General features: G+C 50.8%; 59 protein-coding genes (2 of these 59 running past the window's edge). 48 read left to right on the forward strand and 11 right to left on the reverse strand.

Going from position 1 to position 57,480, the window contains the following annotated elements; all coding sequences use genetic code 11:
- From thrS to D3P07_RS10265, 9 genes are all read left to right on the forward strand, one after another.
- Positions 1–1,235: the 3' portion of a threonine--tRNA ligase gene (gene thrS / locus D3P07_RS10225; RefSeq protein WP_119800130.1), read on the forward strand. 679 nt of this gene lie to the left of the window's left edge; only the last 1,235 of its 1,914 coding nucleotides appear in the window; its start codon lies off the left edge, out of view; the stop codon is at positions 1,233–1,235.
- A gap of 159 nt (positions 1,236–1,394) precedes the next feature.
- Positions 1,395–1,820 (forward strand): 3-hydroxyacyl-ACP dehydratase FabZ, encoded by a 426-nt coding sequence (gene fabZ / locus D3P07_RS10230; RefSeq protein ID WP_119800131.1) that lies wholly within the window; start codon positions 1,395–1,397, stop codon positions 1,818–1,820.
- A gap of 42 nt (positions 1,821–1,862) precedes the next feature.
- On the forward strand, positions 1,863–2,150 hold the full coding sequence (locus tag D3P07_RS10235; protein WP_119800132.1) for a hypothetical protein: 288 nt from the start codon (positions 1,863–1,865) through the stop codon (positions 2,148–2,150).
- A 25-nt stretch (positions 2,151–2,175) separates the two neighbouring features.
- Positions 2,176–2,664, forward strand: coding sequence for a hypothetical protein (locus tag D3P07_RS10240; RefSeq protein ID WP_119800133.1), 489 nt, complete (start codon positions 2,176–2,178; stop codon positions 2,662–2,664).
- 128 nt (positions 2,665–2,792) lie between these two features.
- Positions 2,793–4,634, forward strand: a complete 1,842-nt coding sequence (locus D3P07_RS10245; protein WP_119800134.1) for a copper amine oxidase N-terminal domain-containing protein — start codon at positions 2,793–2,795, stop codon at positions 4,632–4,634.
- Between the two features lie 110 nt (positions 4,635–4,744).
- Positions 4,745–5,233 (forward strand): NUDIX hydrolase, encoded by a 489-nt coding sequence (locus tag D3P07_RS10250; protein ID WP_119800784.1) that lies wholly within the window; start codon positions 4,745–4,747, stop codon positions 5,231–5,233.
- A gap of 441 nt (positions 5,234–5,674) precedes the next feature.
- Positions 5,675–6,655, forward strand: a complete 981-nt coding sequence (locus D3P07_RS10255) for a phosphotransferase enzyme family protein (RefSeq protein WP_119800135.1) — start codon at positions 5,675–5,677, stop codon at positions 6,653–6,655.
- A 211-nt stretch (positions 6,656–6,866) separates the two neighbouring features.
- The gene (locus tag D3P07_RS10260) at positions 6,867–8,948 is read left to right on the forward strand and encodes an alpha/beta hydrolase fold domain-containing protein (RefSeq protein WP_119800136.1); all 2,082 of its coding nucleotides are present in this window, start codon (positions 6,867–6,869) and stop codon (positions 8,946–8,948) included.
- A 168-nt stretch (positions 8,949–9,116) separates the two neighbouring features.
- Positions 9,117–9,500, forward strand: coding sequence for a nuclear transport factor 2 family protein (locus tag D3P07_RS10265; protein ID WP_119800137.1), 384 nt, complete (start codon positions 9,117–9,119; stop codon positions 9,498–9,500).
- A 24-nt stretch (positions 9,501–9,524) separates the two neighbouring features.
- Here D3P07_RS10265 and D3P07_RS10270 read toward each other — a convergent pair whose 3' ends face one another.
- Entirely contained in the window at positions 9,525–10,010 is a 486-nt protein-coding gene (locus D3P07_RS10270) for a GNAT family N-acetyltransferase (RefSeq protein ID WP_119800138.1), read from the reverse strand.
- Between the two features lie 306 nt (positions 10,011–10,316).
- On the opposite strand from D3P07_RS10270, the gene D3P07_RS10275 reads away from it, so the two are divergent.
- The 12 genes from D3P07_RS10275 to D3P07_RS10330 all read left to right on the forward strand — a co-directional run bounded on the left by D3P07_RS10275 (position 10,317) and on the right by D3P07_RS10330 (position 22,762).
- Complete coding sequence (locus D3P07_RS10275; RefSeq protein ID WP_119800139.1) at positions 10,317–11,042, forward strand: helix-turn-helix transcriptional regulator; 726 nt, start codon at positions 10,317–10,319, stop codon at positions 11,040–11,042.
- A 200-nt stretch (positions 11,043–11,242) separates the two neighbouring features.
- A complete protein-coding gene (locus D3P07_RS10280; RefSeq protein ID WP_182914255.1) occupies positions 11,243–12,157 on the forward strand; it encodes a DMT family transporter in 915 nt (304 codons plus the stop codon).
- Positions 12,158–12,236: 79 nt separating this feature from the next.
- Positions 12,237–12,566, forward strand: coding sequence for a chaperone CsaA (csaA, locus tag D3P07_RS10285; RefSeq protein ID WP_119800141.1), 330 nt, complete (start codon positions 12,237–12,239; stop codon positions 12,564–12,566).
- A gap of 253 nt (positions 12,567–12,819) precedes the next feature.
- Positions 12,820–13,857 (forward strand): serine hydrolase domain-containing protein, encoded by a 1,038-nt coding sequence (locus D3P07_RS10290; protein WP_259391431.1) that lies wholly within the window; start codon positions 12,820–12,822, stop codon positions 13,855–13,857.
- A gap of 20 nt (positions 13,858–13,877) precedes the next feature.
- Positions 13,878–14,321 (forward strand): NUDIX domain-containing protein, encoded by a 444-nt coding sequence (locus D3P07_RS10295; RefSeq protein ID WP_119800142.1) that lies wholly within the window; start codon positions 13,878–13,880, stop codon positions 14,319–14,321.
- A 196-nt stretch (positions 14,322–14,517) separates the two neighbouring features.
- Entirely contained in the window at positions 14,518–15,327 is an 810-nt protein-coding gene (locus D3P07_RS10300; protein WP_182914256.1) for a MerR family transcriptional regulator, read from the forward strand.
- Positions 15,328–15,759: 432 nt separating this feature from the next.
- Complete coding sequence (locus D3P07_RS10305) at positions 15,760–16,032, forward strand: hypothetical protein (protein WP_119800144.1); 273 nt, start codon at positions 15,760–15,762, stop codon at positions 16,030–16,032.
- A 282-nt stretch (positions 16,033–16,314) separates the two neighbouring features.
- Complete coding sequence (locus D3P07_RS10310) at positions 16,315–17,346, forward strand: ABC transporter substrate-binding protein (protein WP_119800145.1); 1,032 nt, start codon at positions 16,315–16,317, stop codon at positions 17,344–17,346.
- Between the two features lie 40 nt (positions 17,347–17,386).
- A complete protein-coding gene (locus D3P07_RS10315) occupies positions 17,387–18,493 on the forward strand; it encodes an ABC transporter ATP-binding protein (RefSeq protein WP_119800146.1) in 1,107 nt (368 codons plus the stop codon).
- A complete protein-coding gene (locus D3P07_RS10320; protein ID WP_119800147.1) occupies positions 18,490–20,145 on the forward strand; it encodes an ABC transporter permease in 1,656 nt (551 codons plus the stop codon). The genes D3P07_RS10315 and D3P07_RS10320 overlap by 4 nt, the downstream gene beginning before the upstream one ends.
- 120 nt (positions 20,146–20,265) lie before the next feature.
- Complete coding sequence (locus D3P07_RS10325) at positions 20,266–21,981, forward strand: cache domain-containing sensor histidine kinase (protein WP_119800148.1); 1,716 nt, start codon at positions 20,266–20,268, stop codon at positions 21,979–21,981.
- Positions 21,953–22,762, forward strand: a complete 810-nt coding sequence (locus D3P07_RS10330) for a response regulator transcription factor (protein ID WP_119800149.1) — start codon at positions 21,953–21,955, stop codon at positions 22,760–22,762. Before D3P07_RS10325 ends, D3P07_RS10330 begins: the two co-directional genes overlap by 29 nt.
- Here D3P07_RS10330 and D3P07_RS10335 read toward each other — a convergent pair.
- Positions 22,759–23,772, reverse strand: coding sequence for a zinc-dependent alcohol dehydrogenase family protein (locus D3P07_RS10335; RefSeq protein ID WP_119800150.1), 1,014 nt, complete (start codon positions 23,770–23,772; stop codon positions 22,759–22,761). The genes D3P07_RS10330 and D3P07_RS10335 overlap by 4 nt on opposite strands.
- Positions 23,773–23,887: 115 nt before the next feature.
- Between D3P07_RS10335 and D3P07_RS10340 the strand changes: the two genes are divergently transcribed.
- From D3P07_RS10340 to D3P07_RS10375, 8 genes are all read left to right on the forward strand, one after another.
- Complete coding sequence (locus D3P07_RS10340; RefSeq protein ID WP_119800151.1) at positions 23,888–24,277, forward strand: winged helix-turn-helix transcriptional regulator; 390 nt, start codon at positions 23,888–23,890, stop codon at positions 24,275–24,277.
- Between the two features lie 292 nt (positions 24,278–24,569).
- Complete coding sequence (locus D3P07_RS10345) at positions 24,570–24,749, forward strand: hypothetical protein (RefSeq protein ID WP_119800152.1); 180 nt, start codon at positions 24,570–24,572, stop codon at positions 24,747–24,749.
- A 425-nt stretch (positions 24,750–25,174) separates the two neighbouring features.
- Positions 25,175–25,618, forward strand: coding sequence for a BlaI/MecI/CopY family transcriptional regulator (locus D3P07_RS10350; protein ID WP_119800153.1), 444 nt, complete (start codon positions 25,175–25,177; stop codon positions 25,616–25,618).
- A complete protein-coding gene (locus tag D3P07_RS10355) occupies positions 25,602–26,399 on the forward strand; it encodes a M56 family metallopeptidase (RefSeq protein WP_119800154.1) in 798 nt (265 codons plus the stop codon). The genes D3P07_RS10350 and D3P07_RS10355 overlap by 17 nt, the downstream gene beginning before the upstream one ends.
- Positions 26,400–26,457: 58 nt before the next feature.
- Entirely contained in the window at positions 26,458–27,243 is a 786-nt protein-coding gene (lgt, locus tag D3P07_RS10360; RefSeq protein ID WP_119800155.1) for a prolipoprotein diacylglyceryl transferase, read from the forward strand.
- Positions 27,244–27,313: 70 nt separating this feature from the next.
- A complete protein-coding gene (locus D3P07_RS10365; RefSeq protein WP_119800156.1) occupies positions 27,314–27,868 on the forward strand; it encodes a GNAT family N-acetyltransferase in 555 nt (184 codons plus the stop codon).
- 460 nt (positions 27,869–28,328) lie between these two features.
- On the forward strand, positions 28,329–29,417 hold the full coding sequence (gene asd, locus D3P07_RS10370) for an aspartate-semialdehyde dehydrogenase (RefSeq protein ID WP_119800157.1): 1,089 nt from the start codon (positions 28,329–28,331) through the stop codon (positions 29,415–29,417).
- A 207-nt stretch (positions 29,418–29,624) separates the two neighbouring features.
- The gene (locus tag D3P07_RS10375; protein WP_119800158.1) at positions 29,625–30,515 is read left to right on the forward strand and encodes a cupin domain-containing protein; all 891 of its coding nucleotides are present in this window, start codon (positions 29,625–29,627) and stop codon (positions 30,513–30,515) included.
- Between the two features lie 113 nt (positions 30,516–30,628).
- Here D3P07_RS10375 and D3P07_RS10380 read toward each other — a convergent pair whose 3' ends face one another.
- A complete protein-coding gene (locus tag D3P07_RS10380; RefSeq protein ID WP_119800159.1) occupies positions 30,629–31,543 on the reverse strand; it encodes a class I SAM-dependent methyltransferase in 915 nt (304 codons plus the stop codon).
- A gap of 295 nt (positions 31,544–31,838) precedes the next feature.
- Between D3P07_RS10380 and coaW the strand changes: the two genes are divergently transcribed.
- The 6 genes from coaW to D3P07_RS10410 all read left to right on the forward strand — a co-directional run bounded on the left by coaW (position 31,839) and on the right by D3P07_RS10410 (position 37,577).
- Entirely contained in the window at positions 31,839–32,654 is an 816-nt protein-coding gene (gene coaW / locus D3P07_RS10385; RefSeq protein WP_119800160.1) for a type II pantothenate kinase, read from the forward strand.
- A 132-nt stretch (positions 32,655–32,786) separates the two neighbouring features.
- A complete protein-coding gene (locus tag D3P07_RS27500; protein ID WP_119800161.1) occupies positions 32,787–33,206 on the forward strand; it encodes a hypothetical protein in 420 nt (139 codons plus the stop codon).
- Positions 33,207–33,429: 223 nt separating this feature from the next.
- A complete protein-coding gene (locus tag D3P07_RS10395) occupies positions 33,430–34,272 on the forward strand; it encodes an ABC transporter ATP-binding protein (RefSeq protein WP_119800162.1) in 843 nt (280 codons plus the stop codon).
- Positions 34,202–34,975, forward strand: coding sequence for an ABC transporter permease (locus D3P07_RS10400; RefSeq protein ID WP_259391432.1), 774 nt, complete (start codon positions 34,202–34,204; stop codon positions 34,973–34,975). Before D3P07_RS10395 ends, D3P07_RS10400 begins: the two co-directional genes overlap by 71 nt.
- 80 nt (positions 34,976–35,055) lie before the next feature.
- Positions 35,056–36,084, forward strand: a complete 1,029-nt coding sequence (locus tag D3P07_RS10405; RefSeq protein WP_119800787.1) for an ABC transporter substrate-binding protein — start codon at positions 35,056–35,058, stop codon at positions 36,082–36,084.
- A gap of 212 nt (positions 36,085–36,296) precedes the next feature.
- On the forward strand, positions 36,297–37,577 hold the full coding sequence (locus tag D3P07_RS10410) for a methyl-accepting chemotaxis protein (protein WP_119800163.1): 1,281 nt from the start codon (positions 36,297–36,299) through the stop codon (positions 37,575–37,577).
- 106 nt (positions 37,578–37,683) lie between these two features.
- Here D3P07_RS10410 and D3P07_RS10415 read toward each other — a convergent pair whose 3' ends face one another.
- Entirely contained in the window at positions 37,684–38,196 is a 513-nt protein-coding gene (locus tag D3P07_RS10415) for a GyrI-like domain-containing protein (protein ID WP_119800164.1), read from the reverse strand.
- A 213-nt stretch (positions 38,197–38,409) separates the two neighbouring features.
- On the opposite strand from D3P07_RS10415, the gene D3P07_RS10420 reads away from it, so the two are divergent.
- The 6 genes from D3P07_RS10420 (at position 38,410) to D3P07_RS10445 (ending at position 43,471) form a co-directional block, all read left to right on the forward strand.
- Positions 38,410–39,315: a DMT family transporter gene (locus tag D3P07_RS10420; protein ID WP_119800165.1), complete on the forward strand. Its 906-nt coding sequence runs from the start codon at positions 38,410–38,412 to the stop codon at positions 39,313–39,315.
- Positions 39,316–39,604: 289 nt separating this feature from the next.
- Complete coding sequence (locus D3P07_RS10425; RefSeq protein WP_119800166.1) at positions 39,605–39,886, forward strand: hypothetical protein; 282 nt, start codon at positions 39,605–39,607, stop codon at positions 39,884–39,886.
- Between the two features lie 33 nt (positions 39,887–39,919).
- Positions 39,920–40,357, forward strand: a complete 438-nt coding sequence (locus tag D3P07_RS10430; protein ID WP_119800167.1) for an NUDIX hydrolase — start codon at positions 39,920–39,922, stop codon at positions 40,355–40,357.
- 210 nt (positions 40,358–40,567) lie between these two features.
- Positions 40,568–41,722, forward strand: coding sequence for a DUF418 domain-containing protein (locus D3P07_RS10435; protein ID WP_119800168.1), 1,155 nt, complete (start codon positions 40,568–40,570; stop codon positions 41,720–41,722).
- 30 nt (positions 41,723–41,752) lie between these two features.
- On the forward strand, positions 41,753–42,862 hold the full coding sequence (locus D3P07_RS10440; protein ID WP_119800169.1) for a sensor histidine kinase: 1,110 nt from the start codon (positions 41,753–41,755) through the stop codon (positions 42,860–42,862).
- Between the two features lie 3 nt (positions 42,863–42,865).
- Positions 42,866–43,471, forward strand: a complete 606-nt coding sequence (locus tag D3P07_RS10445; protein WP_119800170.1) for a response regulator transcription factor — start codon at positions 42,866–42,868, stop codon at positions 43,469–43,471.
- A 79-nt stretch (positions 43,472–43,550) separates the two neighbouring features.
- On the opposite strand, the gene D3P07_RS10450 is transcribed toward D3P07_RS10445, so the two are convergent.
- The 5 genes from D3P07_RS10450 to D3P07_RS10470 all read right to left on the reverse strand — a co-directional run bounded on the left by D3P07_RS10450 (position 43,551) and on the right by D3P07_RS10470 (position 48,106).
- Entirely contained in the window at positions 43,551–44,306 is a 756-nt protein-coding gene (locus D3P07_RS10450; protein WP_119800171.1) for a DUF975 family protein, read from the reverse strand.
- A 184-nt stretch (positions 44,307–44,490) separates the two neighbouring features.
- Complete coding sequence (locus D3P07_RS10455) at positions 44,491–44,871, reverse strand: hypothetical protein (protein ID WP_119800172.1); 381 nt, start codon at positions 44,869–44,871, stop codon at positions 44,491–44,493.
- A gap of 76 nt (positions 44,872–44,947) precedes the next feature.
- Positions 44,948–45,856: an amidoligase family protein gene (locus tag D3P07_RS10460; RefSeq protein ID WP_182914257.1), complete on the reverse strand. Its 909-nt coding sequence runs from the start codon at positions 45,854–45,856 to the stop codon at positions 44,948–44,950.
- A gap of 223 nt (positions 45,857–46,079) precedes the next feature.
- Positions 46,080–47,282: an MFS transporter gene (locus tag D3P07_RS10465; RefSeq protein ID WP_119800174.1), complete on the reverse strand. Its 1,203-nt coding sequence runs from the start codon at positions 47,280–47,282 to the stop codon at positions 46,080–46,082.
- Entirely contained in the window at positions 47,279–48,106 is an 828-nt protein-coding gene (locus D3P07_RS10470; protein ID WP_119800175.1) for a MerR family transcriptional regulator, read from the reverse strand. Before D3P07_RS10470 ends, D3P07_RS10465 begins: the two co-directional genes overlap by 4 nt.
- 280 nt (positions 48,107–48,386) lie before the next feature.
- Here D3P07_RS10470 and D3P07_RS10475 point away from each other — a divergent pair, with 280 nt between their 5' ends.
- The 4 genes from D3P07_RS10475 to D3P07_RS10490 all read left to right on the forward strand — a co-directional run bounded on the left by D3P07_RS10475 (position 48,387) and on the right by D3P07_RS10490 (position 52,953).
- Positions 48,387–49,028, forward strand: coding sequence for a DUF2306 domain-containing protein (locus D3P07_RS10475; protein WP_119800176.1), 642 nt, complete (start codon positions 48,387–48,389; stop codon positions 49,026–49,028).
- A 514-nt stretch (positions 49,029–49,542) separates the two neighbouring features.
- Positions 49,543–50,694: a family 16 glycosylhydrolase gene (locus D3P07_RS10480; RefSeq protein WP_182914258.1), complete on the forward strand. Its 1,152-nt coding sequence runs from the start codon at positions 49,543–49,545 to the stop codon at positions 50,692–50,694.
- A gap of 50 nt (positions 50,695–50,744) precedes the next feature.
- The gene (bglS, locus tag D3P07_RS26965) at positions 50,745–51,956 is read left to right on the forward strand and encodes a beta-glucanase (protein ID WP_182914259.1); all 1,212 of its coding nucleotides are present in this window, start codon (positions 50,745–50,747) and stop codon (positions 51,954–51,956) included.
- Positions 51,957–52,065: 109 nt separating this feature from the next.
- Complete coding sequence (locus D3P07_RS10490) at positions 52,066–52,953, forward strand: AraC family transcriptional regulator (protein ID WP_119800177.1); 888 nt, start codon at positions 52,066–52,068, stop codon at positions 52,951–52,953.
- A gap of 53 nt (positions 52,954–53,006) precedes the next feature.
- On the opposite strand, the gene D3P07_RS10495 is transcribed toward D3P07_RS10490, so the two are convergent.
- Positions 53,007–53,573, reverse strand: coding sequence for a hypothetical protein (locus D3P07_RS10495; RefSeq protein ID WP_119800178.1), 567 nt, complete (start codon positions 53,571–53,573; stop codon positions 53,007–53,009).
- A gap of 149 nt (positions 53,574–53,722) precedes the next feature.
- Between D3P07_RS10495 and D3P07_RS10500 the strand changes: the two genes are divergently transcribed.
- Positions 53,723–54,316, forward strand: a complete 594-nt coding sequence (locus D3P07_RS10500; protein ID WP_119800179.1) for a TetR/AcrR family transcriptional regulator — start codon at positions 53,723–53,725, stop codon at positions 54,314–54,316.
- A 23-nt stretch (positions 54,317–54,339) separates the two neighbouring features.
- Here the strand turns inward: D3P07_RS10500 and D3P07_RS10505 are convergent, their stop codons facing one another.
- Entirely contained in the window at positions 54,340–55,245 is a 906-nt protein-coding gene (locus D3P07_RS10505; RefSeq protein ID WP_119800180.1) for a LysR family transcriptional regulator, read from the reverse strand.
- A gap of 137 nt (positions 55,246–55,382) precedes the next feature.
- On the opposite strand from D3P07_RS10505, the gene D3P07_RS10510 reads away from it, so the two are divergent.
- Positions 55,383–56,483: a branched-chain amino acid aminotransferase gene (locus D3P07_RS10510; protein WP_119800181.1), complete on the forward strand. Its 1,101-nt coding sequence runs from the start codon at positions 55,383–55,385 to the stop codon at positions 56,481–56,483.
- A gap of 79 nt (positions 56,484–56,562) precedes the next feature.
- Positions 56,563–57,480, forward strand: partial view of a glycerophosphodiester phosphodiesterase gene (locus tag D3P07_RS10515; RefSeq protein ID WP_119800182.1) — the 5' portion only. It continues 855 nt past the right edge of the window; 918 of the gene's 1,773 nt are visible here — the first part of the coding sequence; it begins with the start codon at positions 56,563–56,565; its stop codon lies off the right edge, out of view.

A 57,480-nucleotide genomic window follows, 5' to 3' on the forward strand; every position in this document is an offset into this window, starting at 1 on the left:
GAAAAGCGGAGCTGGATGAGCACTTGCGGCTGCTGGAAGAAGCGAAGCAGCGCGATCACCGCAAGCTGGGCAAGGAGCTGGAGCTGTTCATGTTCTCCGAGGAGGCGCCGGGGATGCCGTTTTATTTGCCCAATGGAATGACGATTCGCACAGAGCTGGAGAATTTCTCCCGGGAGCTGCAGCTTAAGCGCGATTATGTAGAGGTACGCACGCCGCTTATGATGAATCAACAAATATGGGAGAACTCGGGACACTGGGACCATTACAAGGACAACATGTATTTCGCCCAGGTCGATGAGGCGAAGCATGCGCTTAAGCCGATGAACTGTCCGGGCCATATGCTGATCTATGGGAATAGCCTGCGATCCTACCGCGAGCTGCCAATTCGCATGTTCGAGTACGGACAAGTGCATCGGCATGAATATTCCGGCGCGCTGAGCGGCATGATGCGGGTAAGGACATTTTGCCAGGATGACGCTCATTTGTTCGTGATGCGGGAGCAGATCGAGGAAGAAATCAGTCAGGTCATGGAGCTGATTGATCAGGTTTATCGTATCTTCGGCTTCGAATATCGCATCGAGCTGTCAACAAGGCCGGAGGATTCGATGGGCTCCGATGAGCTGTGGAACGAAGCGGAGCAGGCACTGCAGAATGTGCTGGAGCGCCGCGGTGTCGCATACCGGCTGAATGAGGGCGATGGGGCGTTTTACGGACCTAAGATCGACTTTCATATACTGGATGCGCTAAAGAGAAGCTGGCAGTGCGGCACGATTCAGCTGGATTTCCAAATGCCGGAGAAATTCGACCTCTCCTATATCGGCGAGGACAGCCGCAAGCATCGTCCGGTCGTCATTCACCGCGCGGTGTACGGGTCGGTGGACCGCTTCATCGGTATCCTGACCGAGCATTATGCCGGGGCATTCCCGCTTTGGCTCGCGCCTGTGCAAGTGAAGCTGCTTCCGGTATCCGATAAGTATGTCGACTATGCCCTGCAGGTGAAGAAAGTGTTCGAGGAAGCAGGCATCCGTGCGGCTATTGACAGCCGCAGCGAGAAGCTGGGGTACAAAATCCGCGAGGCACAGCTGAAGAAAGTCCCTTATATGATTGTGCTGGGCGAGAATGAGCTGAGCTCTTCTACTGTGTCGGTAAGGAAACGGGGAGAAGGCGATCTCGGGTCCAGAGACGTTCGTGAGCTTGCCGTTCACATCAAAGAAGAAATTCGCTTGAAGCATTGAGGGAGCGCCAATTGCCCCTTCATTCATAAGCGAACTGGCCGGCAGTGTCCGCTCTTGAAGCGGCTGCCGGCTTTTTTGTTGCTGCAGCCCAAGCCTTAGTTGTGGTCATTTTTTCCAAAAAACATTAATATGAACATAAACCCTTTTAAGGAGGCTATCATGCTTAACACGGAACAAATTGGGGAACGCATTCCACATAGATATCCGTTTCTGCTGGTCGATCGTATCGTGGAGCTGGATGAGGGGAAGAGAGCTGTCTGCATTAAAAATGTGACGATCAACGAGCCTTATTTTTCAGGACATTTTCCGGGTTATCCGGTTATGCCGGGCGTTCTGATCGTAGAAGCGCTGGCACAGGTCGGGGGCATCGCCATGTCGGATGGCGAGAGCGGGAATAAGCTTGGCTTGTTCACGGGGATTGATCAATGCCGTTTCAAGCGGCAGGTCAAGCCGGGAGACCAGCTCCAGCTCGCATTTGACGTGACGCGGGTCAAGGGGCCGATTGTGAAGGGCAAAGGTGTCGCTACCGTGAACGGGGATCTGGTGTGCGAGGCGGTAATCATGTTTGCGTTTAGCTCGGTATAAGTGATTCTGCCGTACTCTATAATGGGAGAGAGATGATATTCCATGAATAGGAAGCCGAAACCAATCGATTGGAGAGCGGTGAACTTATCCGCATGGCTTGTAGTCATTCTGGCTTATGTGTATCCTTTCCGAGCGGTCGAGAACGGATGGATAGAGGTGGGGTTTCCGTTTTCATTCCTGACGATCTATAACCATTGGCAGACCAATCTGCTGGCATCGTTAAGCCTCAATCCATTGAGCTTATTTTTGAACATTGTCATTGTGTATCTCCTTATTTCGGTGCCTCGCAGCTTGCGCGGGAGATCGAAGGAAAAGGGCGATCCAAGTTAGGTCTTCATGAATGGAGGCAGTCGATTTGCGTATGAAAAGATCGGTGTACATCGTTAGCGCTATCCTATGTTTGACCCTGCTTATTAGCGGAGGCCTGTCTTATATCTATTGGAGCGAGCCTCTGAAGCTTAATGGCAATAGCACGATGTCCTATAGCGATGGAAGTGAAGAGATTGTCTTTCATCTGACAAATTCAAGCCGTACTGCTATTAAGCTGCATGAAGTGATGCTTAACGGGAAGCCACATGAAGAGACGACGATAGGTATTAGCATCGATACAGGACAGTTTGTTCAAATCGGAACAGATAATGAAGGAATTCATTTTTTTTCGTTGGAAGATACGGTGGTTCAACCTGATTTAACTACGGCGCAAAAGGTAGAGTCAATAAAGAAAAAAGAGGGAAAGCCGATTCACTACGGTGTACGTCTGGTGCTGGATGATGATGTTTTGCAGCAGCTGACCCTTGTATACAGCTTCTACGGCTTCCGGGTTACTCGTACGTACCAGCTGTAACAGAGCCTATTAACCGATCAATCCCATAGTCTTAAAGTCTCACATTTCTATTGATCGATCTAGGATTATGGTGGCATAATGGAAGATGCTTCATATCCGACTAGCGATCATGCGTAAAGGAGACTTATATGTTCAAGAAATTGTTGGCTGCCGCTATGGCAGGTGTCATCATCAGCACGTCCTGGAGCGGCTTATCGTCTGCCGCAAGCAAGACGGAAGAAAAACAGTGGATTAAGTTTGGCGGTATTGAAGTCTTCTATAATTATACGCAGCACTTGACGTATGAGGAGACGACCCAGTTTCCGTTCGTGCTGAATGGCGTCACCTACTTACCGGTGCGCAAAGTAGCGGAGGCGCTGAACAAAAATGTAAAGTATGAGTCCTCTACGGCTACCATTATTATTGACGGACAGCATAGCGGGAAAAAGGCCGCAGACAACTACGTGTATGCTTATGAAACGACGAGCCTGGTCAAGCTGAAGTCGATTAAGGTCAATTTGAATGTAGACGGCAAGCTGGTGGCCAAATCAATTGATGCCTACTCCATTAATAACACAACCTTCTTGCCTGTCAGACAAGTGGCTGAATATACGAATACGGATATCGAATGGGATCCGGGCACCAAGTCGATCTATTTAGAAAAGAAATTCGAATACCCTCATGCAAATCGTTCTATTGTGGAAGATGTCACGCATGATGTGGAATCGAACATTGATATAGACACTCAGTTTCTGCAATCCTATGATAACGTCGCGCCTTCGGTGGTAACGAGGGTTGGCTCTGATGGCTATATCTATGTAGCGGCAGCTGAGCAAGCGGACAATGGCAAGCTGACCCTCTCAAAATATGATTCGTCGATGAAGCTGTTGGGCAAGCAATCGATTGCCAAGGAGTATCCGCTCTTCGGAGGCATGGCGCTGGATGAGCAGGGCCGTTATTACGTGCTCTGGGGACGTTCGCTGGAGGAATCTCAAGGCTCTAGCGCCAGTGTAAAAATAACCAAGTACAGCGCGCAAGGCGAGAAGCTGGGGGAAGTGTCATACACAGGAAGCGAGCAGTCCTTCATGGGCACCAAGGTTCCGTTCGATTATGCGAATGCAACCATCAAGGTGCATAATGGTCTCGTCGTCGCTTTCTTCGGCAGAACGATGTTCCAATCGCCAGACGGGCTGAATCATCAATCCTCTACTGCGCTGTATGTTAATGCCGACACGATGAGCAAAGTAGAACTGCCGATTCCGTATGCAAGCCATTCCTTTGATCAGCACCTGGCTTTCGACGGCAGCGATATCTTGTTCGTTGATCGGGGCGACGTCTACCAGCGGGGCCTTATGTTGCAAAAGATCAATTCTGATAATCAAAGCAAAAGCCAGCTTGTGCCATTCAGCTTCAAGATGGGCAAAGCGATCTACCAGTTGACCTTTGCAGAGCTGGGCGGACTTGCGGTAACGGATCAAGGCTACGTGCTTCTTGGAGCGGCGGAACGGACCATGACACCGGAGTCGGCCAGCTCGAGTCATAATGAATCGAGGAACTTATTTTTGCAATTGATTGCGAAGGACTCCGAGAATACGGCAATGCCGATTTTGTCCCAAGGCGAGACTGCCGAATTCCATGTCGATGTGTACGGGCGATCCTATGATGCCAAGAATGAAGGTGTCGTGTGGCTGACCGACTATAAGGATATGAAGATGAACAATGCGGCCCATCCGAAGGTTGTTGGGCTCGATCAGAACCGCGTACTGGTCATGTGGGAAAATATGAAGTATAACTCGAACGATACATTGGTATACGATACGACCTATTATATGATCGTTACACCTGAAGGCAAAGTGTTGAAGGGACCTGAATCGCTTGAAGGTGCCAGACTGAATATCGGGGACGAGCTTGTCTATGCCGATGGCTACGTGTATTTTTCTTCTAATTACCGGGACAAGATTCATCTATATCAGTTGGATGTCCGTCAGTAGCCGGATTGAGAAGCCGCACTTATGGGTGGTTTTTTGATTGATAGGATGAGAACATTCGTTCTTTGTAGTATGATAAGAGAATAGGACAAAATATGGGAAGTGACATTCAAGTGTATCCATACACCATTTGCTTCATCAGACGAGGCGGCAGCTTGTTGCTATTAAATAGAGAGAAGGCTCCGACAAAAGGATTGTGGAATGGAGTGGGCGGGAAGTTCGAGCCGGGCGAGTCGCCGCTAGCCTGTGTCTTGCGAGAGACGTTCGAAGAGACAGGAATCCAGCTGCCTGACGCCCAGTATAGAGGTGTGGTGAGCTGGGAATCTGACGGCCTATCAACAGGCGGCATGTACGTTTTTGTAGCTGAGCTTCCGGAAGATTACGTCTATCCGACTCCCGTCAAAATCAGCGAGGGCATCCTGGATTGGAAGTCTATCGACTGGATTTTGTCCGAGCGAAATCTTGGGATAACGGAGTTGATCCCGTACTATTTGCCCGCTATATTGAACGGGGATTGCTTGGAGCATAGATGCAGCTATTCGAACCATAGACTGACAGGCTATACTGCATATCCATTATCAGCAGAGGCTATTGGCTCCTAAGAATAGCTTGGAACCGATGGTGGCGCATTCCGGAAATTTGGGCTTCGAGGATTGTGTATGCGTGGCCGAATCTTTGCCAGAGCTGTGCAGAGGGACGAAGGAAATTACATATCCTTAATTATTGAACGCTAGGATGGCTCAATAATGGATATTCGATGGGCTTGCGCCAAGATGCGCAGGCCCTTTTTAACTGCTCCCAAGGTTTGCCGATCTCTTTACCTAGCAAGCTCTGCATCTTTCTAAAGCAGAAAGCGATGTTCATTTACGGTGGATGAGAGGGATATGTATTTCTGGAGGGCGATGGGCAGCTGATCATAGGGGACGATTATAATCCAAAATGAGTCTCTAACAAAAAACGAATATAACCATTCCTTCCCAGAAAACTGTGGCGCAATCCAGTACAATTAAGATAGAGGATTGCAATAAGGAGGGGGAATGTCGATGGATGAGGATCATTTGACTATTGCGATGGAGGCATTAACGCATTATGCGATTCAACCGGACAAGGTAGAGCTTGTGGGGCAAAGCGCCAATATGGTGTTTAAGGTGACGGATGTACAGCAGAGCCGATATAGCTTGCGCCTTCATGCATCGAGGAGCGAGAGTATGGACCCGATATGGAGTGAGCCTCATGTGGTCTCCTCTGAGCTTGAGTGGCTGCAGGCGTTATCCGGCGGGACGGATGTGGTCGTACCTGTGCCGCGCAAGAACAGCAGCGGAGAATATGTCACGGAATCAGGCGGCAGGACATGGACGCTGCTTGGATGGGTGGAAGGAGAGCAGAAGCCGTACATCGCTACGGTCGAAGAAGCCGGGCAAATCGGCCGAATGATGGGGAAGCTGCACAAGCAAGCCTCTGGTTGGAGGCCTCCGGCGTCTTTCACAAGGCCTTCCTTTGACGGTTCGCGCATTAAACAAGCTCTTGGCAAAATCCAGTTATGGTCTGGAGAAGGACGAATTTCGCAAGCGAATACAGAGCTGCTTGAAGAAGCGGGGAAGCGCGTGCTTGCTATGATGGATACGCTCGATCGAACGCTGAATTATTGGGGTATTATTCATGCAGATTTGATTCCAAGCAACTTGTTGTTCGGTGGCGGAGAGTGCCGGCCGATTGATTTTGGCGCATGCGGCTTCGGGTATTACTTATTCGATCTCGGCTGGTCATTCTCGTATATTCATCCCGTGCTTAGAGCGGGTTTGTTAGAGGCTTATGCCAATCATTTTCCGCTGCCGGGGCGGCATCTGGAGAGATTGGAAGGCTTCATGGTTGCCGCGCAGCTGGAGACGATGAACTTCTGGCTCGGGCTGCCAGATGCCTCCGAATGGCTGCCGGACCACATCGATAAGCTGGCACACAGGGAGTTCCGGCATTATGTAGACGGGGAGCATTTTCTTTTTACTGGCATACCTTACTGGGAATAAATGAGGCTTGAGGGCTGCTGCTGTTCACGACAAGTGATCGGCCGCGGCCTTTTTTTGAGCAGTCAGGTGAGGGGAAGCTATGGGCAGCAATTCTTTGGAAGAAGGTAATAATGGGCATAACTTGCATAGTTTAACAACTTCATTCACCTTCCCGCTTTTGAAATAATAAGGGCGTCAGCACTCGATTAAAAAGGTTGAGGAGGAATGAGCGTTGCGGACTAAAAAAGTCTATTTGGCTGTATTAGGGCTTTCGGCAGTCATTGTCTTAGCCGTTGTATTAGGCTCGCTGGGAAGTGCCGATCGCGGCGATGGAGGGGAAGGGGCAATGAAACCGCAGGAATCGGGTACGCCAGGTATTGCCAAGCATGAAGACTGGCTGTTGGAACCTGCCTATCAAGTAAAGACGCACAGAGATTTGGTCTATGTCTCGAAGGCGAACGAGCTTGGGAAGCAGGAATCATTGGCGCTGGATCTTTATGAACCGAATCAAGAGGAGCTGGGGGCAAGGCCGTTAATCCTGTTCATTCATGGCGGCGGCTTCAACTCCGGCGATAAGCGGGATGCGGAAGCGATCGCCAAGGAATGGGCCAGCCGCGGCTATGTGGTGGCATCGGCCAACTATCGATTGCGTGCCAACCCGCAGACGGATATGAAAGGAACCATCGCGGATGCGATAGAGGACATGGGAGATGCTCTATCATGGCTTCAGCAGAATAAGGAGACTTACCGGATCGATACGCGCTTGACGGCTGTCGGCGGCGATTCCGCTGGCGGACAGCTTGCGGTTACCTTCGCAAGCCGGTATGAGGCTGCAGAGGATGGACCTGGACTATTCGCCGTTATTGACATGTATGGTCCGCTCTTCAGAGGCGAGATTCAGAATGGCTATCCTTCCACGCTTATTATTCACGGTACAGCGGATGCGATGGTGCCTTATCAGGAGAGCGTCCAGCTGTTCAACATGCTGGAAGCTGCCCAAGTCTATCGCCAGTTCATTACGATGGAAGGAGGCGGGCACAGCTATCAAGACCCGAAAGTGTGGGGGCAGGTTGTGCAATCTACCGTTTATTTTCTAAGAAATGCGATCTCCGCTCCAAAGCAGATCTTTTTGCCGGAGCAGACGGAGCTGGCCGTGTCCGCCGGAGATGAAGCCAAGCTGACCTTGTGGAGACAACCGGCTGCTATGGATGCTGCGGGCAGTCTGAGGGCGGAGCTGCCGGAGGGGTGGGAGCTGGCGGGCCAAACCGGCTACTCCGCAGGTGCTGATACCGATGTAGCCATCACCGTACCGGAGGATACAGCCTCGGGGCTTTATCCCATCCTGATGTGGGCGGAGCAGAACAGCGGCAAGGCCGAATGGCCGCTCACGTTATATGTGAAGGTGAAGGAACGGCTAAGTTATGAGCGAACGGTCTATTACAATTCGGATGAACGCCAAATCTACACTCGCCTAGCAATCGAGAACAAGCATCCAAGGCCGCTGCAAGGAAGGGTTGTCCTGCGCTATCAGAATGCGGATGGCACCCAAGATGAGGTTTTCGAGCTGGAGACGCTTCAGCCGGGCGGGAACAAAGAGGTGAACCTGCCCTTTTATTCGGAAGACCCTCCGACAATTAACTATGAGAATCCGTCGGGCGCCAGACTTCAGGAAACGCCGCTCAGAACACACGTGTATGCGGCCGAGAAGAGAGAGGAGCCGCTGACGATCGACGGCTCGCTGGAGGATTGGCATCTTGATAATCCGTTCCCGCTGAATCGAGAATCCCAAGTGCTTATGCAGGAGTATGGGGGCGCAAGCGATCTGAGCGGTCAGGGTTATGTATCATGGGACGAGGATTATGTGTACCTGGCCTTGGAGATGAAGGATGACCATCATGTGCAGCAGGAATCGGGCTTCGGCATCTACTTGGGGGACAGTGTGCAGTTCTCCCTCAAGCTGGACGAGAAGACTGGGGCTCCGCAAGGCGTTCACGAGCTTGGAGCTGCGCTTCGCGAAGGCGGCTCGGCATCCACCTTCCGCTGGCTTGCACCGCAGCCTTTCAAGCCGGGAGACATCCCTGCGATGAAGGCTGGCATTAACCGCTCCGGGGAGCAGACGATTTATGAGATCGCTCTGCCATGGTCCGAGCTTGGAGTGACGGCACCTTCCGAAGGCTTGCAACTGAAGTTTTCGCTGCTGGTGAATGATAACGACGGCCAGGGCCGCAAGGGCTGGATGGAATACAACAGCGGTATTGGCTATAAGGACGAGAGGGCATTCGGCGATCTATTCCTGGTGAACAAGCGCAACTAGAGGATGGAAGGCTGTGATTAGCTGCTGTCAGGCGGTTGATCACAGTCTTTTCTTTTTCAAGGCTTGGAAAGAAGTGGTTGCGGAATATGCATCGTACCGTTATCCTAGCAGATAAGGTATTGGTTTTATTTTACAAGATAAAATTTCCAGTCATTTAAAGGGGCGTTTATGATGAGTGATTCCAGCCGATCCATTATCGAACAGTATATAGCTGCCTATAATGCGTTTCATATCGAGGACATGCTGGCGCTCCTGCATGATGAGGTAGTCTTTCAGAATTATGCCGGAGGCAAGCTGGAGCTGGAGACGAGCGGAATTAGCGAGTTTAGAGAGCTGGCGGAACAATCGGCGAAGATGTTCGAAAGCCGCTGCCAGTCCATTACGGACTTCCGTTCCACGAACGGCCAAATCGTCGTGGACATACAATACGAAGCGGTACTGGCCGTTGATTTGCCGAATGGAATGAAGCGCGGAGAGCAGTTACAGCTGACCGGAAAGTCTGTGTTCCAGATTCAAAACGGTAAAATTTCACGAATTGAAGATCATAGTTAAGAGCTGCATACAGGCCTCTTCGATCTATTTCATCGCGAGGCGCAGCTCTCGGCGTACTTCATGCTCGTCCCGGCTTACCTCCACAAATCCGACCGCATCATAAAGCTTGGCAGCTTGCCTGTTCTCAATGCGGTGTCCCAGTACGATGGTGTCGCAGCCATGCTTCTCGCGGATATGGCGGATCAGCGTCTTTATGCCCGAGAATCCATACCCCTTATGCTGATGCCGATGATCAATCAGATAAGCCATTATCCAGTAGCTACCGTCCTCCGGATCAACAGCGTATACTGCCAGGCCGACAAGCTGCTCGGAGTGATAGAGAGCCAGTGGGGTGAAGCCGCAATAAGCAGACTCCGCAAGCCAATAAACGGCTGGAACGGGGAATACGTTCTGCTGCTCCTCGGTAACCTTCAGCCCGGCACAATCATACCAATTGGTTTGATCAACAGGTCTTAGATGGACTTTCTGGTCTAGCGGCTCTAGTATCGGATCGTAAACATTCATCATCATACACCCTCCCTCTATGAACAGAATGGAGCAGGATGCTGCTAGCGTTCAAGGCTGAGTTTGCTTTAAATCATTTATTCCCCGAGTAGGCTTGCCAAGTCCCCGTTAAAGCAACCTTATGATTTTCATTAAGCGGCATGGAGTCAAGCTGACGATCACCTATGTGATGACTGCTCTATAGAGGTCAAGCTAGACGAGCAGGATCCATTCGGACCTCAAAAGTCACATCATGCGGTTCTATCTTCCGGGTTCAAAGCCGGTGTATAATTGGTTATGATCATAGGGAGAAGATTAGGGGAGCAAGATGAGATGGACACCTTCAGAGACATTATCGCCGAACGGCGTACCTATACCGCTAACAAACATACCCATAGCCATGGCTACGGACAGCTGATTATTCCGCTCCAGGGGGAGCTTGAGATTACAGCCGGTCCCAAAAGCTTAATGATGAACACAGACACACTGCTTTATGTGCCGCCCGCTTGCGAGCATACGTATCACTCCGCCGTCCGCAATGAGTTTCTGGTGCTGGACATTCCGCATTTTATGCTGTCCTCTATTGAATTGGGGGATCGGGGAATCGCATGTCCGGTAAACAATCAGTGGAAGGGCATCCGCTACCTCATTCTAAGCGAGCTGGACCGCCAGTCTGAGCATGGGCCGGCGTTGAAGGAGCTGTTCCCGTATATCTCGCATTGTTTGGTTCAGGAGCAGAAGCCAAGGTCCATCCAATATATTCATGAGCACTACGATGAGCCGTTAACGGTGCAAAAGCTGGCCGAGATGGAGCATTACAACCGATCGTATTATTCCGACTGGTTCTTGAAGGAGACAGGGAAGACGCCTTCGGCTTATATCCAGGAAGTACGACTGAGCAAAGCAAAGGAGCTGCTGCGGGATACGAATTTGTCGATCCTGAATATTGCGGTTCAAGTCGGTCTGGAGCATCAATCCTCGCTGACGAGACTATTTCAGCAGTATGAACGGGTAACGCCAAGCCAATTTCGGAAAATGAATCCTGCTCGCTTGTCCTAAACGGATAGCGGGCTTTTTTTCTGCGATTCAATGAACCAGGTGACATTCGGTAAAAAGTGTCCGGCAATCGGGCAAAACCGCTTTTTTGCAGGGGATACAATGAAATAGATCCCGGTTTGCCGGGGACCTCTTTGATAACTGTGAGGAAAGGGCCACGGTTATTTTTTATGACATTGTATCTGCATGCAAAGGAGCAAGACATGGAAACGATATTGGGGTTATTATTTTCACTATTATGGTCAACTGCGGCGATTGCGATCAAGTTCGGGCTGCACTCCACAACACCGCTTGCGCTCGCATCGATTCGGTTTATACTTGCGGGTACACTGATGATGATTTTTGTTTATGGCATGAATCGCAAATATCCTTGGCCAAGCCGAAAGCAATTTGGACCGCTTATTGGATTGGGCTTGCTCAATACGACCCTATACATCGGTGCGACTTTATGGGCACTGAACTATGTCTCGGCGGGCTTGTTTAATTTGTTTGTGGCCGCTAATCCGTTTCTCGTTGCTTTTCTGTCCTACATGTGGCTGAAGCGCAAAATTTCCATCAAGGAATGGACGGGTATGGGTGTTGCGGCTACAGGCTTGTTCATTGCGGTATGGCCTGCATTGACAAGCGCGGAGGGCAAGCTGATCGGCTTCCTCCTGCTTGGCGTCGGCATGGCTTCCATGGCGCTGGGCAGCGTGTATTTCAAAAAAGCGGATTTGCAGCTGCCCGGCATTGTTATTAATACATGGCAGCTGTCGATCGGGGGAGCGGTATCCATACCGCTGGCGTATTGGATCGAGAAGGATCGTTTTTTCTTGAATCTGGATGTGAATCTGATCGGCTCGATGATCTGGCTCGTATTCGTTATTTCAATCGGGAGCATGCTGCTATGGTTCTACATGTTGAAGCGGGATGCGGTCAAGGCGAATAATTGGCTGTTCATGACGCCGATCTTCGGTTATATGCTGGCGGCAATTCTGCTGCATGAGAAGATCACAGCTTTTGATATGGTGGCGACGATGTTTGTGGTGACGGGATTATTCCTGTCGGGAAACATTCGGCTGCGTCCGCAGAGGCTGCTTCAGGCAGGACTCCAGCAAGGCTCTTTGACCAGGAAATAAGGGGTCGGGCGGCAGTTGCACTTGGCATGCGGCTATACGAGTTGTACGGCGATAAACCTAAAACGGGGAGGTTGCGATTATGGCGGAGATAGAGGATTTCATGAAGCTGGATATCCGGGTGGGCACGATTGTGGAGGCGGTGCCGTTCCCGGAGGCGAGGAAGCCGGCGATTAAGCTGAATATTGATTTTGGCCCTTTGGGCATCAAGCCATCCTCGGCTCAGATTACGCGTCGTTATGAACCGGAGCACTTGATCGGCCGACAGGTCGCCGCCGTTGTGAACTTTCCGGTGCGGCGAATTGCCGGTTTTAAGTCGGAGGTGCTGGTGCTGGGCGGCATGCCGGAGGAAGGCGATGTCGTACTGCTAAGGCCGGATACGCCTGTGCCGAACGGAACGCCAATTGCTTAACTGTGGTACGCTCACGAGTGAGAAAGCCGCATTCGCTGGCGGCAATGAAGGGGGTGTGGCAAGTCGTTAATGGCGGCGAGCTGCAGCCTTTTTTGCGTTATTCGTGGCATATCATGACGATGACGTGCCGCAACCTCTTACGGTAGAGCTTAACGCCCGCCGCCGTACTGGAAGCAGCGACAAGAAAAAGGAAACCTCTTCCGTTTGTCGAACGTTGTTTAAGATAGGAGCAGTGAAGACGGAGGTGCGATTCGTGAACAACTTGTATCAGGCTTTAAATGATTATGTTCATAAGGTGCAACGGGAGATCGGTGCAACAGCAGCGGCGGTCTATCTTATTAAAAATGATGTTGTCGTGAATGAATGGTACTCCGGCAGGCATGGAGCTGACACAACGTTCCGTGCCGTGGATGCGCATACCCAGTTCAATGTCGCTTCCATCCGTAAAACCTATCTTGGGCTTGCTGTCAGTCTGTTGATGGAGGAAGGACTGATCCATAGCATAGATGATGAGGTCGGGAAATATTTGACCGAGCTTACCGGGACAGCAGCGGAAGGCGTGACGCTGCGGCATCTATTGACCCATACGCATGGATTGGTGGAGAGTGAAGGCCAGCTTCAGAGAGAGTTTGATCCGGGGATGGGCTGGGCATATCGGAATGTGGGAATTCGTATGCTGACACGGCTGGTTGCGCAGTTGTCTGGGCAGACATTAAGCTCTTTTATGAAGGATCGCGTGTTTAACCCGTACGGCTTACAGGAGACGGGATGGCGGACGGAATATGCGGATGAGCTTATCTATAATTATTACACGGATCCGAACTCACCAGCGGGGCCGAATGACAGCGATGCAGGCGATCAGAGCAATTTATTTGTGAGCGCGCGAGATTTGGCGAGGTGGGGACATATCCACTTGCGTAAAGGGCAGTTGAACGGGGATCAGTTGGTTCCGGCAAGGGTGTTCGAAAGGCTGACTGAAATGCAGACGCCGGAAAGCGTACCGATGAGCGAACCTCGCAACGGGTATATTTGGTGGCTGCAGCATGCCACTCCACGGAATCAACTGGGCGAGCGGTTGCCGGATGGCTCATCTCTCATATTGGGCGTTACCGGCTGCGCATGTATCGTGGTGCCGAAGTATAATGCGGTCATCGTTCGCATGTATAATCAGCTGAGCAACCCGGAGGGATATCATTATTTGGAGGACATAAGAACCTTCGGCAACCTCGCGGCGGATCTTCTGCGAGCGCGTACTATTTTCTCGGCGCGCGCTGGTTGCGGAGTGATGTAATTTATTTCCAGGAGGTATGTATGCTTAAACCGTTGAATGGCACATTTCCATCGGATAAAACGATTGCCGGAATCCATAGCATTCCGGTTGCGGAAGACGGTTCGATCGTCTTTGTCTGGGACAAGCACGAGCAGGCGCTGACGACAGTCGGAGGCAGGCTTGCGCCTGATGAAGATAGGGATACGGCTCTGGACCGGGAGACGATGGAGGAAGCCGGTATAGTGTTGGAATCACGGAGAATTCCATTCGCCGCCTGGTATTGGGAGAGCACCGATACCTATACGGTATTTGTCATGGCCAGGATTCTGGCGTATAGGGAGCTGCCGGAAGGCTTTGAGACAACAGGGCGGGTGGCGATGAATCTGGAGACAGCTCGTCAATTGATCGCGAAGCTTGAGGGCGACGGCTTGAGGCTGGATCTTCTGGCTCTCGCTGAACCGCTGTATCTGCGAGAGTTCAAGTGATTGACTATAGCTATTTTTTATCTGTCGTTCTCGCTCCTATGCTTGACCGTTATTTTGAAGCGGATGCATGGACAGTTGCGCAAAGTTTTCCGGTTATCTCATAACTGAGAATTTTTTGTGTAATAGGTGTTGACCTTGCCCCAAGGGCAAGGCTATACGATGTGATTACCGGCCATGATGATAGGAGGTTATGGATATGCTGACGATTGGACTAGTGGCGCGACTGTATGGCATCACGGCCAAGACGCTCCGCCATTACGATGCGATTGGGCTTTTTACACCGGCCAGGGTGGGAGAGGATAACCTATATCGTCTGTATGCGCCTGAGCAATTGCCGGAATTGCGTACGATCCTGTTCCTGCGATCGATGGGATTAAGCCTCGATTCCATTCAGGAGATGAAGCGCAACGGATTGCTGGAGGATGCCGGGTACATCAAGGGGCTCCTGCAGCAGCGGGCGGAGGCTATTCAAGATGAGCTGGGTTCCCTGAATAGGCAGCTCCATGATATTCATCGTATGGTCGAGTATATGACGAGTACGGGAGGAATACCTATGGAACCGAAAGTAGTAGAGCAAGAAGCGTTTACTGTTGTGGGGATGGCTTGGAACAGTCAGTGCGACGAAGGGGATATCCCTGCAATGTGGCAGAGATTTATTCCGCGAGAGCATGAGATCGAGGGCAAGCAACAGCCTGCGGTCAGCTATGGAATATGCATTCCGACCGATACGGAAGCTTTTACCTATGTGGCGGGTTTTGAAGCGAATGGGGAGCAGCTTCCAGAAGGTATGATCAAAGTGAACGTGCCCGCTCAGCGCTATGCCGTATTTACCCACAAAGGAAGGACGGAGGGCATGGGCGAAACATACGAGCTGATCTACGGCAAATGGCTGTCGCTGCAAGGGCTCAAAGTCGTCAAAGGCATCGACTATGAGCGCTATGACGAACGGTTCCACGGACCGGAGTCCGAAAGGTCGGAAGTCGATATTTACATTCCGATTGAGTAGGTGAACCGGAAGCTCAGAAGAGCTTCAAGCGTAGGATTATGCTTGAACTCATAAGCTGTGCGGCATGCCGACCTTCGCAAAGGATAGGACTGCGCGGAAGTCGGCACTAGCGTTGCGAGACAACGCTAAATGCTCGAAATCGAGTGTCCGCAGGGAATAGCGTGTGAGGCAACGCTAAACGCCCGTAGCATGGCCTCATCCCGCAATCATGTTCGGCGAGAACGCGATCGCGGGATTTTTTTGCGTGTAAAGAGACATATATGCCGTTCCCGTCGTAAAATATAGTTAAATCTGTCATTCAGAAGGGGGAGTATGAATGCATAGAGAGACAAGGAAGCCAAGAAGCTCCGCAAGCAACAGAAGCAGCAGAAGAGAGACGGTTATCCTGCAGCAGCAGCAACGATTGAACGTGGGCGGAAGGGCGGTGACCAATTGAGCCAGTATGGGATGATCGCCATGCTGGCGATAGGACTGTTGTCAGCGTTATATTATATCTGGGCCGTACGTCCGCAAGTTCCAAAGTGGTTTGTGTGGCTTCCCTCGTTAGTCATTATGGCATGCCTAGCGGGTACGGGAATTAAGTTTAGCTTCTTCCAGAAGGGATACAGCGGCATTACCGATATCGTCACCTTGATGCTGCTGGGCATATTGCTCGCCATTCATCTGCTCATTGGAGGCATTGTCCATTGGGGAGGCAGACGGTAAATCAATGCAACAAGGCCACCACATTCATACACTTATCTATCACAGCCTAAAAGCTGGTTCCGGCACATTGCCGGGGCCGGCTTTTATTGGTTTATCCCATGTATAATATACAAACACTATGAAACAAACCTTCGGCATCCAATCATGATATTGATGTAATATATCGTAACGCAAAGCCTAAAACAGTTGCGAATTTTAGATGATTGTGTTGAATAATAGGATTTTAATGCGCTTACATTCGGATTAGAATGAATCTACATTCAAACAAGGGGTGAAGGAATAATGAGAAAGTGGTTGAGCACGTCAATTATTCTAACAATGTTGGTTGCAATACTCGCGGCATGTGGCGGCAACTCGAACAACGGCGCATCGGGCGGCTCGAACAAGCTGGTCGTTTATACGCCGAATAGCGAAGCTATGCTGAATGCACTTATCCCATCGTTCGAGAAACAGACAGGCATTACGGTGGAGCTGGTGTCTGCAGGCAGCGGAGAGCTGATCAAGCGTATTCAGTCGGAGAAAGCAAATCCTTACGCTGACGTCATGTTTGGAGGCGCTTTCGCGTTGTACCATGACAATGCAGACCTGTTCGAGGAATACGTCTCGGCGAACGACAAGGATCTGCTAGAGGGCCATCAGAACAAATCGGGAGTTATGACACCCGTCGTATCGGACGGCAGCGTATTGCTGGTGAACACGAACCTGGCGGGCGACATTGAAATCAACGGCTATGAAGATCTGCTGAATCCGGCTCTGAAGGGCAAGATTGCGATGGCGGACCCTGCTAACTCCAGCTCGGCCTTCGCTCAGCTAACCAACATGCTGAAAGCAATCGGCGGCGACTATACATCCGATGCCGGATGGGACTATGTCGCGAAGCTGCTAGAGAACATTGACGGCAAAATCGCGGGCAGCTCCAGCAAAGCTCACAAGAGTGTAGCCGATGGCGAATATGTTGTTGCCCTGACTTATGAAGATCCGGCAGTCAGCTATGTAAAGGACGGCGCTGCGGTGAAGGTTGTCTTTCCAAAGGAAGGCGCTGTGTTCCTGGATGCAGGTACAGGCCTCGTGAAAGGCAGCAAGAACCAGGAAAATGCGAAAAAATTCATTGACTATTTGATCTCGAAAGAAGGCCAAGACGCGATTGGACAACAAACAACGAATCGTCCGCTACGCGCCGACGCGGCGATCAGCGACTTCATGACGCCAATCGATCAGATCAATGTGATTCAAGAAGATGTAGCTTACGTCGCGGAAAATAAATCATCCATTGTAGAACGCTACACAGACCTGTTCACACAAATTGCGAAATAACACAAGATCAAACGGATTAATAGGAAAGCGGGTGCATAACATGAGCGTTGCGATATCGTTCCAAGACATCGTAAAAAAATATGGCGACACCACCGTTATCCCCGAGCTGAATCTGGACATCAAGAAGGGTGAGTTCTTCACCCTTCTGGGTCCTTCGGGTTGCGGGAAAACAACATTGCTTCGTATGGTAGCGGGCTTTAACAGCATTGAAGGCGGGGCGCTTGCCTTCAACGACAAGGTCATGAATGACGTTGCGCCGGGGAAGCGGAACATCGGGATGGTATTCCAGAATTACGCGATCTTCCCGCATCTCAGCGTATCGGATAACGTCGCATTCGGCCTGCAGAACCGCAAGGTAGCGAAAGCGGAGCAGCAGCGCCGAGTGAGCGAGATGCTGTATACGGTGCAAATCGACCAATATAAAAATAGAATGCCCAAAAATCTATCGGGCGGCCAACAGCAGCGTGTAGCGCTGGCGAGGGCCATTGTCATCAATCCGGACGTGCTTCTAATGGATGAGCCGCTATCCAATCTGGATGCAAAGCTGCGCGTAGATATGCGTAATGCGATCAAGTCCATTCAGCGCGAAGTCGGCATTACGACGGTATATGTGACGCATGACCAGGAGGAAGCGATGGCAGTCTCCGACCGTATTGCGGTCATGAACTCCGGCGTGATCCAGCAGATCGGTACGCCGAGAGAAATCTATCAGCGACCGGCGAATCTGTTCGTCGCAACCTTCATCGGACGGACGAACGTCATTGACGCCAAACTGGAGACGGGTGAAGATGACAGCGCAGTCATTCGCGTCGGACGCGATTATGCATTGTCGATACCAGAGCTGGGGACATTGGTGAAGTCCGGTCAGTCCATCGATGTTAGACTTTCCGTACGGCCGGAGGAATTCGTGCTGTCTGAGGATGGCAAAGGACTCGCGGGCAAGGTTGTGAATAACGTCTTCCTGGGCTTGAACACACACTTGATCGTGCTGCTCGATAATGGGCAGGAGGTTGAGATTATCCAGCAATCGACTGCAGCCGAAACAGCAGAAATTGGGCAGACCGTAAGGCTCGCTATCCTCACCGAAACAATCAATATCTATGACGCCGCAGGAGAGCGCAACCTTAATCGGGGGACAGGACAATGAACGCCCGTATGAAACGGTGGGACATTTGGTCTCTCATCACATTTGTTATCTTTGCCGGATATTTGATTTTCCTGGCTTTGCCGCTGTTTATGCTGCTGATCAAAAGCTTCTTCGATGGCTCAACAGGCGAGTTTTCCTTGGACTACTTCACGAAGTTTTTCAGCAAAGCCTATTATATGAACGCCGTTTGGAACAGTATAAAGGTGACGGTATGCGTAACGCTGCTCTCTGTGGTAGTGGCCGGTCCGCTCGCTTATATTATGACGATTGCCAAGATCAAAGGCAGCGGAACGGTCCGCATCCTGATCTTGATCTCGTCGATGTCCGCTCCGTTTATCGGTGCATACGCCTGGATTTTGCTGCTTGGACGCAGTGGCGTCATTACGAAATTCTTTTACGATGTCTTCGGCTTCCGCATGCCTGACATCTACGGGTTCACCGGCATTCTGCTCGTTCTGACGCTGCAATTGTCCCCGCTCATCTTCATGTATGTATCCGGGGCGCTGAAGAATGTCGATAACTCTCTTATGGAAGCTGCGGAAAGCATGAATTGCACCGGTCTCAAAAAGATGTGGAAGATTCTCGTGCCGTTAATTACACCGACGCTGCTCGCAGGCGGCTTGCTTGTCTTCATGAGAGCCTTTGCGGATTTCGGTACGCCGATGCTGATCGGCGAAGGCTTCCGCACAGTGCCGGTCCTGATATTCAATGAATTTATTAGCGAAGTCGGCGGGGATGATGGATTCGCAGCCGCCATTAGTGTTATCGTCGTAGTATTCGCAACGGCAGTCTTCCTGCTGCAGAAGTTTGTAGCGAATCGGAAGTCCTACAGCATGAGCGCGCTGAATCCGATCGAGCCCAAGAAGCTGAAGGGCTTTGCGAATATAGCGGCTCACGTCTATGTCTACCTGTTCACGATTCTGGCGATGATGCCGCAAGCTTATGTGGCGTATACGTCCTTCCAGAAGACGTCGGGTAAAATTTTTGTAGACGGTTATTCTTTGGACAGTTACCGTGCCGCCTTCTCGAAGGTGGGCGATTCCATCTATAATACGTTTATGATCGCGGGCATTACAATTGTGATCATTACGTTGTCTGCCATGCTTATCGCATATGTAACGGTGAAGCGCAAAGGCGCGGTTGCCAACCTGCTGGATACATTCACGATGCTGCCGTACATTGTGCCGGGCTCCATACTCGGCATCGCGCTGCTGGTGACATTCAATAAGCCGCCGCTGGTACTCAGCGGAACGGTCGTCATCCTGATCGCGGCATTCGTCATCCGGCGCCTGCCGTATACGATTCGCTCCAGCGCAGCTGTGCTGCATCAGGTGAATGACAGCATTGAGGAAGCGGCGATCAGCCTGGGCTCCTCGACCATGAGGACGTTTTTCAAAATTACCGTTCCCATGATGATATCGGGCGTTTTTGCCGGCGCCATTATAAGCTGGATCAGCATTATAACCGAATTAAGCACTTCTATTATTCTCTACACCGGGAACACGAGAACGATGACCGTTGCTGTCTATACGGAAGTCGTACGGGGCAATTACGGCGTAGCCGCCGCATTGTCCACGATGCTGACGGTCATTACCGTTATCTCACTGCTCTTGTTCTTCAAGCTGTCGGGCAAAAAAGAAGTGACCATGTAAGTCCGGACCGGGGCTCGCGCAAGCGAGTTCCGGCCTTTTGTCCATTCAGAGAAGGACATCAGGGCATAGCCTTTCCGTAAACCGCAGAAAATATGAGACACATGAAAGGGGAGAGGCGGGGTGGCCAAAGGGAGCTTCAAGGATTCGCTGCGCCGGATGTTTCTGCTGCATACGCTAGTGCCAATCTCGATTCTGTTCGTCCTCTTCCTGCTGTTCATGATGATCAATTCGCGGCTGCTGCTGGTCAGCCAGACGGCAGATGCCGGCAAAAAGATCAAGTCAGCTATGGAGAGTGTATACGCTTCCTATGATAAGGAGATGAATACTTCCGCTGAGCTTGGAGCGGTCATTTCCTTTGTGGAGACGGGGCGAGGGGGGCCTGAATTGTTCGAACGATTCTACAGCTTCAATAGCCGCCAGCAGGTGAAGAGCATTATGCATATCCTTAGTCCCGACGGTGATATTTTGGCGTCCTCCGCGAACTACGGCTCGGAATCAACGGATCAGGCGCTGCAAGCCATTGTCCGCAGAATGAACAGGCAGGGCTTGTCTTCTCTTGCGGAGACGAATCAAATTCGCTTTTCCCAGGACCGGTATACGGCCTACACCTTTGCGAGAGCGATTCCAAGAGGCAGCGGAGTTGTCGGTTACTTGATCTATCAGCTGTATGAAGAAGACTTTCAGAACCTTATCTTTGTGCAAAACAATGAAATAGCCGTAGTAACGGACTCTTACCATAATATTATTGCAACGACGAGCAATCTGACGCGCGGGCTGATGAACAAGTATAGCCTGGCGGGCGAGCCGCAGGGCTTTGTCTGGATTGATAAGGGGCGGTATTACAGCAAGGAGACTTATGTGCCTGCCTCGCAGTGGCGGATCTATACACTCAGTGCCGCTCAATGGAATCATGCGGCTTATTTGTCACTGGCTGTCTTCTTTGCGCTTGCGAGCTTGCTGCTGTGGATTCTGATCCGGTATTCCGCCCGTCTCATCTCTACTCGCCAGTCACGCGCGATGGATAAGCTCACCTTTGCCGTCAGGGAATTGCAGTCGGGCAATATGGATGCGTATGTTTATATTGGAACTGGAGACGAATTCGATACGCTGGCGAATCAATATAATCTGATGCTCAGGCGGCTTAATGAGCTGGTAGCCAAAAACGAAGAGCTGTCGGATCTGCGCCGGGTGATTGAGGTGAAGCATCTTCAGTCGCAGTTTCATCCGCATTTTATTTTTAACGTGCTGGAGATGCTTAGGTATGCCATTGTCGTTGATGACAAGCTGGCTCAGGATATCGTATTGACGCTGTCCCGGCATCTGCGCTACAGTATCGGCAATGAGCGGGACCAAGTCGTGCTCGGCACTGATCTGGAGTATATTGCAGGATATATGAAGCTTCAGAAGATGAGGTTCAAGGACAGGCTTAGCTATCAGGAGAAGGTAGTGGACGCGGCAAAGGCTTCTCTCGTACCTAGACTAATGCTGCAGCCGGTCATTGAAAATGCGATCAAATACGGGTATCGCCGGCGCCAATCCGTCTCGATCTCAGTAGTCGGATATGTGAGAGATGATGACCTGATTATTGAAGTGAAGGATGATGGGGGCGGCATGAGCAAAGAGCGTCTCACGGAAGTGCGGGCGATCATGCTGTCGCAGGAAAACCGCGCGCCGCATATCGGCCTTCATAATTTGCATAGAAGACTGGTGCTGATGTACGGAGATCGTTACGGCATCGGGATCGACAGCGTCGAAGGAGAAGGGACGGCCGTGACCTTCGTGCTGCCGTACCGGAAGGAGGAAGCGGATGTTCAAGGTGCTGCTGGTGGAAGATGAAGAGATGATACGGAAGGGGCTTCGCTTTACCTTTGACTGGATGGGCGCGGACTGTGTCGTGGTGGGCGAAGCGGAGAACGGAGAGGAAGGACTGCGGCAGATCGCCGCTCTCCGGCCGGATATCGTCATCGTCGATGTGAATATGCCGCTGATGGACGGCATCGCCATGATTGAGCAAAGTGTAGAGGGAGCGTCATGCAGCTATATCATTCTGTCGGGCTACGATGAGTTCCGGCTTGCCAAGGCTGCCATTCGGCTTGGCGTAACGGAGTATTTGCTCAAGCCGCTGGAGCAGGAGCAGCTGCTGGCCGCCTTGGAGCGGGCCAAGGGTCAAGTGGAGATGAAGCGACAGTACGCCGCGATGAAGACATCCGGGACGGGGAGCGGGGAAGCCCAGCAGGCTTCGGTCGTGAAGCTGCCGGGCAAGTCGTCCCGTTACGTGACGAAGATGCTTCAATATGTGCAGGAGCATTATAAGGAGAAGATCAGCATCAAGGATTTGGTGGAGAAGCTGGAGGTCAGCGCTACGTACCTGAACCAGAAGTTCAAGAGCGAGACAACCTATACGTTCAACGACTTCCTGAATCGCTATCGCATCCAGAAAGCGATGGAGATGCTTCAGCACAGCGACGAAAAGGTCTATGCGATTGCCGCGGATGTCGGCTTCAAGGACTACAAATATTTTATCGCCATCTTCAAAAAATACGCGGGCTGCACGCCTAGCTACTATCAGGAGACATACGTCCACGAGGCGAAGGAGGACCATGATGCGAACGGTTAGAACTGGATGGCGATTTTGCCAAAGTACGATCCCTTCGCCAGTTGGCTGAGAGCTTCGAGCGCTTGCGCGAACGGATAGACCGTATCGACGACAGGACGAAGCTGGTGATGGGCGATGGCGGTATTCATCCGCTCGAACATGTCTCTGCTGCCTACGTTGATGGCTTGAAGCCTTGCCCTTCTCAGGATGGCGGGGACGATGGCGAGGCCTTCGACGCTCGCTCCCGACAAAATGCCGACGATGCTGATCTGGCCGCCGACCTTCAAGGCGGAGATGGAGCGATTGAGTGTTGCCCCGCCGCCGAGATCGACGATATGATCGGCTCCGCGACCCTCGGTGTATGCGAGTACGGATTGGTCCCATTCCGGGGTGCTCCTGTAGTTGATGCCGTGGTCGGCGCCCAAGGTTATTGCCCGGTCCAGCTTGGCATCGCTGCTGGAGGTAACGATCACCTTCGCTCCCTGTAGCTTGGCAAATTGCAGGGCGAAGAGCGAGACCCCGCCGGTTCCCTGAACGACGACAGTGTCGCCAGCTTTTACTTTGCCTTGCTCAACAATGGCGTGCCAGGCTGTCACTCCAGCGCAGGGCAGCGTCGCCGCTTCGATATCGGTTAAGAAGTGGGGGACACGAACCAGGCCTTCCTCCGGCAGAACCACATACTCCGCAAGCAGCCCTTGAAGCGGGCTTCCCAGCGTTGTGATCCAGTTGTCCTGCGTAGCCTCTCCGGACCTCCAGCTTTGGGTGAAGATCGGACTTACTCGTTCGCCTATCTGGAACTTGTCAGCATACTCTCCTACTGCAATAATTTCACCTACTCCATCCGATACCGGGATAAGAGGTTCGCTTAGCTCAGGGTTGTAGAAGCCGTCAATTACACCGATATCGCGCGCATTCAGCGATACGGCTTTCATACGGATTAAGACCTCACCTGGACCAGGAGATGGAATTGGCAAATTCGTTTCTGTGAAGTGACTGAGGCCGAAGCCATCTTGGATAACGTAGGCTTTCATGATTTCTCACTCCTTTTATGGGTATAGACACACCATAATCCATGCACTAAGATGTAGCTAGACGGCACTTTAAAGTCGGTTACGAACCTGAAGGTGCGCAAGGGAGGCAACGGTTATGAAGCCTGCGGATATATCGCTCACAGCATGCAGCTATACCCATGTGCTGGAGATCATTTCGAACAAATGGACTGCGCTCGTCATCTATTCTCTGGAAAATGGCACTATTCGCTACGGGGAAATCAAGAGGCGCATTGAGGGCATTTCGCAAAAAATGCTGACGCAAACGCTGAGACAGCTGGAGCGGGATGGCTTGGTCAACCGGAAGGTGACACCGTCTGTGCCGCCCATCGTGGATTATACGCTTACCCCGCTGGGGGAGACGCTGATTCCGTATATGAGAATGTTAAAGGAATGGGCTTCGGAGCATTATCCATCCGTACAGAAGGCAAGAGAGAGCTACGAGCTGTGCGAAGAGGAAGATGTCGTTCGCCAACTAGAGAGTTAAGCATATATCGAAATTCAAACGGCCCAAAGGGCGCTTTTTCTAAAAAGCAACTTTCTGGCCGTGTTTTTTTGAATGCCGCTATTATTCCTCCTTTGGATGTTTATGCCAATTTCTGGATTGTTGCGATATATTCGATTGTGGCTAATTTGAGCAGCTTTACTCGACAGGAGATAATAGAATATAAGCGTGTTGCTCACAAGGCTGATTAAAAGAATTGAATTAAAGGATTGAATCCAAGGTTGGCTCTGTCGGAATTATTGATTCAATTTATGCTATTTAAAGGGGGGAGTTTATGTATAGTAATGGAAAAGTTGCTATACTAGCAACTTTGGCAGGAACGGTATTTCTTACAGTTGCTTTCTTCCTTGGATTCCTAATGGTTGGCATTATTTTCTTCCCTATTATCTGGGGGCTGACTTATAAAGCTATAGAAAAAAAGATGAAATCATGTGCTTTTCAAAATAAAAACTAGAATATGAAATGCTCTTGTGCCTATTCAGAATGGGAGACATAAGGAACAAGTTCAGAAGGCTTCGCTTATTAGAGGTAAGGATCCTATTCATGTAAACCGATTAAAACCAGTCGCTATTTAATGGCGACTGGTTTTTCTGTTGATTGATCTTTTCGATTGTAATAAAGTGGAAGCCTCCGAGGTGGAATCCGCTTAGAGCCAAGCCGCTGGTATATTTGCAGGGTCTATTCTTGGAATTAGAGGTTGCATTGATTAGCCGGCAGGCTGGCTAATCAATGCAACTTTTTTTAGCATGTCAAACTTTGAGGTCACAGCAAGTGTACTGCTAGGATGTGTCCAAGTGACTATTACTAAGAAATGCCAAAGCTGATTGACATCGTCCTCTTTATTGCACTACTATATGTAGTATAATGGAGCGTGATAATATGAAAATTAAGAGATTGAATGTTGACGAAGAGGGATTAAATCGATTTTTCGGGCCGCTTGAAGCCAAGATTATGGACATTCTCTGGTCAACCGAGGGGATGAAAATCAAGGAAGTGCAGACGATTCTAAATCAGGAAAGCCCGATTTCCGTTAACGCGGTGATGACCGTCATGAACCGATTGGTCTACAAGGGGCATCTTGCGAAGGTTCAGACCGGAACAGGCAGGAATCAAGCTGCGCAATTCAGCGCCGTGCTGCCAAAGGAGCAATTTCTCTCGGAACAGACAAAAGCGGTGTCACAAGGTCTGATTCAGGAATACGGCAGTCTGGTCGTGAGCCATATGATTGATGCGCTTGACGATGTGGATCAGGAAACGATCTCGAAGCTGGAGCGCAAATTAAGCGAGCTTAAAAGAGGGAAGAAGAATGAGCCCTTCCGTTAAGTTGAAGTGGATCTATGCGTCGCTGGCTGTGTTTGTCGCGTTGTTCAGCCTGCAGATGGGATTGCTTGTTGGACATCAGCTGGAAAACGGTAAGCTTCAAGCGGTTTGCATAACCTTTATCCTATTCGATTTACTCTTTGGATACACAATCATTCGGGCAATCTGGCGAATTATGGCCCAAAGTTATTTGACTCGCAAATCACTTAAGCATTTTCGCTCCCGCCGGCATGATAAACTGACCAAGCGTCTCAATTATAAGTACAGCAGCCTGGGGACGGAGATCCTCGTAGTGCGTGACGAGGCGTTCGTTGCGTTGGCTATCGGTATGCGTAAGCCGAAAATCGTCCTGTCCACTGCGATGCTGCATATGTTTGACGAAGATGAAGTGAAGGCGATCCTGCTGCATGAATGGCATCATTGCCAAAATCGCGATAATGTGAAAATGTTTCTTCTGACCTTGCTGACAGAAGGCTTCAGCTATTTGCCAATTATGAAGCCTGTATTTCGCTACTGCCAGACATGGACAGAATTGCTTGCCGATCGTTTTGCGATCCGCCAGATGGGGACGGAGCTTCACTTGGCCAGCGTGCTGCTGAAGCTAGCGAAAATAAAAAAACAAAATCATGCGGCAGCTGTTCACTTTGCCGCAACGACAATGCATTATCGAATGATTCAGGTGCTGGAGCCGAATCAGACCGTAAAGGTAAAGGTTGCTTTCCTTAGGCCGTTATTGGTGTCCGTACTGCTATTACTGCTGTTCATGATTGGCGGGGATACATAGCCCCTTTTTTTAAATTATTGTACTACATATTGTAGTATTATCGTTGGAGGATAAGCGGATGAGAGTGGTATTATTTACAATAGGAGATTATCCCGTACATTCTTATGGAGTCGTAGTCGCATTGGCTGTTCTGCTGGCGCTAGGGATGGCTCGTTACTTAGCTCAAGGGACCCCCTTTGGAGAGCACATTTTGAACATGGTGCCGTATGTATTCGTCGGTGCGATTGCAGTTGCACGCATCTGGCATGTTTTCTTTTTTCAATGGGCGTACTATTCGCAGCATCCTATGGAAATCTTGCATATTTGGAACGGCGGGATTGCTATCCAAGGAGCGCTGATCGGCGGGTTTATCGCTATGATTGTGTATACGAAGCAGCATCGGTTGTCTTTCTGGGACTTTGCTGACACCATTGCCCCGGCAATCGTATTGGGGCAGGCGATCGGAAGAATCGCGTGTTTTCTGAACGGAGACGCCTACGGCTCGCCTACTCACTCCGGATTTGGAATCGTATACCCGGAGGGCTCGATGGCATATGACATGTATGGCTCTCAGCCGCTATGGCCGGCGGAGATCTGGGAAGGACAATGGGATCTAATCATATTTGTTGTACTCATTCTGCTGAAGAGCAGGAAATGGACATCGGGGATATTGTTTCTGGTATACAACATCATGTATTCATTCGGACGGTTTAATCTGGAATGGCTGCGGGGTGATTCGCCACGCTACGCCTTCCATTGGACTGCCGGACAGTGGACCAGCTTCAGCGTCATGGTGGTTAGCTTTTGCTTGATTGTGCTTTTGGTCATGCGCCATCAACGAAACACGAAGGTTTTGGCGTCATAGCTCGATCTGTTACTGAGCCAATCAGCCCTCATATATGGTATCCTATTCCACAGGATGAGGAGGAAACCGGATGATCGAAATTCGAAAGCTTAGGATAGAAGATGGAGACGGATGGAAGGGCATTGACGACCGATTTACCATAGATTCGGCTCTTGTTCTCTCTATGACAGATGGAGAAATTAGCTATACCGTGCAAGAAATACCGAGTTACGTGAAAAGCTATGCAGAGACTGCGATAGAAGAAGCGACGGATGAAGAGGATTCGGCAGACTACATCGATAATCCCGCTCAGGTCATGTACGTGGCTTATGCCGGGAATCAGACTGTCGGGCGCATCCTGTTGAAGCGGAATTGGAACCGCTATGCGCTAATCGAGGACATTGCAGTGGATGCGAATCGGAGGGGCGGCGGTATTGGAAGACGGCTGGTAGAGCAGGCCATTCAATGGGCAAGAGACGGCGGAATGCCTGGCGTAATGCTGGAGACGCAAAATCATAATGTGGGGGCCTGCCGCTTGTATGAAAGCTGCGGCTTTGTCATAGGCGGATTCGATACACGCGTATATCGCGGGCTGCATAAGGACCGTACAGAGGTTGCAATATATTGGTATCTGGTCTTTGACTAAGCAACGACACAAAAATTTTTACCTTTTTTGAAAAAGAAGGTTTACCTTCGGGCCGATACTTGATAAGATAAATCACAAGAAATGCGACGAAGAGACAAGTAGATGGTGGCCCAATCTTTCGCAGAGAGCTCCGGCAGCTGAAAAGGAGCAAAGAATCCATTATCGAAAAAAGACTCAGAGCAGCGCATCGGAACCTGTGTTGGTTGCAGGGGGTGGTGTGCCAGGAGCTCCTGTTACAGAGCTAGAGTATAAGCATGACTGGTTCATGCCGTACTTGAAGAGGCGGATATGGCGACATATACGCGAATTTAGGGTGGTACCGCGAGAATCCAATCTCGTCCCTGAGACTGACAGCAGTCTTGGGGGTGGGATTTTTTTGTTGTTCCGAAAGTATAGCGGATGACATGTAATAATAAGACAGACATGAAGAGTGGATACTACTTAGGAGGAGATAAATCTTATGGCACAATTACTGAAAGTTGGTATTGTCGGTGGTACGGGAATGGTAGGGCAGCGATTCGTCCAGCTGCTGGATGGACATCCTTGGTTCAAAGTAACGGCAATTGCCGCAAGCGCAAGCTCGGCAGGCAAGACCTATGAGCAATCCGTACAGGGCAGATGGAAGCTGGATACGCCGATTCCGGAGGATGTGAAGTCCATCGTCGTACAGGATGCTTCCAAAGTGGAAGAAGTCGCGGCTGGCGTTGACTTTATTTTCTGCGCGGTAGATATGAAGAAGGATGAGATCAAGGCGCTGGAAGAAGCGTATGCACAGACGGGAACACCTGTCGTCTCGAACAACTCCGCTCACCGTTGGACGGCAGATGTCCCAATGGTTATCCCTGAGATCAATCCGGGGCATCTGGACGTCATTGCCGCTCAGCGCAAGCGTCTGGGTACGGAGACGGGCTTCATCGCGGTAAAACCGAACTGCTCCATCCAAAGCTACGTGCCTATGCTGCATGCGCTGCAGGAGTTCAAGCCGAAGACGGTTGTCGCTTCAACCTATCAGGCGATCTCCGGCGCGGGTAAAAACTTCACAGACTGGCCGGAAATGCTCGACAACGTCATTCCGTACATCGGCGGCGAGGAAGAGAAGAGCGAGCAGGAGCCGCTTCGCATCTGGGGCAGCGTGGAGGACGGAGCGATTGTGAAAGCAAGCGAGCCGCAGATTACAACTCAGTGTATTCGCGTTCCGGTAACGGACGGCCACTTGGCTACTGTATTCGTATCATTCGAGAACAAGCCCTCGAAGGAGCAGATTTTGGAGCTGTGGAAATCCTACAAGGGCCGCCCGCAGGAGCTGGAGCTTCCAAGCGCGCCTAAGCAGTTCATCACGTACTTCGAGGAAGAGAACAGACCTCAGACGAACCAGGACCGCAATATCGAAGGCGGCATGGGCGTATCCGCAGGCAGACTGCGCGAGGATTCCCTGTACGACTTCAAGTTTGTCGGCCTCTCGCACAACACGCTTCGCGGCGCGGCAGGCGGCGCAGTATTGATCGCTGAGCTGCTGATGGCGGAAGGTTACATTCAGGCTAAAGCGTAATTGAAGATAGATACTCTACGGAGTAGGCAAAGATATAAGAACAGGAGCTATTCTTATCGGGAATAGCTCCTGTTTTTGTTTTTGCAGGCGAACAGCCTACGTGTATGATACAGATCGTTGTCCTACACTCGGCGAGTGAGGATCAGAGTGTCGTTCTTCCGGTCTGGGCATATAATGCGGTATCAACCAATGGAGGAATGCCCGGAGATGAATCAATTTCCCCACACGTATCCATACGTCTATAACCATGACACGAGTAGCCCGATTTATACGGATTATGTCACGAGTGACCCGCAAGTGTCAGTTCAAACTGCAATCCAGGCGATACACGACAGCCTGACAAGACAAGCTTCAATCCTTGATTTTTATGGCCGACTGGCCCATGTGGCGCCCAGCCCGCAGCAGAGAGTCCTTATTGATCAAGCGGTGGACAGTGCGAATACGCAGTTCAGCCAGTTCTCCGATTTTTATCGCTCGCTAACAGGGCTGCCGCCCTCGTACCTGGTTGAACGAACGACAATCCATAGCTACAGCGAAGGAGTGGAGATGGCTTTCGGTGCTGGACTCGAGGGCAGTGTGTATTACCGGCAGCTGGCTTCGCTTGCTCCTTATCCTTACTTTCAGCATCTCTTCTTGAATGCTTCGACGGCGGAGAGAGAGAATGCGGAGCGATTTGCTTCATTGGACGAGGAACGGGCCACCGATCAAGGCGGCAAGCCGTACGTCGTCAATATCGAGACGGTAACCGAACAGAACAATGCATACCGTACAGCCATATGGACAGGGAAGCATCTGCAAGTGACGGTAATGAGCATCAGGGTCGGCGAGGATATTGGTTTGGAAGTCCACCCGACTACCGATCAGTTCATCCGAATTGAAGAAGGGGAAGGGCTGGTCCAGATGGGCGATCAGAGGGACCAGTTGGACTTTCAGATGAAGGCCTCTGAGGATTACGCGATCATGATACCTGCTGGCAAATGGCATAATATTACTAACACAGGCGACGAGCCGCTAAAGATCTATGCGATCTATGCGCCGCCTGAGCATCCTTTTGGAGCCGTGCAAGAGACCAGGGAGACAGCGACAGAAGAAGTGTGAGAACGCTAAGTGCAGCGAGGCGGAAGGGGGAGCATGAGATCCCCCCGGCAGCGATAAAGCATAGTCTGAAGTCATGGTCAGCGGAACCCTTTCAAAGCGCCGATTGCTGCTGATTATGACTTGACCGCCAAGACATAATGGACATGATCGAATGCCGTAATGGGATGATCAGGCTGGCTGTCGTTATAGAGACGGAATAGTTGTCCGGTAATCTCCTCCGGCGTTAGATGCTTGTATATGAGCAGATCAGCTTCCTCCAGCATGCGCTCCAGCTCTGTATAAGAGTAGCTGGCCTGCATAGGCTCGCCTGCCTGCGCTGCCATCATGACCTGCTTCTTGGCTCGTTCGCCTGCTTCTTCGCTGAACGTCAGCTCATCGGGATAGTCAAAGACGATGCTGCTGCCGCGCGGGAGCATGGAGGCGATATCGGACAACAATTGCCGGAACACCTCTTTGGTCAAATAATAGCTGATCCCAAGCAGACTGCAGAAGCTGATGCGCGTCGGGTCAAAAGCTGGACAGTCCAGCACGCGGCTTCGCCAGTTTGGCTCGCGAAAGTCGGCTGAGATGCTGTGCAGATTAGCTGGCGTCTCGATCGGAAGGGCGGATACGCGCCTGCGTTTTTCTTTGGCCGTTGCGGGATGATCGATCTCGAAGATGTGGAGCGGCGCTGCCCATGATGGCTGGCGGTAAGCGAACGTATCGTAGCCTGCGGCGAAGATGAGGTATTGCCGTGCGCCAAGGAGAACGGCCGCTTCAAGTGCTTCCTCGGTGAAGGCCGCCCGGCCAAGCGGAGTCGGGGACAGCTGATGGTCGACGATCTCGCGCAGCGCTTCTTCCGGGGAGCCGGAGAAACCCGGACGGAAAAAAGCGATGGCCTTTGCCATGTTGTCCGCAATGCCTGCATATTCCTCATCGCTGATCATTGGTCTGGCGAGCGGGTCAACGAATATGTTGACCTCGTAATGCTCGGCGTGGTAGGCTCTGGCGAATGCGCTGACCAGAGCGGTTAAGCTTTGTTTTTCCATTATGAATCACCTCATATCAGTTGTAGCATTCAACGCAAATCCGAAACAATACTTGATTTTTATGTCATTTTATGGTATAATAGAGGGGTGGAAAATATAAAATTCACAGAATCGCCACATTTTGAGGCGGTTTTTTTATGCTTTGATGCTGCCTGTTCATTCGCGGCTCTGAGAGCAGCTTGCGCCTTTTAGACTAGTGAATCTAGGATGAGAGGCGTTTTTTGTGCGAGATGGGTTATAATGATTGCATTCTTTTTGAAATAGAGACCGTTGGGGTTAGAGGGGGAACCGGAGGATGAAGCTGGGTATTGATGCCGGCGGCACATTAATCAAGATCGCATACATAGAAGGGGAATCTGACTCTATTCGCTGCCGGACATTTTCGTCATCTCATATTGAGGATGCAGCGGAGTGGATTCTGAAGAGCGGCTCGGCGGAAATTTGCGTAACTGGCGGCAAAGCTAAGCAGCTGGAGGCATGCGGAGTCCGGCCACAGACGGGTATTGTAGAGTTTGAAGCGACGTATCGGGGTGTTCGTTATCTGTTACAAGAAGAAGGAGTACCGCTTGAATCGTTCATTCTGACGAATGTCGGGACCGGGACCTCGATTCATTACTTGTCGGGGCATACCCATCGGCGGGTAGGTGGAACAGGTGTCGGGGGCGGTACCATTATGGGCTTATCCTATGCGTTGACGGGGCTTGCCGACTTTGATGAGCTGCTCGAGCTCGCAGCTAACGGCTCGCGGGAGCAGATCGACCTGAAGGTCAGACATATCTATGAAGGGGCAGAGCCGCCGATACCTGGGGAGCTGACGGCAAGCAACTTCGGCAGGCTGAACTTGCTCGCAGACTTGGACGGACTATCCAAGAGCGACCTGTTGTCCTCTGTCATCGGCCTTGTGGGGGAGACGGTCGCCACGACGAGCGTGCTTGCGGCTGGTCAGTGTCAAGCCGCTACGGTCGTTTTTATCGGATCATCCTTTATTGGCAATGAGCTTTTGAAAGACGCGGTAGAGGGCTACACGAGGCTTCGTGGCGCCACGCCGATGTTCCTGGAGAATGGAGCCTATTGCGGCGCGATTGGAGCGCTGTTGCAGCTCGGGAGCTAATGGGACTTGAGCGCCATACGCGCAATATCAGCGATGCCTTAATTAGTTACTTTGCACCTGATAATGGATGATAGCGATGGCCTATAATTTTGTGGAGAGGAAATATATGCCTGCACAGATATAGGAGGAGCTATGAAGATCATTCGTCTCATCATCGCAGTCAGCCTCATTCTGACGGCTGCGGCTTGCAGCAACGCGAACAATAAAGGTACGAGCGAACCGGTGAACAGCCCGGCTGCGACGGAATCGGCCAAGCCTGAGGAAAGTCCAGTTGCCACGGAATCCGCACCGCCTGCGGACAACGATTCGGAAGCGAAAAGCGGACTTATTACAAAGGAGCAGTATGCCAAAATCGAAAGCGGTATGACCTATGAGGAAATGATAGAGATTGTCGGCAGCGAAGGCGAGGTTATGGCAGAAAGCGGTAAGAAGGGCAGCGATCTCTATGTGTTCGTTGTCATGTATGAAGGCTCCGGCGAATTGGGAGCATCCGCAAGCTTCAGCTTTCTAGGCGATGAACTGCAGTCAAAGGCCCAATTCGGGCTTGAATAAATGAATCAGGCAAGTAGCGGCAAAGCCGCCGGTGTTTCTCGGGAACGGGAGCATCGGCGGTTTTTTCGTTGAAGAATCAGACATCGGCCACCAGCGTGCAGCATGAGTAAAAAGGTATATTGTCCTTTTCTAACAGCTTTTTCTACATTTCTAATTGACAATTCATACATAACCAATAAGAATTATAAAGAAATATAGTTTTTATGAAATGGGGTTCAACACGATGATTGTCATTGACCACGTGAGTAAGCAGTTTCAGCAGCGTGACGGGAGCCGCTTTAAGGCCATCGATGATGTGAGCATCACCATTAAAGAAGGCGAGTTCGTCTCGTTGCTCGGTCCGTCCGGCTGCGGGAAATCGACAATTCTGAATTTGATCGCCGGCTTCGATCGGCAATACGAGGGCTCCATCGGGGTGTCCGGCGAGAGCATCAAGGCGCCGGGGCCGGACCGTGTCGTCGTGTTTCAAGAGCATGGCTTGTTCCCATGGATGACCGTGCTGGAAAATGTAGCTTTTGGACTGAAGCAGCAAGGAGTAGGCAAGAAGGAACGGCTGGAGCGGGCGAGAGAGCAGATTCGCTATGTCCATCTGGGCAAATTCGCCGATCGTTATCCGCATGAGCTCTCTGGCGGGATGAAGCAGCGCGCCGCGATCGCACGGGCGCTTATTATGAATCCGAAGATACTGCTAATGGACGAGCCCTTCGCCGCGCTAGATGAGCAAACCCGTCTTGTGCTGCACAAGGAGCTTGAAGATATATGGATGAAGACAGGGAAGACGATCCTGTTTATTACGCATAACATTCGGGAAGCTGTGATGTTGTCCGATCGTGTACTTGTGATGTCTACTCGGCCGGGGTCGATCAAGAAGGAATTTACAGTACAAGCTGCAAGGCCTAGAGACAGCGCTGATCCGCTGATTCATCATGTTGAACGGTCAGTTATGGATTGCTTGGCGGATGAGATGGAGAAAGTGATCAAGGAGGAAATGGACGATGACAACTACAGCTTTAAGAAGAACGATATTCATAATCGTGATATTGGTGACATGGGAGGCGGCATATAGGCTGATCGGCTGGGAGTCGTGGAAGTTCCCCTCCCTGTTCCAGACGATCGAATCATTCTACACCGGCTTCGCCCACGGGCAACTTCTGGACGCCATCTATAACTCGCTTAGAAGGTTGTTCATCGCGTTTGCGATCTCCCTCTCCGTTGGCATGTTGTTAGGTTTTTTGTTCGCGAAGTTCAAGGCAATCGACGATACGATCGGATTTTTGGTCATTGCGCTTCAGACGGTGCCTAGTATCGCGTGGCTTCCCTTTGCGATTATTTGGTTCGGATTCAATGATGTGTCCGTTGTTTTCATTACAGCGCTGGGCGCGACATGGACCATGTCGATTGCAACTAGAACAGGGATCAAGAACATTCCTCCCATCTACCTGAGAGCAGCACAAACCTTGGGGACTGGCAACGGCTGGCGCATGTTCACCCAGATCCTGATTCCGGGGGCGTTCCCGCATCTGATGACCGGCGTGCGGGTATCGTGGGCGTTTGCTTGGCGCGCCCTTGTAGCAGGTGAGCTTATAGCGAACGGAGCAGGACTTGGTCAATTGCTCCAGGACGGCAGGGGTCTCGGCGATACCGCATTAATGTTGAACGTCGTCATCATTATCGCGGTATTGGGTACATTATCCGATCACTTCTGCTTCAAGAAGCTGGAGGATAGATTGCTCATCCGGTATGGATTGGAAAGCAATAGTAAGAGTTGACATTCAACAGTAATCATATATAATTAGTCGGAATAAGAGAAATCATGATGGTGATTATCGGGAGAGAGAAGGGGTTGTCTATGAGAAAGATCGGCATACTGGTTATGGCATTTGTTCTGGTGTTCACGCTTGCGGCTTGCGGCGGGAAGTCAGAGGGCTCGGGCTCCAAGGATCAAGTAACGGTGAAGCTCGGTATCTTCAAGAACGTGACGCATGCAGCGGGTTATATTGGTCTGGAGAAGGAGTTTTTCCAGAAGCAGCTTGGCGAAAATGTGAAGATCGAGGTTCAAGCCTTTGATAACGGCTCCGACTTCTCGACCGCTATTGCGACTGGCCAGATCGATATCGGCTATGTTGGACCCGGTCCATCGACGAACCAGTTCCTGAAGAGCAGCAACTTCCGGGTTATCTCCGGCGCGGATAACGGCGGTGCCGTACTTGTCGCAGGCAAGGATTCCGGTGTGGAGACGGTCAAAGATCTCGTAGGCAAAACCATTGCAATTCCGACTAAAGGCAGCACGAACGAAATTTCGCTGCGTCTGCTGCTGGAGCAAGAGGGCGTCCCGGTTACGACTGACAGCTCTGGCGCCCAGATCGTAGCGCGCGCACCTTCTGATACGCTGGTTGCTCTTCGTCAGAACGAAGTGCATGCGACACTTATCCCAGAGCCGTGGGGTACGCAGATCGAGCAGGAAGGCATTGGCAAGGTGATCGTCCCTTGGGATCAAATTCCGCCGAACAACGGCGATTACCCGCTGGTTATTCTGGTAGCGAGCGATAAGTTCATCAGCGAGCATAGAGACCTCGCCAAAGCGATTGTGAAAGCCAACCTGGAAGCTATTGATTTTATCCAAGCTAATCCGGATGAATCGTATGAGCTGATTAACAAACGCTTAAGCGAACTAAGCGGCAAAGGACTTGATGTGGCTCTGATCAAGGCCGCCCTCTCCCATATGAGATTGACATCCGACGTGAGCCAGGAAGCGATTGAGGAAATGGCAAGAGTATCGATCGAGGCAGGGTATATCAAGGATGTAACGGTAGATTCGCTTGATCTGAGCAAGTTCCTGGATCTCTCCATTTTGGATGAGGCCAAAAACGATAAATAAGAGAATAGAGCTTACGCTCCTCAAAAACATCGCCCTCACGGCGATGTTTTTTTATACCCTCATAGTCTGCGCTGTGACGAATGACTCGAAAATAGTTTCTGGTTTGACCTTATTTTGTGACTTTCGTCACAGTCCTTGCCCTGGAGAAAGGTCATAATGGATCAGGGTAAGTAGCAAGGCGGGTACACTATTCACTTGCGGAGGGCTGTCAGATGAAGATGTCAACAAGCTTGGTTACTAAAATAGTGGCAGGGATCAGTCTCGTGGCAACGGCTACATACGGGACAAGCGCATTTTTTATTTTTGTATTAAAGGATTATTTGGCTCCGAATATGGAGTCGTGGCTTTTTACAAGCTTGACCTTCGGGTTAGGCGTGTTCTGGACAGGCTTTCTGGGCTGGCTGACAGCGAGGTGGCTGGTCAAGCCGCTTAACGATCTGCACAAGGCGGCAGATATTGCGGCCAAAGGAGACCTCAAGGCAGGCGTGTCGATTCCGAAGTCGGGCGATGAATTGTCGCAGCTGGCCACATCATTTAATCAGATGATTACGAGCCTTAGGGGCATTATCGCCAATATCGATACGCATTCCAAAGCGACAGGCACGGAAGTGGAGCATCTGAGGCAAGCGCTTGAGCAAGTAGCGGCGCTGCTCACTGTAGTGACGGAGCGGGTAGGGGAAATTTCCTCCAATACGGACACGCAGGCTCAGTTGTCGGATGCAATGTACGCGTCCATCCAAGATATAGCGGGACTGTCGTCCGATGCTTCCGCATGTACGGAGGCTGCCCAGCAGGATGCCAAGGACATGTCGCTTGCTATGATCAGCAGCAACGAATCGGTCGATGCGTTGTCGTCGACGATGAATCGACTTGCTGCGGAGGGGGAAGAAACGTCCGTTATTATGACGAAGCTCAAGGAGCGTGCGGAACAGATTGGCGACATCATTCACGCTGTTGAGGAAATCTCGTCCAGAACCCATTTGCTGGCGTTAAATGCTTCAATTGAAGCGGCCCATGCAGGCGAGCATGGCCAAGGCTTCCAGGTGGTGGCAATTGAGATCAGAAAGCTGGCGAATCACACCTCATTGGAAGTGAAAAACATCGGCAATCTGATTGAGGCCATTCATGCCGACCTGGGCCTTGCGGTCAGCCGTATGGAGCTGCAAGCGCAGCATACCCATGCGGGAGCGTCCAAAACGACCGAGACGATCGGTCATCTGCAGCTTATTGCACAATCGGTCGACCGAACGGTCACAGCGATTGATCGCATTGCCGCGCTCATGGATACACAGTCCACGAAAATGAGTACGATGCTCGTCGACGCGGAGCAGGTTGCGGATGCCGCCAGAGAAAATGCGGACAAGCTGGGTAAGATCTCGGCATCGGTACAGGAGCAGAATGCGATGGTGGAGGAGGTTGCAGCCGCCTCGAATGAATTGCAAAACATGACCGTCGCACTGCAAAGCGGAATAGAGCAATTCCGATATAAATAGAAATAGGCTGGGCAGTGAAAAGCCCAGCTTCATCCCATTGTTGCGAGGTGTCTTTACGGCACCTTGTTTTTTATATGTGTATGATGAAGGCCACGCCCTTCAAGTATTAGGCTTCTTCGGTTTTTGGTTGTACCGGAATATAGATGTCCATCTCCAGCAGTTCGTTGCGGTCCTGCCAGCAGCGCTCGTCATAATATTCGAACTCGGCTGCGACCGCGTGCACATAAGGGGCGTTAGGGAGCCATTCTTCCATGATGTATCCCCAAGTGCGCTGAATGGAATCGGAGAATTGCTCGTGCGTGCTCTTGGGCGTCGTGAACACCGCATAAGTCTGCTCCGGGTAATGTCGGCGAATCGTCCCTTCGGGCGCTTCGGCACCGTCTCTGGCTTCAACGCCGATGATATAGTTGAATTCACCCGCCTCCATATCAAAGTCATCACAGATGCCGTACTCTACCATCGAGACAGCCTGTTCGTACAATGTCTCCCCTTGTTTCTCCTCCATATAGCGCTGCCAGAATGCCGGAATGTCCCGATGGTTCTGTCCGTCTGCCATGCGGGTACGTATGGCGTAGCCGATTACATCAAAGCCAGGCTTGGTTACAATACGAAATTCCATTCGAATTCCTCCTGATTAGTCCTCCGGATTCGGCAGAGCGCCGTAAGAGAGGCTCGGTCAATTCTATTCCATTATAATCCAATAGGATCATATGTTCTAGTTTTTTCTTGTTCCTTAAAAGGACGGTTGCTTCGATCAGGGGACAGGAGTATGATGATGGATGTAACGGCTCGTTCAAACCTCATGTGAACCTACAGCAAGGAGTCCTGCACCATGCAACAACAACTGTCCAAAGCCAATACAGCTTTGCTCATTCTGTTCCTCGTGCTCGTATGGGGAATCAATTGGCCTTTATCCAAGTTTGCTTTAGCCTATATGCCGCCGGTGCTGTTCTCGGGAGTGAGAACGCTGCTGGGCGGTATTCTGCTTCTTATGTTCGCCCTCCCGCGATACAAGAAGCTGAATTTCAGCCGAACGTGGCCGGTGTATGTCATTTCCGCAATCGTCAATATCATTTTGTATTACGGCCTTCAGTCCATCGGTCTTAACTACTTGCCGTCGGGCTTGTTCTCGGCCATTGTATTCCTCCAGCCGGTGCTGGTCGGGCTTTTCTCCTGGATGTGGCTAGGCGAGTCGATGAACGGCATGAAAGTAACAGGCCTGCTGCTCGGCTTCGCCGGAGTCGGCATGATCAGCACTGGGGCAGGGGGCTCGTCTGGACATATCTCGGTGGAGGGCGTTCTGCTTGCGCTTGGTTCCGCTCTAAGCTGGGCGCTGGGGACGGTCTATGTGAAGCGCAAAAGCGGCAGTGTCGATCCGATCTGGCTTGTTACGCTTCAGCTCCTGATTGGCGGAGTGCTTATGACAGCGACAGGCAGCGGAGTGGAAAGCTGGGGGGATGTGCACTGGAATGCGGCCTTCATCGGCAGCCTTCTATTTATCTCCATCTTTGTTATTGCAATCGGCTGGCTGGTGTTTTATAAGTTGATGGATTCCGGCGAAGCGGGCAAGATGGCCTCTTACACGTTCCTCATTCCCGTCGTGGCGATTCTGGCAGGCACCTTGTTCCTGCATGAGCCGCTTACGCTGACGCTGGTCGCCGGGCTGGCCTGCATTCTGGTCAGCATCTATTTTGTGAACCGCAAGCCCTCCAAGCGGCCATCCGAAGCGGTTGGCTAACCACTTTGTAACAGTGAACCAACACAGTATGACAAACGCAAAGACCCCTAATCGAAGGGGTCTTTGTTCGGTCTTAATAACGATAAATATGGAAGCGATAAATTTTAGGTAATGAAGGACCTTTTGTCGTAATGTAGTCATTGAGGGTCATGCCCTTGAGCGACTTGAACAATCGGTGAAAGCGGGCAAATATGGATTGAAACCTTCACGGCCTATGAAGCGTTAATATAAACAGATGATTTAGGAAGATATTGGATGATAAGAAAATAAGAGTATGAGGAGAGATGGGATGTTATCCGAGACGGGCTTGAAGTGGCTGGCGGCTGTCTGTACGGTGTTTTGCATCGTCATCATCGTTTTTGCATGTTATGGACTTCTTATGCTGATAGAAGGCGGAAGCTTGCTCGATCGGGAGGTTGTCTTCTTCGGTGCTTTCTCGGTCATCGCAGTCAGTGTGCTGGCTATCTTGGTGACGATGCTGACCCGCAGGACGAGAGAAGCGCTGGAGGATGAAGTTGCTTTTTTACGAAACCGCATCATGGAGCTGGAGAAGGCGGTCAATCCGAAGTAAACCTATAACAATCGAATCGAGGTGCATCGATATATGAAAGTGGATATGGTCTATAAAGTTACAGCCTATATCACTCGAATACATAAGGGGAAATTGCAGCTGCTGGTTTTCCGGGAACAAGATTATGAGCATTATGGGCTGCAGGTTCCAGGCGGCACAGTAGAGGAGAACGAGCCGTTGCTAGACGCGCTTAGGAGAGAGATCATAGAGGAATCGGGCATACAAGAGGTCGACAATATTTCCCTTCTCGGCGAACATAACTACTACTCCGAGACATTGAAGCAGCAAGTACATCGGTATTACTATCAGCTCGAAGCTTCCGCCCCGGAAGCCTTCACCCATGTGGTGCAAAGCAACGACGAGGATAACGGCTGGATCTTTCACTATTTTTGGATAGATATGGAGGCTTGCCCGCCCCTGTACAGCTATCTCGGCGAGCATTTGGATAAGGTGAGACAGTTGGCCAGATAAATGGGATAGGGCGTAAGTCCGTTCATAAGCGTTCATAAAAGGGCGACCGTATCCCGTTGTGGGCTGCGGTTGTTTTATTATGCGCGCCGCCCGGCCGAAGGCTTCTCACCCCATATGACACTGTCATATTAAACTGCTGACTGCTGTGAATATCGCGGCCATCCCTTCATCCATACAATAAAGGTACTATCGAAATGAAGAGGGGATAGCATGGTGGAGAAAAGCGGCAGATTGCGTTTGTTGGACATTTTAAGAGGATTTGCGGTAATGGGCACGCTGGGCACGAATATATGGCTGTTCGCTTATTTGGGAGACTTGAATTATATTCTGACCTTTAATGTGGATGCGTGGTGGACGTCGTTCCAGGAGTTTGTGCGCGTATTTGTGCTGTTTCTGGTGAATGGGAAGCTCTTGGGCTTGCTGACAATTATGTTCGGTGTCGGGCTGGAGATGAAATATCAGCAGTCCTTAAGGCGCGGCAACACTTGGCCGGGAGTCTACATCTGGACTTCTGTTATTTTGATGGTGGAGGGCTTTATCCACTTTGCATTGGTGATGGAATACGACATTTTGATGAGCTATGGCATCACGGCAATAATTACAGCCTTTATTATCAAAGGCGGAGACAAGGCCATTCGTAGAGCTATGAAAATCGTGGGCGGATTTCATGGAACCGTTATGCTGCTCCTTTTAATAGGCGGAATCTATCTCGGTATGAGCGGGGCGAATGTGAATGTAGGCGATATGCAAGGTACGATGTTATTATATAAGGACGGAAGCTGGCTGCAGCAAGTAGAGTACCGCTTGTCACATTTCTTGATGCTCCGAACGGAGGTCCTGTTCGTCATTCCAATGAATATCTTCCTGTTCCTGCTCGGCATACGGCTGATGCGATCGGGTTATTTTGCGGCGGACGAGGACGGGAGGAAGAAGCGGAGGAAGCTCCTGCAATGGGGGCTCTGCCTGGGTATTCCGCTTAACCTGCTCATCTTCGTGCCCGGCGGCTACTTCGATCTGCCGGTTCGCTACCTGTTCGCTCCGATTCTGGCGCTTGGTTATATCGGACTGCTTGCGAAGCTGGTTGAAAGCAGTGAGAAGCTATGGTTATGGAATCGATTGGAGCAAGTAGGCAAAATGTCGCTTAGCTGCTATGTGCTGCAAAATATCATCTCTGGCGTCATTTTCTACGGCTGGGGATTGGGTCTCGGCGGCAAGCTGAACCCGGCAGCAGTGGCAGGAGTATGGATTGCGATCAGCTGCGTTCAGATGTTGTTCGCTTACCTGTGGCTGGGACGCTTCAAGCTTGGTCCGATGGAATCGGCGAGAAGATTCGCTACGAGCCTGGTCGCAAAGCCAAGAAACTAGACTGCAACGGATAAGGTGTGTTGGGCAACGATGTGGAGACGGATTTATCCCCGGGATCAGATTGAGAAATATTTGATTATCGACATGCTAGTCGTGGTCGTCTTTATCTATCATGTGTTCATTGCGAGCCATTCGATTCCTCTTGTTGGGAGAATAGCAGCGTTCCTGTTGTTTCTGGGATCCTTCTATGTTGGCTTATGGTATCGGGACTGGCGCCTGCTTGGGGCCAGTCTCGTTTGGTGCTCTCTCATGACAGTGCTGGGCCTTTATATCGACAACTGGATGCTGCTCTATGGGTTTGTGTTTGCCGATCTGCTAGGTCGCACGAAGCGCTTGTGGGTGATGGCTGGCGGAATGGCCGGCATCGTAATCATGTATCTGGCGCATAGCTGGTTGGATGCAGGAAGTCCCTTTGCGCTATTCACGAATCTGTTCTTCGCAGGCATGATCATGCAGCTAACGGCGACAATCGTGGTACATACCAAGGAAAAGACGAGGCAGCTTAAGGCAAAGCTGGATATCGTGAGTGAGCAGCTGGAGCATTATATTCAGGAAGAGGAACGGAACCGGATTGCCAGAGACCTTCACGATACACTGGGACAGACGCTGACAATGATTAAACTAAAGAGCGAATTAACAATCAGACTGGTGGATATGCACCCGGAGAAAGCGAAGCATGAGCTGAATGATATATTGGATACGTCGCGCTACGCCCTGAAGCAAGTGCGGGAGCTGGTAACCGATATGAGGTTCGTCTCTCTTGCGAAGGAGATTGCACGGTCCAGAGAGCTATTGAGGGACGCTGATATCGACATGAGTGTAATGGAAGAAGGATTGAGGCCATTATCCAACTCAGCCGAGACAATGGTGGCGCTCTCTATCCGGGAAGCAGTAACCAATATAATCAAACATAGCGAAGCGACCCGTTGTACGCTTGCTCATTACGTGCAAGGGGAGCACTATTATATTCAAGTCATCGATAACGGCAAGGGATTGGATCAGCAAGGCCATGGGAACGGTCTGCAGTCCATGAGAGAACGAATGGCTATGCTGCAGGGTGATGCGTATATTACAGCCAATCCGGACAAAGGTGCGGTCGTGACGTTGAAGCTTCCGCTAATGAATAATGGGAGGGGATAAGAAGTGATCCGAATCGTAATTGCTGAAGATCAGAAGCTGCTTAGAGGGACGCTTAGATCGCTATTATCCCTGGAAGACGACATCGATGTAGTAGGAGAAGCGGAGGACGGGATGGATGCCTTGGAGGTCATTCGCAGATGCGAGCCGGATCTCTGCCTGCTGGACATTGAAATTCCGTTTCTGTCCGGTCTCGAGCTTGCGGAGAAGCTGAAGCAGGAGGGACATGCACCTAAGATCATTATGGTGACCACCTTCGCCCGACCGGGCTTTTTGCAGAAGGCCAGAGACTTGAAGGTGGAGGGCTACTTGCTTAAGGATGAGCCGATTGAATTTCTAATTGACGCCATTCGCAAGGTGATGGCTGGCGGGCATGTCATCAGTAAGGATCTGGCGACGGCACTGTTTGTGAAGGAAGAGAATCCGCTGACCGATAGGGAAAGTGATGTGCTCAGACTGTCCAGATCGGGGTTGTCCACGAGCGATATTGCGGGGCAGCTTTATTTGACCAAAGGAACTGTCCGCAATTATTTGTCTACGGCCATTCAGAAGCTGGGAGTAGAGACGAGGCAGCAGGCGACGGAGAAAGCGCATGACAACGGATGGATATAGGGAAATGCGGACAAGGCCGGCACCCGGGTGGGGTGACCGGCCTTGCGCATAGTGAGATGCGGTGTTTCAGTGAACCCATTTAAAAGAGAGGCGGAGGGACGAGCCGAAGCTCTTCTCCCGTCGTCAGATTGCGTTCCAGCGCCTCTTTGCGCAATGCGAGATAAAGCTCCGCTTTCGTGGCGTTGATATAAGGCATGACGAACAAGACGCCTACGCCGCAAGCCAGCAGGCCTAGGAAGATCCAGCCCAGAAAGCTTAAATCCAGGACGAAGATGCGGAACTTATGTCCTCTTGTCATTTGATTGCTTAATTCAACGGCCCGCTTGTATCCGATATTCGGGTTGTTCGCCAGTATGAACGGCACCATGCTATAGGCGTAGGATTTCACGATGCCCGGAATAATGAGCAGCAGATACCACAGGAAATTAAGAAAGCCCCGCCAGAGCATTGCCCCCACAACATCCATGTAGCGCTGCCCGTTGAACGCATAACCCAGATGATTCAGGTTCGCGTCCTGCTCGGCAGCTCGTTTGAAAAATTTCATCGAACCGACTTCAAGCGGAAACCCGAGGAAAATTCGAAAGCCCAATGCGAGGAAAATCACAACGATGATAAAACCTGCCGCAAGGGCAAGGATTGGCGCCAGTAATCCCCAGTCGATCCATCCGGCTTGAGAATCAAATGATGAATCCGATGATCTGTAGTTGAAGTTCACATTCGGAATGCCGGCTCCTCCGCCGACAAAGCCTAGAATCAAGCTGACCAAAAAGGCTTTCCAATACGTGGTTCGAAGTACATACTTGGCATTATCCTTCAGTTCCTTGCGTTCCCACATCGACATTCCTCCCTTTGTCCACTTTATCTTCTATCCTACGAAATGCCTTGCGGTTATAGTCCTTTACTGTTGGGTTATGTTTAATCTCAATGTTAATTTTGGTCATAAAGATAACCACTTTTCTGTAAAAAGTGGTTGGTTATTCAATATTGTACACGAGCTTTATTCATTTTATGGTTGGATGTCATGTATGAAGCATATTGTACTCAATCCACTTGTTGATTTCAGTTTCGTTAAAGTACCTAATAGAAGCAATTTCGATAAATGGAATGAACCTATATGTTTCATATGAATGAAGATTCTTTTTCTGAATGATATGACTCTCAATGAGAAAATCAAATTCTTTTGATGATATTCCCATGTATTGCGCGGCTTCTTCTGAATTCAATAATGCTTTTTTTTGTACGTCGTACATAGCTGGAGGCTTCTCCGCTTCAGAAGTGATCAGAAGTTCTGATTGTGTTTTATGTTTTAATCCATACATTATTATCCATGCTGATAGGACTATGCATCCCCCCAAGATGATAATAGAAATAGGCAACAAGAGGTTCTCTTTTTTTATCATATATCCTCCTTAGTTCATTAACCTAGCTGCTGGAGGGGGGCAAACTGCCTTATCGGCGGCATGCCCCCTGTTCATCCTATTCTGTGATTTGACGGACGACCTTCCATTCTGCCGCAGGCGGCTGAATGACAAATTTGGAGAGATGTCCATCACGGTCCTCGACTGCCAGCAGCAACCCTTCCGGAACAGGCAGAATATGATGGATCTCGCCATGCTGTACAAGGTCCGCTGCCATAGAAGTTAAGACCGGGGTCAGGCTGTCCTCCAGCCAGGTCCTCTCTTCGAACCATCTTGGCGGCGGCAATGGAGGCGGATATCCAGCGATTGGAACGCTTAGCTGTACAGCCAGTTCCTTAAAGTCGCTGGACAGTGTGCTTCCTTCTCCGACCGCAGCAACGAATCGAAGGCAAAGCTCCACGGTTGCAAGGATTTCTTCATAGTTCAGCGAGCCATTCGCGTACCGGATCTCAACGGTTTGAATATCGAACCAGGCCGCCGTGTTGATGCCGCATCGATGGGATTGCGGGCGTCCGAAATTTCGAACAGAATCCTCCTCGGGTGCTGCCGCATAACGTTCCTTCATCTCTGCTGTGACAGGCGGACAGAAGAGCCGGCGATGCGGACTCGTGCCGAGCAGCTCCTCGATCGCCTCCTGGCATTGCAGCGCTGCATCCAGCAGACGCGGTACGATCCCTTGTCCCCAAGGCTCCAGTCCGATATGGACGTGAAGGCCGCAGCTCCAATTCACGGAAGCGCCTTGTGCTTGAAGCCGTTCCAGCATCGTACGGATTTGAGCGCGGTCCTCCCACAGCAGCGGCGGCGGCTTCAGCTCGCTGCCGGACTCCAATCCGGTCTCGTCAAGCTGCCGCTCCTCGAGCGACATGATCCAGCCCGGCAACAGCTCCAATTGCTCCGGCTGCCCTCCGATGAATTCGATTTCTACCCCGAAGGTTAAGGTTTTCCAGTCTACTGATTGTGGCCACATATTCGTCATCCTCTCGATTTCGATTAGAATTTGATTGCGCGAAATGAGCGAGAGGAGGCGGGGCTCGGGCTTACCAAGGGATTTTTTCTTTTAGCATAGGTATCCTCCAAAAGTTCGTTGTTATGGAGATTATATACAATGTGAGCTGCAAGACACAACAAGCGAATTGATAAAGTTGGAATGGAATATGGACAAGAAGCGCGTTAGACGCGATTGAACCTGCTCAATCGGTACAGACTTCTATTTTCTCATCGTTTTTATGAATCGCTGCATGTCCAGGATTCTTGTCGTGAGAGAATAATCGAGCGGCTAGCAGAAGCGCCAGCAAAGCCATCGCAAAGCCGGACCAGCCGAGATGGTCAACGGAGGAGCTGCCGACCACCAATCCCCCAATGCCTGAGCCAAGGGCGAAGCCAAACTGAATAAACGAAGTATTGACGCTTAAGGCAATATCCGGCGATTGAGGCACTAAGGTAACTAAATACAATTGTTGAGCCGGGGATGTCATCCATGTACCGACCATCCATACCATAATCAACGGAATAACCGTGTAGATCAGGCCATTTGACCAGGTCAGCAGCAGCAATGCTCCAGCCTGGACGGACAGTCCAACATAGATCGTGAACTTTGGTCCTCTCGCATCGGCCATCACCCCTCCGAATTTGGAGCCCATAAAGCTGCAAATGCCCGCAATGAGCAACATACCGGATAACGCCGCCGCAGAGAGTTCAACATTTGCTTGCAAGAAAGGGGATATAAACGTAAACAGCGAAGAATATCCTCCTACATAGAACAGTGTAATAACTACCGCCAGCACAATTTTTTTATCCTTCAAAATCGACAGCTGCATTCCGAGCGTAATGGCTCTTTGCTCCGTAATGGAAGGGGCTTTGACGATAACCGCAAGGAATGGAATCACGATTAGCAGGCCAACGATGATGAATAAATTTCTCCAGCCAACGGCTTCGCTTAGAAGTGTGCCGATGGGTACGCCGAGTACCAGAGAGCCGCTCAAGCCCATCAAAATCGTACCGATTGCACGGCCCCGATTCCGTTCTTCGACTAACCGTGTGGCTACAGCCATGGCCATGACTGTGGCAGCGCCTCCGCTTAGCCCTTGGATCATTCGAGTCATTAGCATGATCTCAAGCGAATGGCTAAAATAAACGAGGCAGCTGCTCACCATAAAAATGCCAAGCATAATCAGCAATATTTTTTTGCGGTCGACCCGGATCGTTGCAGCAATTACGACGGGCGCGCCTACCGCTGCGGAGAGGGCGAACGTTGTAACGAGAGATCCCGCAGTGGATGTCGCAATTCCGAGGTCTGCTGCTACGATAGGAAGAATTCCGCTTATAATATATTCAATCGTCCCAATAAGAAACACGGCCAGGGCAAGCAAGTAAACGATCCATTTGTTCCTCATTTACGCACCTCTTCAACCTCGATTGGAATTTGGATTTCGATGATGCAAACCCCCGGCTCACCTGATAGAGGCACATACGTTTCCCTGCCGGGCTGATCGCTTCGAACATGATAGCCCTGCTGCTCAATCCATTCAGCAAGATCCAAGCATGCCGTTTCTGAATACGCCGAATCCGAACGGAATAACAGAGTAGCCATTGTCTCCGGGGGCAGGATTCGGAGATGGAGGTGCTCGGGCAGCTTAAGCGTATCCGATTTCACCGCATAACCGACCTCAAATTCAAACTCATGCTCCGCACTGCCGGATTCGTTCCATAACACTGTCTGCGGACCGGATAAGGAGCATCTGGTACGACTATCCATCAGACTATCGAAGATGTCGAACAATCTTGGAATATCTTCAACCGTGCCGTTTGACGCATATGTGACCATGTGCATGGCTGCAACACGCTTCATGACAACCTCTTGTCTTTTATCCAGCTTTCCTTTGCGTTCTACAAGCTGCATTCTTTCTTTAATCCGGGCAAGTCTGGACTGCTCGATCTCAAGCTGGCGCGTGATTTCACTTTCTTTGAGCCTCAGCATGCCTCGAATCTGTTCAGCCGATATATCTTCATGAAGAAGCTGCGTGATTTGCTGCAGCGTGAATCCCAACTCTTTGAATATGACAATCCGGTTGATTTCCAGGAGCTGTTCCGCATAGTAGTACCGATATCCCGTCGATTCGTCGATCTTGGCCGGCTTGAAAATTCCGATCTGATCGTAGAAACGCAGGGTTTGCAACGGAATGCGGCTCAGTCTCGAAAATTCGCTAATTTTAAACAACGCTTCACCTTCTCTTCTCGTTTGTTGATCTGAGTATACACTCTATAGTCGGGTATAAAGTCAAGGGCTTCTATTATTCTATTTCTTTGCTTCCGCGAAGATAGGCTGTTCGAATCGGTCTTATAGCACTACGGATCGGGCACTGCCGGTAGCGGTGTTTTTTGTTCAGTGGCCTGTCTTGGCCTCGTTCCATGAGGAGCGGCCATGCTATACTCGGCTGGAGCGTTGAGGTAGAATGGGTTATATTAGGGGAATGCATCCGGGAGAAAGGCTGAATTGTATGTTTAACTCTAAGCTTCTATACAAGCTTGTTGTCGCTGCGGCAATTGGCGCTGTGCTGTATGCGGTAATTGCAAATTATATCTATGATCCGTCAGCAACTCGATTTCTTAGCCAAAAGATGGATCTGAAGCGCGCGCTGCAGCCTCCGATTTGGCTGAATGTGATGTATGTGCATGTGGCCTTCGCTTGTATCGCGTTATTGGCGGGAGCGTTTAACTTTTCGAACGCGGTGCTTCGGAAGCCCAAGACGTTTCATCGAATGAGCGGCTACACCTATCTCATTGCTATTCTTATCGTAGATATCACTTCGGGTTATATGGCCCCTTATTCAACCGGAGGCAAGGCGACCAGCATTCCGTTCAATCTATTAAATATTGCCTGGCCGATTATTACGATTATTGCGATATCCAAAATTAGAAAGAAACAGCTGAACAGCCATCGCCGTTGGATGGTGCGCAGCTATGTCTTTTGCTTTACCAATGCCGTTACTCACCTATCGCTGAACATGCTTCAGAAGGGGTTTGATTTATCTTTCACGATTAGCTACACGGTATCGGTCTATATTTCGATCATAGGGCTATGGATCGTGGCGGAAGTCATTAATCGAACGGTGTTCAAGGAGCCGCTCCGGCTAGCATAGATGGAATCACCGATCGGGGAGAGGCAACTGAAGCATGTTGCAGCGGCAGCTGTTCCCATGATGTTGTCCGTGTTGCCAGGTCTGCTGCTTGGTGTAATTCGGCTTTTTGCTGCTCCCTGTGCCTGCCATGCTCTCCCAGTTGCATTACAACGTTGTTCCCTTGATTAACGCAGTCGACGGGCTGTTGCCGGCATCCAGTCCGCAGTCGCCATTAAGCCTGGAATCCTTTGGCGTTGTGACTGGACTGCTCCTCATGTATTGCTTTCATAAGAAAGTTTCATAGAAGCTATTTTTAGGCAAAGAATAGTCAGGGCATGAAAGGCCGGATAAGGACGAATGGTTGTCCTTTATCCGGCCTTTTATTATGGCGACGGATTTACATCAATTTCAAATATCCGTAAAATAGTGCAGTTTTATGGTGGGAATGGCTGAGATCATGGGTCCGATAGCATGTAGGATTAAGTTGAATAACGATTCTGATTGCAAGAAGTGAAGAGGAGGAGGATGACGATTCATGAAGCTTAGACGCAGATGGACGATGTTGGTTGTATCCGCTCTCACAACAGTAGCGCTTCTTACGCCGCTAACAGCAATGGCAGAGGATGCGGCGCCAGAGGTTCTCGGCACGAACTTCGAGGATCACCTCGACAAGAAGAATACAGATCGTTTTTACTCATCGAATGGGTGGGGCAATGGAGGCACCTTCTTAAACGGGTGGAGAGACGACCATGTCGTATTCGAGGACGGCAAGCTGAAGCTGCTGCTCGATGACAAGCCTTGTGTGGATGATCAGGCCCTATGCTCCGGTCAGCCCTATGCATCAGGAGAGTATGCGACGACTCAGCGGTACGGCTACGGCAAATTCGAAGCCAGATTGAAAGCGGTGAAAGGGGAAGGCGTTGTAACCGGCTTCTTCACGTATGGCACCGATCCGGATGGCACGGCACATGAGATTGACGTTGAAATTTTAGGCAAAGACACAACAAAGCTGGAAACGAATTATTTTACGAAAAGCGTAGGCATGCACTCCACGGTGATCCCGCTGGGCTTTGATGCGGCAGATGACTTCCACGACTATGCCTTCGAATGGTCGCCGGATTACATCAAGTGGTATGTGGACGGTAAGCTGGTCCACACCGAGACGGGCGAGAGAGGCGAATTGCCGTCTACGCCGGGCCATATCATTGCCAACATGTGGCCGGCAACCAAGACGAACGGCTGGGCGGGCGACTATACACATCATGGTCAGACGCTGGTCGCTGAGTTTGACCGGATCGCGTATACGAAAGCAGAGCAGCCGCAAGGTGAGATGCAATCGGTCGAGCTGCAAGTAGAAGATCCGAACAAGCCGCTAATCTACCGTATCGGCCAGACTGAGATGGCGCCTCTGCGCTATCTGATGGAGTCTCTGAATGCGAAGGTGGAGTGGAACGGCGCGAAGCAGGAAATTCATGTCACAGATGCTGCATCGGGTGCAAAACTCATCTTCAAGGCAGGCTCCAAGACTGCTATGGTGAATGGCGAGAAGCTTACACTGGCTGAACCTGTTACGCTTCGGAACGGCATCGCATATGTGCCGCTTGCGGCATTGGCAGATGCGGTCGGAGCCAAGGTGGAGCGGGATGCTCAGAACCAACTGATGAAGATTTCCAGAAGCTTGTCCTAATCTTGCGATTGTCCATTATCGATCACATTCCATGAAAGAGGTGTGTATCTATGAACAACAAGGTGATGTCTCTCAGAAAAAGAATGACAGCCCTGCTTGCGGCTGTTGCTATGCTTGCCGTTTTGCTCCTGCCGAATCCAATATCGGCTGCTGACGTTGCATTTCTTGAACCACTGAACGAGACGAATCCAGGCATGTTCTACACTTCGGACGGCTGGGCCAACGGCGCCGACTTCGGCGTTGGATGGAAGGCGGCCAACCAGGAATTTTCGAATGGCATTATGGCATTGCGATTGGATAATGCGGGATGTCCCTCAGGCTGCTCAGGCAAGAACTATGCTTCGGCCGAATACGCCACGAATGTGAAGTATGGCTATGGCAGAGTGGAAGCGCGTATGAAAGCAGCGAAAGGCACCGGGCTTGTAACTAGCCTGTTTACGTATTCCGGTCAAGCGGCGGGCACATCCAATGACGAGATTGATATCGAAATTTTGGGCAAGGACACAACCAGGCTGGAGACGAACTATTTCACCAATGGCGTCGGCCATCACAGCACGATTATCGATTTGGGCTTCGATGCTTCACTTGATTTTCATGACTATGCCTTTGAATGGTCGCCGACTTACATCAAATGGTATGTAGACGGCGTGCTCGTGCATACGGAGAACGGTTCAAGAGGCGCGCTGCCGACCAGTCCCGGCCACATCATGGTTAATCTATGGTCGGGCTCGGGCCCGGCAGAGATATGGACGGGTAAGTTCAACTATCCGGGAGCGCCGGTTCGAGCGTATTATGACTGGATCAAGTTCACGCCGGCAAGCGAGCTGCCAACGGACAATGGCACCGGCTTGACTGCTCAATACTACGACAACATGAATTTCACATCCTTGAAGACGACAAGAGTGGATGCGACGGTGAACTTCAATTGGGGCTACGGAGCGCCGATTTCATCGATGGGCGCAGACACCTTCTCCGTTCGATGGACGGGCAAAGTGAAGCCGCAGTATACAGGCAACTATACGTTCCATACGAGCACGGATGACGGCGTCCGATTATGGGTGAACAATCAGCTTATTATCGATAAGTGGGTCGATCAGGCTGAGACCGAATGGTCAGGCTCCATCTATCTGACAGCCGGCCAGAAGTACGATATTAAGCTGGAGTTCTACGATAACACGGAGGACGCCATTGCCAAGCTATCCTGGTCATCGTCATCCCAATCGAAGCAAATTATTCCGCAAAGCAGGCTTTATCCGAGCTGATGAAGTGAAGTATATTCGCATCTGATTGTGTCATAAGGCTGTCCCGGTTCGATGTATCGAATCCGGGACAGCTGTTCCTGTTAGAAGAGATAGAAACGGGGGGACTGCGATGCCAGCTATTATGAGGGAAGAAGCGATTCCGAAGGAAAAAGTAATTTTGGACAAAAACTATCCGGTATTCGTCATCGATACCATCGGGGTTACGAATGTGTATCAGAAGCTGCATTGGCATGATGTGCTGGAGATTAATTATATTAAGTCCGGGACTGGCTATTATATGATCAACGGCCAGAAGTACGAGTTTCAGCAAGGAGATATTCTGCTGATCAACTCTAATGATTTGCATTGCGCCTACGAAAGCAAGGATCTGGTCATGACCGTCTTTACCTTTGATCCGACCTGGTTCGTCCGCAATTTGAGGTTTGATCCGGAGCTGCTCAGCCCGTTCCGGGATGTAGGCAAGTGCTTTTCGAATCTGATCGACCGCAAGCACCCGTCCATGGACAAGCTGCGGAGCATTCTCAAGGAGCTTCAGCAGGAGCATGAGCAAGAGCGTCGCTCCTACGGATCAATCGTCTATTCACTGCTGCTCCGGTTTCTGGCAACAGTCAACCGGGAGTGCCGGGTGGACGGCGCTCTGCAGCAGGAGCCGAGCATCAGCGAGCAGCAGCTGGAGAAGATGCGTCAGGTCATTATGACGATGGAGCTGAACTATGCCCACTCTTGGACGCTGGAGGAGCTCGCGTCCCTTGTCTATCTGAGCCCGTCTCGCTTTAGCGAAATTTTCAAGCGGGCCGTCGGTATGCCGCCGCTGCTGTACCTTATCCATATTCGGCTGGAGCAGGCAGTGGCGATGCTGGAGGGAGGCGGCATGAAGGTGACGGACATTGCCTTGGAATGCGGCTTTCGCTCACTTACCAACTTCAATCGGTTGTTCAAGAAGCATGTCGGCATGACGCCGAAGGCTTCGCGCAAGCAGCCTGTACAAAACCAGTGATTTCCGCTGGTTTTTTATTTTGCCAAGCTATGCTTTGTTCAGCCCGCATTCAGTTATTCTTGCAAGCCGTGGCCTGAAGCTCTGCCATAATGATCGACAGAGAATGCGAACAGCACCTTTACCATGAACAAGAGGGAGATCATCCGCATATAGGAAGTGTCGAACGGGAGCAGCGAGATAAGGCCAATGCCCAGAGACAGCAGTACGCCTGCGATCCACGGCTGGGAGGGCTTGCCGACCTGCGCATTCACCAGAAAGGCGCCGCAGATTGTATAAGCCCAGACTCCAACTGAAAGCGGGGTATCCGTTTGCAGCAGCCAAGCGATCGCGGGGAGATGGAGATGCACAGAGATGAAGATAAGCCGCTTCGCGCTGCGAACGGCATAGTAATTGCTGGTGGAAGCGGTGAAGTTGGCGATGCACCCGGCAAAAATATCAAAGATTAGCAGAAGCGCAAGGACGGTTCGCCATAGCACAGCTGGCCCTGTCAGCTCAGGAGAGGTCCAAGCTAATGCGGCTGTCAGCAGTCCGCCGCCCATCAGAATGGCGAGTACGGAACCCGGCGATTGCCTCTCCCCGAATACTTCGTGAAGAAAGGGCGGTACGCGAAACGATCTCATCAAACGACACTCCTTTATAATTATGTAGTGAAATAATGGGAATACTACAAAACTTATTATAGGGAGAGACGCTTGGCGATGCAATAGTTTTATACTTATTAGGTTGAGTTACTCTATTTCTTTAGGTAAACTAAAGAAGAGGTGAAGCTATGAATGGATTTGAACGCAGGAGGAATGGGAAGATTGAGCAAATCTTTCAAGCTGCGAATCTATTATTCTCTCAGCACGGATACCAGAACGTAAGCGTTAATGAAGTGGCGGAGCAGGCGGGCGTATCTCCTGCGACGATCTATAATTATTTTGGGACAAAGGAAAAGCTGGCGGCAGCTATGCTGCGTTATTGGATGGACAAGCAGCTTGATCGGTACCGGGATATCCTGGCGTCGGAGGAAACATTCCTGGAGAAGACAAAGCATATTATGACGCTTGAAGCCCGCAACGTGAAGGGCTTAACGGAAGAACTCAAGCAAGCTTCTTCCGCTGAGCGTGCCGGACTGGCGCTTGATATGGAGCGTTATGCAGAGGAGCAGCTCGCGGATTTTTTTCGGCAATATGTAGAGATTGGCAAGCAGGAAGGGTACATCCGCAAGGAGCAATCGGACGAAGGGATGGCAATGTACTTTGCTATGTACCAGAATGAGCTTGCCAGGCTGTGGGCGGAGCAGCAGGGCCGGGATATGGGCGCCTATATCGATCAGCTGGTCGGGATGTTTTTTTATGGATTGGTGGGGAAGCGGGCTTGATCGGAGCTGAATGAAACGTTCATTCAGCTCTCTGAATCCGCCGACAGCAAGCATTCGATAAAGTGTTGGGCGCGCTTCGACAAGCGATGATCCTTCAGCCATAGAATGCCTACTTCGGATTGAAAGTCGGCATCGCGTATCGCCAGCATCGTCACAGCCTCCAGCGGGAATGATGAAAGCGTCGATTTCGGAAAGACGGTAGCCCCGATCCCGGCGGCGACGAGCGACATAATAATAGCAACGCTGGAGCATTCGCATATGATTGTCGGCTCAATACCGTGACGTCTGAATTCATTGACCACCTGTTCATGCATGCGCGTAGTCTTGTCCGTCTTCAGCGTCAGCAGCGGATAGGTCGCAAGCTCCTCCATGCCGATGCTCTTGTCCTCCGACGCCGGTGCCCATGATGAAGGCATAAGCGCCACATAGGGATCGGACGGAAGCGGAAGAACTTCTATTTTTCCCGGCAAAATATTCGTTTCGAACGGAAGCCGCGAGATAACCAGCTCGACGGATCGTTTCTCCAGCAGCTGGCCCATAATAAAGTGATCGCCTTCGGAAATTTTGAAGGTAACCTGGGGATAGGTCTCTCGCAGCAGCTGGATCGGCTTCGGCAGAATGGAGACGCAGGATACGACCGCCCCGATAGACAGGGTGCCCCGTACGCCGGATTCGATTTCTTTCACTTCCTTAATGGTCTCGTCAAGCTGCAGCAGCAGCTGTTCCGCGCGCTCCTTGAGCATCTCTCCGGCAGCGGTCAGAGTCAGCTGCTTGCGGCTGCGCTCGAACAGCTGGGTGCCAAGCTCCTCCTCCATTAACATGAGCTGCCTGCTCAGGGGGGGCTGCTCCATATGCAGCAGCTTGGCTGCGCGTGTAATTTGCTTTTCCTGCGCGATAGCGAGGAAATATTTCAGTTGCCGAATGTCCATCGCCATGCTCTCCTTTTTGAACGACCTTTTTCACATACTTTAAAGGTATGGATGATGAATAGTTTAGATATTTTATATATACCTCAGAAGATGATAGTATTCAATCACAATGTATCGAACGAAGGAGATGGATTCTCATGACTGAAAGCCTATCGATAACCGTAGAAACGACTGCGCAGAAGAAAACAAAGCCGCCGCAGGATCAGCTTGGATTCGGCATTCATTTCACCGATCATATGTTTATTATGGATTACAGCGTGGAGCGGGAGTGGCATAACGCACGCATCATTCCGTATCAGCCGCTTGTGCTGGACCCTGCAGCGAAAGTGTTCCATTACGGACAAACGATCTTCGAAGGATTGAAAGCGTATAAAACAGCCGATGGCCGTATCCGCTTGTTTCGTCCGCGCGACAACTTCGCCCGCATGAATCGCTCCAACGACCGCATGAGCGTGCCGGAGCTGGATATCGACACGGCTGTCGAGGCACTGGAGCGGCTGATCGAGGTCGATGCCGACTGGATTCCGACTGAGCCGGGCACATCGCTGTATATCCGCCCTTACGTGATCGCTACGCAGGCGACGCTTGGTGTTGCGCCATCCGAGAACTACCAATTCATTATCATCATGTCTCCGGTCGGGGCTTACTATCCGGAAGGCATGAATCCCGTCAAAATCTACGTAGAGTCCCAGTATGTCCGCGCGATGGTCGGGGGAGTTGGTGAAGCGAAGACGGCCGGCAACTATGCCGCGGCCTTGAAGTCGCAGCAGATTGCGAAGGAGCAAGGCTATACGCAGGTGCTGTGGCTGGACGGAGCAGAGCATAAGTATATTGAAGAGGTCGGCAGCATGAACGTGTTCTTCAAGATGGACGGGAAAGTCGTGACTCCGGCGCTGAACGGCAGTATTCTGGCAGGCATTACGCGCAGCTCCGTCATTCAGCTGTTGAAGCATTGGGGCATCACGGTGGAAGAAAGAAGATTGTCCATCGACGAGATCTATGAAGCGGCTCAGCAAGGCTTGCTGGAGGAGGCGTTCGGCACAGGAACGGCTGCCGTTATCTCTCCGATTGGCGAAGTGAACTGGGGAGGTCAGAAGCTGGTGATTGGCGAAGGCCGCACAGGCGAGCTGACGAACAAACTGTATGATACGCTTACCGGCATTCAGTACGGAACTGTGGAAGATCCGTTCGGCTGGACGCGTGAAGTAGGCGCTGGCAAGACTGAATCTGTGCGTTAATGAAAAATGACTTCAAGGAGCGGCGGCTTGGAGGGTATAATGGGTGTGTAACCATCTTTTACAGATAGGATGAATTCACATGCTCAGGTTGCTCGGCAGAAGCATTCGCGATTTCCGAACCTCATATACCAAGCTGCTGCTCTTTGAATATTTATATATGCTGCTTACGAGCGTCATTATTATTCCAGTGATTACGTTTATCTTCAACCGAATATTAACCGTAGTCGGCTCTGGCTCGCTGCTCAATAGCGAGGTATACCGGCTGGGCTACACCTACGAAGGAGTGCTCGGGCTTGTCATGATCGGCCTGGTTGCTTCTTTTGCGCTGTTCATCGAATTATGCGTCCTCGTCATTCTCGTTCAGCAACGCTATTTCGGCAAGCAGGTCAATATTGCGGATGCGCTCTTCACGACGCTGCGCCAGACGCCGAGATTGCTTGGCTTTGGTATTGTCCAGCTGCTTGTTTTTTTGCTGATCCTAATCCCCTTTATCGATTCGCCGTTATCGGCTTCTTTCTATGCCTTGTTTAATTTTCCGATCTTTATGCAAAGCAGGGTGCTAGACGCCTCCTACACGATGACGATTGTCTATGTCCTGCTTATGTTAGTTGTGCTTTACACCGTGCTGCGCTGGATATTCGTGCTCCATTATATCATGCTGGAGGGCAAGTCCATCACCGAAGCGATCCGCAGCAGTCAAGCTTTGACGAGGGGGAGAAGGCTTCAGCTTTTCTTCTGGCTATTCGTGCTGAATGCGGTCGTATTCGGCACCGGTTTTTTGGCCATTTCGTCACTTTCCTATTTGCCGGCGTGGATGGATATGAACGTGCTTAAGGCTTTTACGAACCATTATTCTTTGACGCTGTCCACCATTCTGACTTATATGTTCGCGCTATTGCTAATGCCGGTCAATATTATTTTCTTGACTCGCCTGTTCTATTATTTCGGAATTACAAGAGGCGAGAAGCCGAGGGATCATCTGCATATCTATCGGAGC

The organism is Paenibacillus sp. 1011MAR3C5 (genome assembly GCF_003591485.1).
Lineage (GTDB): Bacteria > Bacillota > Bacilli > Paenibacillales > Paenibacillaceae > Pristimantibacillus.

Bases quoted from the DNA above. Each gene is read 5' to 3' on its own strand.
- D3P07_RS10320 (WP_119800147.1), top strand. From the start codon at position 18,490: ATGAACGCCCGTATGAAACGGTGGGACATTTGGTCTCTCATCACATTT.
- D3P07_RS10415 (WP_119800164.1), bottom strand. From the start codon at position 38,196: ATGGAATTTCGTATTGTAACCAAGCCTGGCTTTGATGTAATCGGCTAC.
- D3P07_RS10275 (WP_119800139.1), top strand. From the start codon at position 10,317: ATGGACACCTTCAGAGACATTATCGCCGAACGGCGTACCTATACCGCT.
- D3P07_RS10255 (WP_119800135.1), top strand. From the start codon at position 5,675: ATGGATGAGGATCATTTGACTATTGCGATGGAGGCATTAACGCATTAT.
- lgt (WP_119800155.1), top strand. From the start codon at position 26,458: ATGAGAGTGGTATTATTTACAATAGGAGATTATCCCGTACATTCTTAT.
- D3P07_RS10270 (WP_119800138.1), bottom strand. From the start codon at position 10,010: ATGATGATGAATGTTTACGATCCGATACTAGAGCCGCTAGACCAGAAA.
- D3P07_RS10375 (WP_119800158.1), top strand. From the start codon at position 29,625: ATGAATCAATTTCCCCACACGTATCCATACGTCTATAACCATGACACG.
- D3P07_RS10490 (WP_119800177.1), top strand. From the start codon at position 52,066: ATGCCAGCTATTATGAGGGAAGAAGCGATTCCGAAGGAAAAAGTAATT.
- D3P07_RS10365 (WP_119800156.1), top strand. From the start codon at position 27,314: ATGATCGAAATTCGAAAGCTTAGGATAGAAGATGGAGACGGATGGAAG.
- D3P07_RS10345 (WP_119800152.1), top strand. From the start codon at position 24,570: ATGTATAGTAATGGAAAAGTTGCTATACTAGCAACTTTGGCAGGAACG.
- asd (WP_119800157.1), top strand. From the start codon at position 28,329: ATGGCACAATTACTGAAAGTTGGTATTGTCGGTGGTACGGGAATGGTA.
- D3P07_RS10440 (WP_119800169.1), top strand. From the start codon at position 41,753: ATGTGGAGACGGATTTATCCCCGGGATCAGATTGAGAAATATTTGATT.
- D3P07_RS10335 (WP_119800150.1), bottom strand. From the start codon at position 23,772: ATGAAAGCCTACGTTATCCAAGATGGCTTCGGCCTCAGTCACTTCACA.
- D3P07_RS10310 (WP_119800145.1), top strand. From the start codon at position 16,315: ATGAGAAAGTGGTTGAGCACGTCAATTATTCTAACAATGTTGGTTGCA.
- D3P07_RS10405 (WP_119800787.1), top strand. From the start codon at position 35,056: ATGAGAAAGATCGGCATACTGGTTATGGCATTTGTTCTGGTGTTCACG.
- D3P07_RS10400 (WP_259391432.1), top strand. From the start codon at position 34,202: ATGACAACTACAGCTTTAAGAAGAACGATATTCATAATCGTGATATTG.
- D3P07_RS10315 (WP_119800146.1), top strand. From the start codon at position 17,387: ATGAGCGTTGCGATATCGTTCCAAGACATCGTAAAAAAATATGGCGAC.
- D3P07_RS10500 (WP_119800179.1), top strand. From the start codon at position 53,723: ATGAATGGATTTGAACGCAGGAGGAATGGGAAGATTGAGCAAATCTTT.
- D3P07_RS10455 (WP_119800172.1), bottom strand. From the start codon at position 44,871: ATGATAAAAAAAGAGAACCTCTTGTTGCCTATTTCTATTATCATCTTG.
- D3P07_RS10480 (WP_182914258.1), top strand. From the start codon at position 49,543: ATGAAGCTTAGACGCAGATGGACGATGTTGGTTGTATCCGCTCTCACA.
- D3P07_RS10350 (WP_119800153.1), top strand. From the start codon at position 25,175: ATGAAAATTAAGAGATTGAATGTTGACGAAGAGGGATTAAATCGATTT.
- fabZ (WP_119800131.1), top strand. From the start codon at position 1,395: ATGCTTAACACGGAACAAATTGGGGAACGCATTCCACATAGATATCCG.
- D3P07_RS10395 (WP_119800162.1), top strand. From the start codon at position 33,430: ATGATTGTCATTGACCACGTGAGTAAGCAGTTTCAGCAGCGTGACGGG.
- D3P07_RS10235 (WP_119800132.1), top strand. From the start codon at position 1,863: ATGAATAGGAAGCCGAAACCAATCGATTGGAGAGCGGTGAACTTATCC.
- D3P07_RS10245 (WP_119800134.1), top strand. From the start codon at position 2,793: ATGTTCAAGAAATTGTTGGCTGCCGCTATGGCAGGTGTCATCATCAGC.
- D3P07_RS10435 (WP_119800168.1), top strand. From the start codon at position 40,568: ATGGTGGAGAAAAGCGGCAGATTGCGTTTGTTGGACATTTTAAGAGGA.
- D3P07_RS10430 (WP_119800167.1), top strand. From the start codon at position 39,920: ATGAAAGTGGATATGGTCTATAAAGTTACAGCCTATATCACTCGAATA.
- D3P07_RS10420 (WP_119800165.1), top strand. From the start codon at position 38,410: ATGCAACAACAACTGTCCAAAGCCAATACAGCTTTGCTCATTCTGTTC.
- D3P07_RS10330 (WP_119800149.1), top strand. From the start codon at position 21,953: ATGTTCAAGGTGCTGCTGGTGGAAGATGAAGAGATGATACGGAAGGGG.
- bglS (WP_182914259.1), top strand. From the start codon at position 50,745: ATGAACAACAAGGTGATGTCTCTCAGAAAAAGAATGACAGCCCTGCTT.
- D3P07_RS10495 (WP_119800178.1), bottom strand. From the start codon at position 53,573: ATGAGATCGTTTCGCGTACCGCCCTTTCTTCACGAAGTATTCGGGGAG.
- D3P07_RS10410 (WP_119800163.1), top strand. From the start codon at position 36,297: ATGAAGATGTCAACAAGCTTGGTTACTAAAATAGTGGCAGGGATCAGT.
- D3P07_RS10280 (WP_182914255.1), top strand. From the start codon at position 11,243: ATGGAAACGATATTGGGGTTATTATTTTCACTATTATGGTCAACTGCG.
- D3P07_RS10510 (WP_119800181.1), top strand. From the start codon at position 55,383: ATGACTGAAAGCCTATCGATAACCGTAGAAACGACTGCGCAGAAGAAA.
- D3P07_RS10295 (WP_119800142.1), top strand. From the start codon at position 13,878: ATGCTTAAACCGTTGAATGGCACATTTCCATCGGATAAAACGATTGCC.
- D3P07_RS10380 (WP_119800159.1), bottom strand. From the start codon at position 31,543: ATGGAAAAACAAAGCTTAACCGCTCTGGTCAGCGCATTCGCCAGAGCC.
- coaW (WP_119800160.1), top strand. From the start codon at position 31,839: ATGAAGCTGGGTATTGATGCCGGCGGCACATTAATCAAGATCGCATAC.
- D3P07_RS10300 (WP_182914256.1), top strand. From the start codon at position 14,518: ATGCTGACGATTGGACTAGTGGCGCGACTGTATGGCATCACGGCCAAG.
- csaA (WP_119800141.1), top strand. From the start codon at position 12,237: ATGGCGGAGATAGAGGATTTCATGAAGCTGGATATCCGGGTGGGCACG.
- D3P07_RS10340 (WP_119800151.1), top strand. From the start codon at position 23,888: ATGAAGCCTGCGGATATATCGCTCACAGCATGCAGCTATACCCATGTG.
- D3P07_RS10465 (WP_119800174.1), bottom strand. From the start codon at position 47,282: ATGAGGAACAAATGGATCGTTTACTTGCTTGCCCTGGCCGTGTTTCTT.
- D3P07_RS10450 (WP_119800171.1), bottom strand. From the start codon at position 44,306: ATGTGGGAACGCAAGGAACTGAAGGATAATGCCAAGTATGTACTTCGA.
- D3P07_RS27500 (WP_119800161.1), top strand. From the start codon at position 32,787: ATGAAGATCATTCGTCTCATCATCGCAGTCAGCCTCATTCTGACGGCT.
- D3P07_RS10460 (WP_182914257.1), bottom strand. From the start codon at position 45,856: ATGTGGCCACAATCAGTAGACTGGAAAACCTTAACCTTCGGGGTAGAA.
- D3P07_RS10265 (WP_119800137.1), top strand. From the start codon at position 9,117: ATGATGAGTGATTCCAGCCGATCCATTATCGAACAGTATATAGCTGCC.
- D3P07_RS10355 (WP_119800154.1), top strand. From the start codon at position 25,602: ATGAGCCCTTCCGTTAAGTTGAAGTGGATCTATGCGTCGCTGGCTGTG.
- D3P07_RS10505 (WP_119800180.1), bottom strand. From the start codon at position 55,245: ATGGACATTCGGCAACTGAAATATTTCCTCGCTATCGCGCAGGAAAAG.
- D3P07_RS10475 (WP_119800176.1), top strand. From the start codon at position 48,387: ATGTTTAACTCTAAGCTTCTATACAAGCTTGTTGTCGCTGCGGCAATT.
- D3P07_RS10425 (WP_119800166.1), top strand. From the start codon at position 39,605: ATGTTATCCGAGACGGGCTTGAAGTGGCTGGCGGCTGTCTGTACGGTG.